Below are 56975 nucleotides of genomic sequence, written 5' to 3' on the forward strand. Positions count from 1 at the left end.
GCCAAACCAGCGCACTGAACGTTACAGGCGGCCAGTTGCGATACCCAGCGATAGTGTGGGCTCGCCCGGTGATTCTCTATGCCGGATACTTTCGTCACTGTGACGCAGGTGGTGCCCTGCGATGGGGCCGCTGAACAACTTTGAGGCTGGTCGCCCCATTAAGCGGCCGCCGGAACACTCGCACCGACATCGAAGCCTGCGCGATCCTGTGAGCATCAAGTCAACGTGCCGCGCGGGCATCCGACCTGTCCAGAGCCAGCGCTTGCCCGTGCCTCCCGTGTTGACCCACGACTCGTATTCCCTCCTCCCTTGGCGGATCGCCCAGACGCAGCGAAATCATCAACCCCGGCCCATCACGGGCACGTTGTGCAGCCGAACGCTAGCCCGCCAATTAACACCTGCATGGCGGGCACTCGACACGACGCGAGCTGGGCGCTGCGGCGCTGCTGTCGACGCGCCACTCAATTGCACCGGGCTGCACACCGCGTTTGCCGCCAGCGAGGCTGTCGCCTGCCAGGGTGATGGGACCTCTGGTTTGCCATGAGCATGGGACCGGGTTGTTCCGGTTGTAGGCCGTGCGTTGATGGTGACCGATGGGGTGGTTGCCGGTCAATCCGACGGAGTCGGAGGGGCCGGCTTTTCCGGTCGGGGCTTTTGGCGTTGCCGGTAGGACTGGCCTTCGACGACGAGTTCGTAGGCCGCTGATTGCAGGCGGTCCATCGCGGATTGAGCCAGCAGAGGATCGGCCATCATGGTCAGATCTCGGGCGGTTCGCGGTTGCTGGTGATGATCGTCGAAGCCTTGCGGTGGCGTTCGACGATGATCTCGTAGAAGTCGGTAGTCTCGGTGGCTTCCAGGCGGTGCAGTGCCAGATCGTCGATGATCAATAGCTCGACGCGGTGCAGTTTGCGCATCTCGTCTTCGTAGCTGCCGTCCAGGCGTGCTCCACGCAGGCGTTTGAACAGTTTGTCGGCCCGTTCGGTGTGCACGCTGTGAAGCCGTCGTACCGCGATGTGGCCTAAGGCGTTGGCCAGGAACGTCTTTCCCACGCCGACCGGGCCCATGACGAGCACGTTGTAGGCATCGGCGAGGAACCGCAGCGAGATCAGCTCGGCCCACAATTGCTGATCGAACGCCACGGCGGTGGAGTCGTCCCAGGCTTGGAGTTGCATCGCAGGATCGAGGTGGGCAGCCTTGGCCCGCCGCGTCGCGGACTCGCGGTCGCGGCGGGTGACCTCATCAGCGAACAACAGCTCCAAAAAGTCGTGGTGCGGCAGCCGGTTGGTGCGGGCCAGCGCCAGCCGCTCCGGGAGGGTGTCGAGCAGCTGACCGAGTTTGAGGCGGCGCATCAACGCTTTGAGCTCGCCGGAGACCTCGATCGGTTTGACCGCCGGCACGGCATCGGGGCGGGCCGGGCTCATGAGGGCCTGCGGACCGAGAAGTCGGAGCCATCCCGCACGAACCTGGACGCCGCCCCGGGTGGTTTCGGTATCAGGGGCATCTGTTCACCGCCGCCGCGGGTCACGATCCGCTCGATCAGTCCGACGTCGATGACTTCGGCATCCAAGGCACGCCGGCAGGCGTCCTCCACGGCGGCGGCGCTGTGGCGGCGCACCAGCCCCAGCAGCCGATAGACCTGGCGCATCTTGGTCCACGGCAGCGGGTGTTCCAACACGGCGGCGGCGTAGGTGCCGACGTGGGTGCCGTGGGCAGCAGCCTTGCGCTGCAGCGCATTGATGTCGCGCATCGCATAGACCGACACGTGCGCGGGCAGATCAGCGGGGTCGGTGTGCCGCCGGCCCGGGGCCATGACGGGGTGGACCTTGATCAACTCACCACGCCAGTACAGCTTCACCGCGTGCGCATCCGTGCGGGCCTCGATCCGCTTGCCGACCAACTCGCCGGGCACGCTGTAGAGCGCTTTGGCGATCTGCACATGCCGGTCTGAGGCGACCTTGGGATGGGTCCAGACCGGGATGTCGAACACATCCTCAGGCACCGGTCCCAGCGCAGGGAGTTCCTCGGCGGCGAACACCTCGGCCGGGCGCAGCCGGGTGGTGCCATGAATCCGCAACCCGGCGGTCTGCGCACACCACAGCCGCGCCCGTTCCCGGCAATCCCCGAGATCCCGGAAGTGTTCTCCGGCATAGAAATTCGACCGCACGTACTGCACCATGCGTTCTACCCGCGGCTTATCTTTGGGGCTGCGGACCCGCGTCGGGTCAACAGCGAACCCGCGGGCCTGGGCATACTCCCGGAACGCGTCATTGAGCCGGGGTTCGGTCGCGTGTGCGGTGGTGACGATGGCTTTCATGTTGTCGGGGATCACCACCGCGAACACCCCGCCGAAGAACACCCACGCCGCTTCGAACCCGGCGATCACATCGTTAAGGGTCTGGCGGTAGGTGGGCCAGACGAACATGTGCCGCGAATACACCGCGGTGAAGATCAACCCGTGCACCACCCGGCGCCGCCCATCACCAGCATCGATGAGCAGACCGAGGCGGCCGAAGTCGACCTGCACCTCCGCACCGGGTTCGCAGTCGGCCACCGGCACCGTGGCTTGGCGCCGCCCGAATCCCAATTCAGTTGTGGCGTAACGGTGCAACGTCCGATACGACACCACCACACCCCGGCGGCCAAGCAGCGTGTGGATCTTGGTCAACGTCAACCCGTCTTTGAGCCACGCCTTGATCTGCTCATGCTCAGCGGCGATCGTCTCCCAGGCAAGGCTCTTGCCAGTCGGCCGGTGCGGGCGAACCTCGGCGATCACCGCCGCGAGCAGCTCATCGGTGAGCTGACTGTCTCCGCCGTCACGGTCGAGCCCGCAGGCCCGTGCCCGGTCGACGTAGCGTCGCACCGTTTTACGATCGGTGCCCGAGAGCCGGGCCACCTCCCGCAACCCCAACCCCTGCAGCCACAGCCGCAGCATTTCCACGATCTCGATCACCGATACCTCCCGGTAGCTCATCAGGCCAATACAGCGGCCCAACAACCGGAAGAACCCACGCCACGCCGGGGTGGTCCCATAACTGGCAAAACAGCCAGTCAGGTGGTCCCATCAATGGCAAACAGGTGGTCCCATGCTCATGGCAAAACCAGCTCTGAAGTGGTCCCTTTCACCTGGCAGCCGACAGTCTGATTTAGTCCGCTAGCGGTTCCTATCCAATTGACTCCATTCATCCCGGCTTCTGGGTTTGATGCCGCAGGGGGGATCGCTGGCAAGTTGTTCCCAATGCACGATGCTTGATCGAGGGTGAATTTGCAGACTATGCCATCAGGTGTGAGGAAATAGACGGTCGCGTCAGGCGAACGCCCAGGATTGGGCACCGAGATTTCGTAGTCCTTGACGTTGGCGGGAGTGTATCCGCTCAGATCGGGAAAACTCGGGGGGTCGGCGTCTGCCGTGCACGGGCTCAAAAGTGAGGCGCCGACTAGACCGGCGACTCCGGCGAGCGTTTTGGACACCATTTCTTTCCTATCGGTGCTGACGAACTAATTCCCTTGCTACGAACCGTGATTCGAGAACCTTCACTGCCGTACCGATCGACTCCGCGCCGAGACCTCTGTCTCGAATCAAACGTGCGGCAGCCAGCCGGAACCATGCGGCGACAACACAAAGCCCCGGCCCTGCGCGTCCTTGCAGGCTGTCGTGCCCGAGTTATTAACCCCGCAGACCACGCCATCCACCGTGATCGAATGGAATGGGGGAAGCGTGTTGAGTGAGTGCCCGTAGACCTGGCCGTTCGGGGCAATCGGATCACCGGATTGTGCTAAGCCAGAGCTGGTTCCAATTGCGTTCACTGTGCCGGTCCCAGTAGCTGGCGGTATAGCGGGAAAGTTCTTGCCCGTGCACTGCGCCTCTCCCGAGAAAAAATCGCATGTGATGCCATCTGGGGTAAGGAAATACACGGTAGTGAGCGGTGCACGCCCGGTGTTGGGAAGGCCAATCGTGTAGTCCGTAACGTTTGCGGGGGTGTAGCCGCTCAGATCGGGAAAGCCGGCGGGGTCGGCATGTGCCGTACATGGGCTTGAAAGAGCAGCCCCCACAAGTCCGGCGCCGATCGCGGCAAGCGCCTTAGCCGCCACCGCGTTCTCCAATCGGCTCAACTGAACACATTGCTAATCACGTCTTTCGACCTGGTATTGGCGCCGAGTGCTTAGTGGCGGTGCAACACGGCTACCCCGTCCATAGCGGTTAGTCCACCCCAATATCACACGTGCGGGAGCCAACCGGAACCATGCGGCGACAACACGAAACCACGGCCCTGCGGATCCTTGCATGCCGTCGTCCCTGAGTTGTCGACGCCGCAGATGATGCCATCGACAGTGATGGAATGACCCGGTGGAAGCGTTTTGACGGGATGTCCATCGACTACGCGTGACGGTTCGCCCTCATTCGTCTGTTTCAGGCCAGTCGTGGTTCCGATCCAATTAACCCCTGTGATTCCGGCATCGGGATGTGAAGGCGCGGGGGGCACCGAAGGCAGGTTATTTCCACTGCACTGTGCTTGATCGGGCGTGAAGTTGCAGACCACCCCGTCAGGGGTAAGGAAGTACACCGTTGGAAGGGGTGGGCGGCCAGGGTTGGGGACATCAATCGTGTAATCGCGGACGTTCACTGGAGCGTCTGCAGACAGGTCGGGAAATTTGGGGAGGTCTGCGTGGGCCGTGCACGCAATTGAGAAAGCGGCGCTGATGAGTGTTATGACGCCGCTCGTTTCTTTGACCACGATATGCCTCCTATCGGCTTGGGCGGGCCGCCATGCGTCAGTGAAAGGGATTGAGTTGAAACTCTCGGGTGTTGTACGGAGTACCGACCGGCACGCCGTTACCATCCTTGGCTGTATTCCATTGACTGCCAAGTAATTTCAAATCGTCTAGAGTTGATCCTGGCAAGATATACCCACCGTACGGCTGCGGCATGAACTTGGGGGCGCCTGGATCGCCATTCTGTACCACAAGGGTGGTGGGCACGTCCGCGCCGAACATGTCAGTTGGGCTGGTTCCTACCCGCACTTCAACACTTCCCTTATGCGCATCTACGTTAAAGCCTGACAACACCGGCCTACCACCGATTTCGCGGAAGCTGAGCTCACCGTAGCGATCGTTAGTTACCTGTACGGCCTGGTCCCGGGGATTGCCCCAATCCTTGCCAGTCCATGGCTGCCACTTGTCGCGTTCGAAGACGTTCGCAGGGTCCGCGCGGTACATGGTGATGCCCCGACTGCGGTCGAAGGAGTCGGCAGCGATGTAGACCTTGCCGTCCGAGCCCTTATACCCGCTGACCTGGGTGGGGGCGTCCCCAGCGCCCCGAAATGAACCTGGAACCATTGTCCACCCCTTGCCCGGGTCACCATTCACTTCGACCAGCCACGAAGCCACTGGCTTTAGATCGTCCTTAGTGCCCGTCACCATCATGTAGGTTTTGTCTCCCAGCGTGATCGTCCCCGAGGGCAGCGTGTCAGTGACACCTTTCGCGTCGCTCGGGATGGGAAAAAGCTCGTGACCGCTGCCTTCTGGTCCCGTCAATGGCGCCCCAAAATGTGGGTGGCCCTCGGCATCGAAGGTCACCGGCACGGCCACCGACCGATAGTGTTCTCCATCGCCCATCTTATTTCCGGAGAACGAATCCCCGAAGATGGCGAGGTACTTCCCGGGCTGCCCGGGTATCTCGACGACCTCTCCCAAATCCGCGGCCCCGATCCCCGGGATGCCCGGCACCCCACCTGTACCGGCGACTGGTCCCAGATCCCTCACCTCACCCGGTTTCAGCGGACTCTCCATCCAGGTGTCGACCGTGGTTGGAGGGTCGTAGCCTTCGGTGTGCAAAGAGTCCATCGATTTGCGCAACGTTTCCGAATAGCCGTTGCGAATGGAATTCATCTGCTTGAGCGCGTCGCGGACGTCGTCGACGGCGTCGGCGTGCACGGCCTTCTTGAGTGACTCTAATTCGGAGCGTTCCGACGCAGATAGGTCAAGCGTCAAATCATGGTTGATCGCACCGGTGATGTTGTCCAGCCCGCGCAGCTCACGTTCCAACTCGGCGATCTCCTGGGCCCCGGCCTTTTGCGCCTCGGCCAGGGAGGCGGCGATGCCTTCCAGATCGGCCCCGATCTTGGGCAGCTGCAAGGACTGCGCGCCAAGGGATTTGGTCACGCGCTGCACCTCGTCCGAGTCGTTGATCGGGTGGTCGCCATTTTGGTGATTCCAGGCGGCGTCGAAGCGCTTGCGGGCGTCCTCGAATGCGTGGTCGGCTTCGGCGGTGCACCGGCCGGCGGTGTGAAAGGCCTGCGCCAACTGCGAGATTTGAAACGGGCTGCCGGCCTGCAGGCTCTGGTTGATCGCCCACGGATCACCCCCGGCCGACGCGATCAATTCCGCTTCGCTCAGGTTTGTCAGCTGCATGGCGCCGCCAATCGCCGCCAACCACCGACAAGCATCGCCGCCCCCTTCTGAGCAGGTATAACCCTACTACTCGGCGGGCCGGTGCAGGGCATCACCGTGGCGACCCAGGTCGCGACTCTGCTTCCGATTTAGCAACGGCTGCCAGGGCGATGCCCACGCCGCGGCACCGCTGCGCCGGACGTGCGGTCAGGCGCCGCGATCCAGCATGCGTTCGGGCGATATCACCTGGCCCACGCAGCCCTTCAGGCAAATAGCCCGCTGGGCGATGGGCCGAAGAGGCACACCGCCATGCGCGTAGTCCTGCTTCATCAGGACGGCGACCGGGCCACCGCATAGCTCGCAGGTTTCCTCTTCGTCCCAGTACTCAGACGACATGACGTGCTCCTAGATCGGGCTAACGCAGCAAACCCATGCTAGGACCGAGTATCGACGCGACCCGGCATTTAGGGGCCGAACCGTGCGCGGATATGCTCATCTGTACCGGTTGAAGTCCGAGGATTGAACGCGAAATATCGTGTACCACTTGAGAATTAGTCAGGCAACGCGGGCCGCCCTCCCACGGTTCAGGTCTGGTTACCGGCCAGCTTCCGCACCGTCAGGGCTTCGATGTCCTGGAACGGCCGCCCCTCGGGCCGGATGAGGTCGTGGAACCACACCTTGGGCACCGAGGTGTACGGATGATCCCATGACTCCCAGGGGAAGTAGGTCTGCGTCTTGCCGGCGACCAGGCCCCAGTTGATGGCGCCGACGTTGTGCCGCTTGGCCACCGGCAGGATGCTCTCGACGGTGCTGCCCCGTGGCCGGGCCATGTACTCGGTGCACAGGATCGGCCGGCCCAGCGGGGTGAGCTCGTTGATCCTCGACTCGAAGCCCGCGGGCTCGGCATACGAATGGAAGGTGATGACGTCGGCGTTGGCCAGCTGGATGTCGCTGATTGCGCTGCGGCCCTGGGGTTGTCCCCAGTCCCCGCGCCACACCCCACTGGTGAGCGGCTGACTGGCATCGACCGCTCGCGCCCACCGAAACACCTGGGGCAGCAGGTTGGCGACGAGCTGCTCCTTGTCGCTCCGTTCGACGTTGCGGTACTGCCGCGCCGGGTTGTCCGGCTCGTTCCACAGGTCCCAGCCCAAAACCCGGTCGTCGTTGCGGAATTGGGTCATCACCGAGGTGACGTAGTCACGCATGACGGGGATGTAGCGGGGGTCGCCGAGACGCTCGGCGCCCGGACTCTGCACCCACCCGGAGTTGTGCACGCCCGGCCGCGGTGGGCGCTGCCGGCCGGCCCGGGGCTGCGGGTCCCAACACGAGTCGAAGAAGACGAACAGCGGCTTGATGCGATGTCGTGCGGCGATGTCGACGAATTGCCCAAGGCGGGTTTGGAACCCGCGCTGATCGGCGGCCCAGAGCTGATCATGAAGGAACACCCGCGCCGTGTTGTGACCGTAGAACTGCGCCCAGCCCAGCTCGGTGTCGATGCGCCGGGGATCGAAGGTGTCGGGCTGGAACATCTCCAGCTGGTTGATGGCGTTGGCCGGAATGTAGTTTGCTCCCACCAGCCAACCCTGCGCCTGATACCAGCGGTTGGCCCGCTCGGGCGACCACCGGCCAGCTTCCTCCGCCGAGGCCCGGGGCGCCCGGGCAACTGCGGCGCCCGCCGCCAGCAGCAGGGGAAGCTTCAGGGCCGTTCGTCGTTCCACGATGTGACGATAAGTTTTCGGGGCGATTTCCACGGGATTTGCTCAGCGCGTCGCGACAGGTTGAAGATAACGATTGTTACCGGGCCGTCATCGTGACCAATCCGTGACCATCCGCCTCCGGCGCGCCCCGGCCCATCGCGAACGTCGGCGAGGTTACAATCGCCCGGTCGCGCCCTAACCCGTTGGTGGACAACGAGTCCGGTCACCCGATCGGTGTCTGCGGCGGCCTGCGGCCATCATCGTCGATGACGGCGCACGGGAAAATCCATCCCACCCAGTCGGCAGAATTACTTCAAACTTCACCCCCGCGAGCGCAATACTGAACGGGTGCCTGATCGAAACGTGCTAGGCGGTCCGCTGCAACCCTGTGGCACCGATCCGCTGACCGGATTCTACCGCGACGGCTGTTGCTCGACGGGACCGCAGGACCTTGGGCGGCACACGATTTGCGCCGTGATGACCGCCGAATTCCTGGAGCACCAGCGTTCCATCGGCAACGACTTGCTGACGCCGGTCCCCGAGTACCGGTTCCCCGGTCTGCTGCCCGGCGACCGCTGGTGCGTGACCGCGCTGAACTGGCTGCGCGCGCATCACGACGGGTGCGCGGCCCCCGTGGTGTTGGCGTCGACGCACGAGAGCACCCTTGAGGTGGTGCCGCTGGAAGCGCTGCAGGAACACAAGATCGACGTCCCCGACGACCTGGCCAACCTCTAGGGTCCCGGTGGGTTCCGCGGTTGACGACGTCGACTTCGACGACCTGACCTCGCCCCGGCTCACCGACGTCCAACGTCAGATCCTGGAGTTCACCGAGGCCAAGCCCGTCGATCTCGACATCGACCGGATGCTCGCCGAGGCGATCGAACATGCCGGCCTGCCCGGCGCCGACCTCGACGACACGCACGGCTTCGTCGACCGTCTGCACGTCCACGTCGCGGCGATCGAAGCCGACCACGGGCTGCGCCAGCTCACCCGGGGGTCGCTGCGGCAACGCGTGGTGCGGCTGCTGCGCAACCGGTTGTCGCTGACCGAGCTGCTCCAGCGGTATCCCGAGATCGAGTCCATCCCGATCGAGGAGCCGTTCATCGTCGTCGGGATGCCGCGTTCGGGCACCACGCATCTGGTGAACCTGATCGCCTGCGACCCGCGCCGGCGCGCACTGCCCTATTGGGAGAGCCAGGAGCCTATCCCGGCCCGTGGTCAGGGCCCCGACGTCTTCGGTGTCGACCCCCGGTATGCCCGCGCCAAGGCGGAACACGAGGCGCTGATGGCCAGCGCGCCCGTGGTGGCCGCCATGCACGACCGGTTTCCCGAGGCGATCGAGGAGGAAGTGGAACTGCTCGACCTCGATCTGGCCTCCTACGTCCTGGAATGGCATGCGCGGGTGCCCGCCTGGCGCGACCACTACCTGAGCCTGGACCAAACCCGGCACTACGCCTACCTGAAGAAGGTGTTGCAGGCGTTGACCTTCCTGCGCGGGCCGCGGACCTGGGTGCTCAAAAGTCCGCAGCACTGCGAGCAGCTCGGCCCGCTGATGGCGACCTTCCCCGATGCGACGATCGCGTTCACGCACCGCGACCCCGTCGCGGTGATCCAGTCGGCGATCACCATGATGGCCTACTCGGATCGGTTGCGCCGCACCAGTATTGACCCGCAGTGGCTGCTGGACTACTGGAGCGACCGCGTGCACCGGCTGCTGAGCGCCTGCGTGCGCGACCGCGACCTGGTGGCCCCCGAACGCAGCGTCGACATCAGCTTCCACCAGCTGGGCGGCAACGAGATCCCGGTGCTCGAACGGCTGTATGAGCGCGGCGGGGTGGAATTGCCGCAGCAGGTGCGCGACCGCTTTCGGCGCTACCTGGACGGAAATCCGCGCGGCAAGCGCGGCCGCATCCGCTACCAGTTGCAGCGCCATTTCGGCATCTCCGCCGACGAGCTGCGCGCCCGTTTCGGCTTCTACTTCGACAAGTTCGACGTGCGCCCCGAATGAAGGAGTCAGCGATGCCCGAACCTGTCTATCGGAGCAGGCCGGGCGCCGAGGCGATGCGCCCGGCGTCCGCGGAGCGGGCCGACCCCATCGCCCCGGGACTGTGGTGCTCGCCCGGGCTGTCCAACTCCTATTTGCTCACCACCGCGGAGGGCCGGGTGATCGTCAACACCGGCATGGGTTTCGAGGGCCCGGTGCATCGCGCCAACTTCGATGCCGTGGATTCCTCACCGGTGCGCTACATCGTCTTCACGCAGGGCCACGTGGACCACGTCGGCGGCCTGGACAGTGTTCGCGACCCGGACACCGTCGTTGTGGCGCAAGCGAACTGGACGATGTGGCGCGACGACAACGAGCGGCTGATCCCGTACCGGGCCAGCCGCAGCGCCTTTGCCTTCAAAGACACCCTGGCCGGCGGCATCAAGGCCATCCAGCGGCGCCTGGGCACCACCCGGTTGCCCGGGCAGAGCGTGCCCGTCGTCGACCTCGACTTCGAGGACACGCTGACCCTGGAGCTCGGCGGCCGGCGGATGGAGCTGATCTCGGTGCCCGGCGGCGAAACCACCGACTCGCTGGTGGTCTGGTTACCTGACGAGCGAATATGCCTGTGCGGGAACACCTTCGGGCCGCTGTTCGGTCATATCCCGAACCTGGTCACCATGCGCGGCGACCGGTACCGGGACGCGTTGACGGCCATCGCCTCGGTGGAGCGGGTTCGCGGCCTGCGGGCCGAGTTGCTGGTGACGGGTCACTTCGAGCCCATCGCGGGTGCCGACCGCATCGACGAGGAGCTCACCCGGCTGCGCGACGCCCTCGGCTACCTCCACGATCAGACGGTGGCCGGGATGAACGCCGGCAAAGACGTCCGCACCCTGATGCGAGAAATCACGCTGCCTACGGAATACGAAGTGGGCCAGGGATACGGCAAGGTCTCCTGGGACGTGCGCGCCATCTGGGAGAACTACTCGGGCTGGTTTCACCACGAGTCCACCACCGAGCTCTACCCGGTCGGGTTCGACGCGGTGGCCCACGACGTGGTCGAACTGGCCGGCGCGGATGCGCTGCTCGATCGCGCCCGGGCGCACCTGGCCGCCGACCGCGCGCTGCACGCGATTCACCTCGCCCAGCTGCTGCCCGCCGAACACTCGGGGGCACGCGAGGTGCTGCGTCAGGCCCATGAAAAACTTCTGGCCAGCAGCACGAACTTCTGGGAAAGTGCCTGGCTGCGCCACCAGATAGCGAGGAACTCATGACGGTATTCGCGCTGCGGCCCGAGGACTTTTATCACACGGGCATCATCGTGCCCGACCTCGAGGCGGCGATGGCCCGGCTGAGCGCGCTCGCCGGGTACCGGTGGATCACCCCGGTCAGCTACACGCTGCCGTTTCGCACCGTGAGCGGAACCCGGGAAGTGACCTCGACTTTCGTCTACTCGCTGCAAGCTCCCCACGTCGAGCTCATCCAGGAGGTACCGGGCACCGCGTGGGCGGCCGCCCCCGGCAACGCGGTCCATCACCTCGGCTACTGGTGCGACGATCTGGCGCAGAGCGCACAGCTGTTGGAAGACAACGGGTTTGCGTTCGAAGCGACGGCCGACACCGCCGCCCCGGATCTGGCGTTGTTCGCGTACTACGTCGATGCGGCGGGCACCCGCATCGAGATCGTCGACCGCGCCCTGTTTCCCGACTTCCCCGCCTTCCTGCAGTCCGCCGCCGCGCCGGAAGCACAGTGAGGCGGTCCCCGGCATGCTGCTGACGGTGCTGCGCTTCAACTTCGCCTCCCCGCACGGTGATCCACGCACCCAGAGCCGGCTGATGAGCGCCGCGCTCGAGCTGGCGCAGTGGGGCGAATCGCACGGCATCACGTCGGTCAGCGTCGACGAACATCACGCGACCGGGCACGGCTGGAGCTGCAACCCGATCATGGCCGCGGCGATGTTCTTGGCGCGCACCTCGACGCTGATCGCCAGCGTGGATTGCGCCCTGGGCCCGCTGTGGAACCCGGTCCGGCTCGCCGAGGACATCGCGCTCGTCGACAACATGAGCCGGGGCCGGCTGCACACCACGGTGGGCTTGGGCTACCGGCCCGTCGAATACGACGCGCTGGGAGCCGATTTCGGCCGGCGCGGCGCGCTGATGGACAATCTGCTGGAGCGGATGCTGGCCGTCTGGTCCGGCGGTGGCGCGCCGGCGGGAATCTGCACCGGCACCTGGACCCGGCCGCATCCACCGTTGTACGTGGGTGGGGGCGCGCGGGCCACGGCACGCCGCGCGGCCCGGTTCCGGCTGCCGCTCAGCCTCGCCGATCACCTCCCCGAGATCGCCGACTACTACCGCGAGCTGTGCGCCGAGATCGACCTGGCCCCAGTGGTTCTCATGCCGGGACCGCTCAACCGGGGCATGATCTACCTGCACGAGGATCCCGAGCGGGCGTGGGCCGAACTCGGCGACCACATCCTGTGGGAGGCGGTCACCTACGGCGGATGGTCAACCGACCAGCGTTCCCTCATGCACCTGCCGGGCGTGCAGACCCTCGACGAGGTTCGGGCATCGGGCCGCTACCGCTTTCTGACTCCCGACCAGCTGATCGCCGAGGTGCGCGACGCGCCCGATTTCGGCCCGATCGTCCTGCACCCCCTGGTCGGCGGCATGCCGGTCGAGGAAGCTTGGCAGTCGGTCCAGTTGCTCACCGACAAGGTGCTGCCCGCGCTGAAGGGCTGACGCGGCGGCGCTCAGCGCTCGCCGTCGCGGCGCTGTTCCAGCCATTCGGCCAGCGAGCGCCCGGCATCCAGGACGTGTCGTTCGGCGATGGCGCGGGCGCGCTCGACGTCCTTGTCGCCGAGCGCGTCGAGCAACTGCGCATGCTCGTCGAGCGAATGCTTCTCGTGCTCGGGGAACAAGGTCAGGAAATTGGTCGGCACCACGCGGGCGGCGTGCTTGATCTGGTTCGCCAGCCGCGGCGAGTGCGCGGCCCGGTGGATCATCTGATGGAAATGCCAATTGGCCTCGCCGATGCTGTCGTCACCGGACTTCGCGACCACCTCGGCGGCCAGCTCGCGCAGCGTCGCCAGTTCCTCGGGGCCGATCCGTTCGGCCGCCCAGGCCGCGGCCTGGCCGGTCAGCACGCCGAGAATGGTGAAGCTGTCCAGCACGTCCTCGGGGCTGATGCCGATCACCGTGACGCCGCTGCGCGGGGCGACCTGAACCAGGCCCTCGAACGACAGCTCCAGCAGCGCCTCGCGCACCGGGGTCCGGCTGGTGGCGAATTCGGCGGTGATGGCGTCGAGGTCGATCCGCGAACCGGCCGGCAGGGCGCCGGTCAGGATGCGGTCACGCAGTTCGCGGGCCGCGCGTTCCCGCACCGTCCCGGAGATGTCGATCGCCGCCACGTCCGAACAATACCAGACGCGACATTTGATATCTGAAATATCAGATGTTACGTTTCAAACCATGCGCACCGACAAGATGGCCCTCGTCGCCTTCATGCAGGCGGGCAGCACCTCCGTGTACGCGGGATCGTGGCGGCACCCGGCCACCGAGCACCGCTACCTGGACGCCGCCTACTACGCCAAGATCGGCCGACAGCTCGAAGAGGGCTGCTTCGACCTGATGTTCTTCGACGACCGCCTCGCCATGCCGGGCGTGTACGGCGGCTCGGTGGGCGAGGCCGTGCGCTACGGCGCCCGCCCGGTCAAGCTGGACCTCGGCGTGATCCTCGGCGTGCTGGCCCAGGCCACCTCCAGGATCGGGTTGGGCGCGACGTACTCGACCACCTATTACCCGCCGTTCCATGTGGCGCGCACGTTCGCGTCGCTGGATCACCTCTCCGGCGGCCGCGCCGCGTGGAACGTGGTCACCTCGGTCAACGACAGCGAGGCGCAGAACTTCGGCGTCGACGCCCATCTCGGCCACGACGAAAGATACGACCGGGCCGACGAATTCATGGACGTGGTGACCGGCCTGTGGGACACCTGGGAGGACGACGCCGTGCTGCACGACCGGGTGTCCGGCCGGTACGCCGACCCCGCGAAGGTGCACGAACTCGGCCACGTCGGTGAATTCTTCTCCGCGCGTGGACCGTTGACGGTGCCGCGCACCCCGCAGGGTCGGCCGGTGATCATCCAGGCCGGGTCGTCGGGACGTGGCCGCGAATTTGCTTCCCGCTGGGCGGAATTGATCTTCACCGGTGATCCGGGCATCGACGTCGCCCGCAGCCACTACGCCGACCAGAAGGACCGCATCGCCGACGCCGGCCGCGACCCCGCCGCGGTTCGAATCTGTCCGATGGCCTATGCCGTGGTGGGCGAGTCCGAGGCCCATGCCAAGGACCGCGAGGCGATGCTCCTCAACGATCTGGTGCATCCGATGGCATCGCTGACGCTGTTGTCGGAACTGATGAATTACGACTTCGCCCAACATGATCTCGACGATCCGGTGACCGACGACATCCTGGCCTCCGTCTCCGGCATCCGCGGGCTGGTGCAGAACCTACGCGCCCACATCGGCGGCGACGCCGTCACCGTGCGGGATCTCGCCAACCATCGCGCCACCCTGTTGCAGGGGCCCCGGTTCGTCGGCACCGGCCCGCAGGTCGCCGATCAGATGGCGGACTGGTTCCAAACCGGCGCCTGTGACGGATTCGTGCTGGCCGCAACGCATCTGCCCGGCGCATTCGAAGACGTGGTGCGCATGGTGGTCCCCGAGTTGCAACGCCGCGGCCTGTTCCGCACCGAATACCGGTCCGCGACCCTGCGCGGGCATCTCGGGCTGCCGCGTCCCGCCAACGCGCGGGTGGCCCATGCTTGACGGGCTGCGGGTGCTCGAACTGGCCACGCTGGCCGCCGCGCCGCTGGTGGCGACCTATCTGGGCGAGTTCGGCGCCGACGTGATCAAGGTCGAAGAACCACGCCATGGCGACCCGATCCGCGGGTGGGGCAATCAGCGCGACGGTGTCGGCCTGATGTGGAAGTCCATCTCCCGCAACAAGAAATCGATCACGCTGGACCTGCGCAGCGCGGACGGACAACAGCTGGTCCGCCGTCTGGTGGAGCACGCCGACGTCGCCATCTTCAACACCCGTCCCCAGACCCTGCGCAAATGGGGCCTGGACTACGAGAGCCTGCGCGCGGTCAATGAGCGGCTCGTGATGCTGCACATCACCGGCTACGGGTTGAGCGGGCCGAAGAGCGAGCGGCCGGGGTTCGGCACGCTGGGCGAGGCGATGAGCGGTTTCGCGCACATCACCGGCCAGGCCGGCGCGCCGCCCACCCTGCCGCCGTTCATGTTGGCCGACGGCGTCGCCTCGCTGAATGCCGCTTACGCGGTGATGATGGCGTTGTATCACCGCGATGTGCACGGCGGGCCGGGACAATTGATCGATGTCAACCTGATCGACCCGCTGGCCCGGCTGCTGGAACAGACGCTGCTGGGCTACGACCAGCTGGGCCTGGTGCCCGAGCGATCCGGCAACCGGTGGGACATCTCCGCGCCGCGCAACACCTACCAGACCGCCGACGGGCGATGGCTGGCCATGTCCGGCAGCTCACCGGCGCTGGCGCTGCGGGTGTTCCGGGCGATCGGCCGCGACGACCTGCTGGGTGACCCGGACTTCTCCGATCCGCAGCGGCGGCTGGCGCGCGCCCGCGAAGTCGACACACTCGTCGCCGATTGGGTTGCGGGCAAGACACTTTCGGAGGCGATGGCCGTGTTCGAAGCCCACGAGGTCGCCGCAGCGCCGGTCTATGACATCAGCGACCTGGTCGCCGACGAGCAGCTGGCGCACCGCGGGGTGTTCGTCTCCGTCGACGACCAGCAGCTCGGACCGATGACGGTGCAGGCGCCCGTGCCGCGCTTCTCGTCGGCGTCCGGCACGGTCGGGCATCTCGGACCCCGCCTCGGTGAGCACAACGCCGAGGTCTACGGGGAACTACTCGGCCTCACCCCCGACGAAATCGACCAGCTACGCGCCCGGGGCGTGGTGTGACAGAAGGAATTTGATCGATGACCCAGCTTCTCCGCCGCTCGGAGCTCGCGGTGCCCGCCAGCAACGACAACATGTTCGACAAGGCCGCCGGATGCGGTGCCGACCTGGTGTTCCTCGACCTCGAGGACGCGGTGCCGCCGGCTTTCAAGGAGGAGTCGCGCGGCAAGGCGATCAGCGCGCTCAACGACCTGGATTGGGGGCGCACCGCGCGGGCGGTACGGATCAACGGCCTCGACACCCCGTGGTGCCACGACGACCTCATCGAGGTGGTGACCGCGGCCGGCCGCAACCTTGACACCGTCATCATCCCCAAGGCGCGCCGGGCCCGCGACGTCTGGTGGGTCGACGTCCTGCTCAGCCAGCTGGAGGCAAAGCTCAACCTGGGCAACAAGATCCGGCTCGAGGTGTTGATCGAGGAGGTCGAGGGGCTGGCCAACGCCGAAGAGATCGCGGTGGCCAGTCCGCGGTTGGACGCGCTGATCTTCGGCGTCGGCGACTTCTCGCTGTCCCAGGGGGCCCGGGTGGACACCAACTTCGTGCCGCTGGGCGAATATCCCGGCGATTTCTGGCAATACGCCCGCAACAAGGTGATCGTCGCCGCGCGGATCGCGGGCATCGACGCGATCGACGCGCCCTATCCCGACTACCGCGACCTGGCGGGATATGAGCGCGACGCCCGGCGGGCCGCACTGATGGGATACACCGGCAAATGGGCGATCCACCCCGACCAGGTACCTGTCGCCAACCAGGTTTATGCGCCCACCGCCGACGAAATCGCGCGCGCCGAAGCCAATCTCGCCGCCTACCGGGAGGCCGAGAGCAACGGCCGCGGCGCCGTCGGGGTCAACGGCGTGCTGGTGGACGCCGCGCACGTGAAGATGGCGCAGCAGACGCTGGCGCGCGCCGCCCTGATCAACGGCACCGGCGGATCGAACGACCGCTAGTCGATCACCATCAGGAGGTCGCCGCCCTCGACTTGAGCGGTCCGCGACACGGCGATTCGCGCCACCTTGCCCGACTTCGGGCTGGTGACCGCGGCTTCCATCTTCATCGCCTCGATCGTCGCGATGGTCTGGCCGGCCTCGACCTGCCGGCCGACCTCGGTGGCGACCGTCACCACCCCGGCGAACGGGGCGGCGATGTGGTCCGGGTTGGCGCGGTCGGCCTTCTCGGCGGCGGGCACGTCGATGGCGATGCTGCGGTCGCGCACCACCACCGGCCGCAGCTGCCCGTTGAGAATGCACATCACGGTGCGCATGCCGCGTTCGTCGGGATCGGAGATGGCCTCCAGGCCGATCAGCAACTCCACGCCGCGCTCGAGTTCGACGCGGTGTTCGTCGCCCTGCCGCAATCCGTAGAAGAACTGGTTGGCGCTCAGCCCCGAGGTGTCACCATACTGCTCGCGGTGCTCCTCGAGCTCCTTGGTCGGTCCCGGGAACAGCAGCCGGTTCAGCGCCGCCTGCCGTCGCGCACCCGGGGCGGCCAACGCCGCTTCGTCCTCGGCCGTCAGCGGCTGCTCCGGCTTGGCCGGCCCCCGGCCCTGTAAGGCCTTGGTGCGCAACGGCTCCGGCCAGCCGGCCGGCGGGTCGCCGAGCTCGCCGCGCAGAAAGCCGATCACCGAATCCGGGATGTCGTAGCGGGAGGGGTCTTCGGCGAAGTCCTGCGCGCCCACACCCGCACCCACCAGGGCCAGCGCCAGGTCGCCCACCACCTTGCTGGACGGGGTGACCTTGACCAGGTGTCCCAAAATCGCGTCGGCGCCGGCGTAGGCGTTTTCGATGTCCTCGAACCGGTCGCCGAGTCCCAGCGCAATCGCCTGCTGACGCAGATTCGACAATTGGCCGCCCGGGATCTCGTGGTGATACACCCGCCCGGTCGGCGCCGGAAGCCCGGATTCGAAGGGAGCGTATACCTTTCGCAGCGCCTCCCAGTACGGCTCCAGATCGCACACCGCCGGCAGGGACAACCCGGTGTCATACTCCGTGTTGGCCGCGGCGGCCACGATCGACGACAGTGCCGGCTGGCTGGTGGTTCCGGCGAGCGGCGCGGCGGCGCCGTCGACCGCATCGGCCCCGGCCTGCCAGGCCGCCACGTAGGTCGCCAGCTGTCCGCCCGGCGTGTCATGGGTGTGCACGTGCACCGGCAGGTCGAACCGCGACTTCAGCGCCGACACCAGCGTCGCGGCCGCCGGTGCGCGCAGCAGCCCGGCCATGTCCTTGATCGCCAGCACGTGCGCGCCCGCTTCGACGATCTGGTCGGCCAGCTTCAGGTAATAGTCCAGCGTGTACAGCTTTTCGGCCGGATCGGACAGGTCGCCGGTGTAGGACATCGCCACTTCGGCTATGGCGCTTCCGGTTTCGCGGACCGCGTCGATGGCCGGGCGCATCGAGTCGACGTTGTTCAACGCGTCGAAGATGCGGAAGATGTCGATGCCGGTCTCGGTCGCCTCCGCGACGAAGGCCGTCGTGACCGTCTCCGGATAGGGCGTGTACCCCACGGTGTTACGCCCGCGCAGCAGCATCTGAAGGCAGATGTTCGGCATCGCCTCGCGCAGCGCCGCCAGCCGCTCCCACGGGTCCTCCTTGAGAAACCGCAGCGCCACGTCGTAAGTCGCCCCGCCCCAACACTCCACCGACAACAGCTGCGGCATGGTCCGTGCGACGTAGGGCGCGACCTTGAGCAGCCCGCTGGTGCGGACCCGGGTCGCCAGCAGCGACTGGTGCGCGTCGCGGAACGTGGTGTCGGTGACGCCGACGCCGCCCGACTCGCGCAGCCAGGCCGCGAATCGCTCCGGCCCGAGTTCGGTCAACCGCTGCTTGGAGCCCGCCGGCGGGCTCGCCGCCAGGTCGATGTCGGGCAGCTTGTCATGCGGGTACACCGCCGACGGGCGCTCGCCGTGCGGCTTGTTGACGGTCACGTCGGCCAGGTAGTTGAGGATCTTGGTGCCGCGGTCGGCCGAACTGCGCGCGGTGAGCAACTGCGGCCGCTGTTCGATGAACGAGGTGGTGATGCGCCCGGCCTGAAAATCCGGGTCGCCCAGAACCGCCTGCAGGAACGGGATATTCGTCGAGACGCCGCGGATGCGGAATTCGGCGACCGCGCGCCGCGCCCGCCGCACCGCCGCGGGGAAGTCGCGTCCCCGGCAGGTCAGCTTGATCAGCATCGAATCGAAGTGCGCGCTGATCTCCGCACCCAGCGTGGTGCCGCCGTCCAGCCGGATGCCCGCGCCGCCCGGGGTGCGGTAGGCGGTGATACGGCCGGTGTCCGGGCGGAAACCGTTGGCGGGGTCCTCGGTGGTGATCCGGCACTGCAGGGCCGCACCGCGCGGGATGACCGAATCCTGGCTTAAGCCAATCTCTTCCAGCGTCTGGCCGGAGGCGATGCGCAGCTGCGCGGACACCAGGTCGACGTCGGTGATCTCCTCGGTCACCGTGTGCTCCACCTGGATGCGCGGGTTCATCTCGATGAACACGTGGTTGCCGCGTTCGTCGAGCAGGAACTCCACCGTGCCCGCGCAGGTGTAGCCGATGCTGCGTGCGAACGCCACCGCGTCGGCGCAGATACGTTCGCGCAGCACCGGATCCAGGTTGGGCGCCGGGGCGATCTCGATCACCTTCTGGTGCCGGCGCTGCACGCTGCAGTCCCGCTCGTAGAGGTGCATCACGTTGCCGTGCGTGTCGGCCAGGATCTGGACCTCGATGTGCCGCGGATTGATCACCGCCTGCTCGAGAAACACCGAGGCGTCCCCGAACGCGGACTCGGCCTCACGGCTGGCCGCCTCGATCGCCTCGGCCAGCGCCCCCGGATCGGTGACCCGGCGCATCCCCCGGCCGCCGCCGCCGGCGACCGCCTTGACGAACAGCGGGAACGTCATCGTCTCGGCGGCGCTCAGCAGCTCCTGCACCGAGGTCGACGGCGGCGAGGAGGCCAGCACCGGAAGACCCGCGGCCCGCGCCGCCGCGATGGCCCGCGACTTGTCGCCGGTGAGCTCGAGCACCTCGGCGCTGGGGCCGACGAACGTGATGCCGGCCGCCGCGCACGCCGCCGCCAGATCGGGGTTCTCCGAGAGGAAGCCGTAGCCGGGGTAGATCGCATCCGCGCCGCAGGCCAGCGCCGTGCCGACGATCTCGTCGACGGACAGGTAGGCGCGGACCGGGTGGCCCTCCTCACCGATCTGGTAGGACTCGTCGGCCTTCAACCGGTGCACCGAATTGCGGTCCTCATAGGGATACACCGCCACGGTGGCCATTTCCAGCTCGTAGGCCGCGCGGAACGCGCGGATCGCGATCTCCCCGCGGTTGGCGACCAGGACTTTCGCTAACACGGTTCTTACGATAGAGCGCGTTGCGGCGGTCCGACATACTCGCTGAGCGGACGGATCAACGCGTTGGAGGCGGTCTGCTCGATGATGTGTGCCGTCCACCCGGTGATCCTGCTCATCACGAAAATCGGCGTGAACGCCCCGATGTCGAAGCCCATCAGGTAGTAGGCCGGCCCGGTGGGGAAGTCGAGGTTGGGTTTGATGCCGTTGGCCCGCGCCATTCCCCTTTCCAGGATCTGGTAGATGTCCAGCCACTTCTGGCCGTCGCGCACCGCGGCGACGCGCTGCAGGGCTTGCTTCATGGTCGGCACCCGCGAGTCGCCGTTCTTGTAGACCCGATGCCCGAAACCCATCACCTTCTCCTTGCGAGAAAGCTTGCCCTGCAACCATTCCGCAGCCCGGTCGGGGGTCCCGATTTCGAGCATGTCGTGCATGACGGCTTCGTTGGCCCCGCCGTGCAGCGAACCCTTGAGCGCGCCGATGGCCGCGGTGACCGCGCTGTAGATATCGGACTGGGTGGAGGTGACCACGCGCGCCGCGAAGGTCGAGGCATTGAAACTGTGCTCGGCGTACAGGATCATGGACTGTTCGAACGCGTCGACGATCACCTGCTCGGGCACATCGCCGAAACACATGTGCAGAAAATTCTGCGCATAGCTCATGTGGCTGTGCGGGGCGATAGGTTCCAGACCGCGCCGGCGGCGCATGTCGGCCGCGACGATGGTGGGCAGCACCGCGAACATCCGCAGCGCCTTGGCGTGGTTGGCCGATGCGCTGTTGTCGTCCTCGTCGGGGTCCTCGGCGCCCATGGAGCTGATGAAGGTGCGCACCACGTCCATCGGGTGGCAGGTGTCGGGCAGCTTGTGCAGCAGCGACAGTTGGGATCGGTTGAGCCGGCGGGCGGCTCGTTCCCGCTGGCTGAACAGCGCCAGCTGCTGGTCGTCGGGAAGCTCGCCGTACCACAGCAGATACGCGACCTGTTCGAAGCTGCAGTGGGCCGCCAGGTCCTGCACGGCGTAGCCGCGGTAGGTCAGCGAGTTGGTCTCCGGGACCACCTTGGAGATGGCGGTGGTGTCGACGACGACACCGGCCAGGCCCTTGTGGATGCGGGGCTGGTTGTCTTCGAGGGTGCTCATGGCACGACTCCTTACCGGGGGAAGTTGTAGATGTCGGAATCGAAGTGGTTGTAGTCGGCGTAGCGCAGCAGCTGATAGAGCCGGCTGCGGTGCTGCATGCGGTCCAGCAGGCCGGATTGCATTCCGGTATCGGCGATTTCGCGCAGCCCGGCCTCGACGGCGTGCATGGCCAGCCGCAGCGTCGTCACCGGGTAGATCACCACGTTGTAGCCGATGTCGGCGAGCCGGTCGGCGCTGAGCAACGGCGACTTGCCGAACTCGGTCATGTTGGCCAGCAGCGGCGTGTCGAGCGCGGCGCGGAATCGCTCGAATTCCGTGGGGCTTTGCAGCGCCTCGGTGAAGATCAGGTCGGCGCCCGCGTCGGCGTAGGCCCGGGCCCGTTCGATCGCGGCGGGCAGGCCCTCGATCGCGGCGGCGTCGGTGCGGGCGCAGACGACGAAGTTCGGGTCCCTGCGGGCCGAGACGGCGGCGCGGAGCCGTCGCACCATCTCGTCGACCGGCACCACCGCCTTGCCGTCGAGATGTCCGCACCGTTTCGGGTTTACCTGGTCCTCCAGGTGGCAGCCGGCCAGCCCGGCGTCCTCGAGCATCGTCACCGTGCGGGCGGCGTTCAGCGGTTCGCCGAACCCGGTGTCGGCGTCGATCAGGGTGGGCAGCTCGGTGACCGCGGCGATCTGGGCGCCGCGGCCGCTGACCTCGGTCAGGGTGGTCAGGCCGATGTCGGGCAGGCCGAGGTCGGCCGAGAGCGCGGCGCCGGACACATACACCCCGTCGAATCCGAGTTCGGCGACCAGCTTGGCCACCAGCGGTGAGAAGGCGCCCGGAAAGCGTTGCAGCCGGCTACTTTCCAGTCCGGCGCGCAATTGCGCCCGCTTCTGTTCCGGGGAACGGGCGGCGCCGATCAGACCATGCATCAGAAGATCCCGCCCGGAATCGCCGGGGCGGTGGCCAGCACCGCCGGATCGACCACGATGTTGAGTTCACCCGCCGCGCCCGGCGGCAATGCGGGCAGGCCCTCGGCGACCGACAGGAACCGCTGCTGCTCGGCGTCGGTGACGACACCCTCGGCCAGTTCGTGGAATTTGCCGACGTACTGCGTGCGTTCGAAAGGCCGGGCCCCCAACGGGTGAGCGTCGGCGACGGCGAGCTCATCGACGATCACCTCACCGCTTGTGAGGGTGACCACGGCGCGGGCCCCGAACGCCTTGTCGTTCGGGTCCGTGGAGTGGTAGCGCCGGGTCCACTCGGGGTCCTCGACGGTCGAGATCTTGCGCCACAGCTCGACGGTGTCGGGCCGGTGTGCACGTTCGGGCGCGTAAGACCTTTCGTGGTGCCAGGTTCCGTCCTGCAGTGCGACCGCGAAGATGTACATCACCGAGTGGTCCAGCGTTTCCCGCGAGGCGTCCGGGTCGAATTTCTGCGGATCGCCCGCCCCGGTGCCGATCACGTAGTGGGTGTGATGGCTGGTGTGCAGCACGATCGTGGCGATCTGATTCAGATCGCCGATGCGCTCCCGCATCCGGCGGGCCAGATCGATCAGCGCCTGGCTCTGGTATTCGGCCGAGTGCTCCTTGGTGTAGCTGTCCAGGATGGCGCGCTTGGGCTCACCTGGCTCGGGCAGCGGGACCCGATAGGTGTGCTCGGGACCCGACAGCAGCCAGGCGATCACGCCGTCCTCGCCCTCCCAAATCGGTGCGGGCGCACCCTCTTTCCGCATGGCGCGGTCGACCGCCTCGATGGCGACCTTGCCGGCCCAGGCCGGCGCGTACGCCTTCCAGCTGGAGATCAAGCCCTTGCGCGACTGCCGGGTGGACGTCGTCAGGTGCAACGCCTGCCCGATCGCCTGATAGATGGTCTCGGGATCCAGCCGCAACATGGTGCCCAGGCCGGCGGCCACCGACGGGCCCAGATGCGCGACGTGGTCGATCTTGTGCTCGTGCAAGCAGATTCCCTTGGCCAGGTCGATCTGGATCTCGTAACCGGTGGCGATGCCGCGGATCAGATCGGCGCCGCCGACCCCCAGGTGCTGGGCGACGGCCACCAGGGCGGGAATGTTGTCGCCGGGATGCGAATACTCGGCGGCCAGAAACGTGTCGTGGAAATCCAATTCGCGCACCGCGACCCCGTTGGCCCAGGCCGCCCACTCCGGGGAGTAGTCGCCCCGGATCCCGAAAACCTTGGCGCCCTTGGCCGCCGCGGGATGCGCCTGGGCCTGAGCCCGTGCGACGGTCACCGGGCGCCGGAGCACCGAGGCGGCTGACACCGCCGCGTTGTCGATGACGCGGTTGATCACCATCGCCTCGGTCTCCGCCGGCACCGCGACCGGATCGGCCGCGACCTCGGCGATCTTCCACGCCAGGTGCTCGCTGCGGGGGAAGTCCTCGGCGCTGCGCCGGGTTCGAACGTCGTGGATGCGCATAAACCGCACCCTACGCACCCGGCTGAATACGGTAAATGCCCTGTAAAAGCGTAATTTTGCGTCCTTGCCCGACTGTGTTTGCGAACTTTGTGAAAGGCGCTGGGCGTAGGGTGGTGCGGGTGGCGAAGACGTTCGCCGGGGCGCGGCTGCGGCGATTGCGCGAGGAGCAGGGGCTGACCCAGGTGGCGCTGGCGCGCGCCCTCGGGCTGTCGACCAGTTACGTCAACCAGCTGGAAAACGACCAGCGCCCGATCACCGTCCCGGTGCTGCTCACCCTCACCGAGCGTTTCGATCTGCCCACCCAGTACTTCGCGCCGGACTCCGACGCCCGCCTGATCGCCGACCTGCGGGAGGTGCTCACCGAAACGCCCGCGACGCCCGGGCAGGTCGAGGAGTTGGTCGCGCGCATGCCGGCGATCGGCCAGACCCTGGTCAATCTGCACCGGCGGCTGCACGACACCACCGCCGATCTCGAAGCCCTGTACAGCCGCGCCAATCTAGACATCTCGGACACGCCGGGGCTACCGCATCAGCCGATGCCGTTCGAGGAGGTGCGGGACTTCTTCTACGACCGCAAGAACTACATCGGCGAACTGGACGTGGCCGCCGAGGAAATGTTCGACCACAACCGGTTGCGAATCGGCGGGCTCGACGACCAGCTCGCCCAGCTGCTCGGCGAGCAGCTGGGTGTGGCGGTGGTGGTCGACGACGGCCAGCTGCTGGCCCCGAACTCCAAGCGCCTGTTCGATCCCGAGTCGAAAACGGTGTACCTGGCCCGCTGGCTGCACCCCGGTCAGCGTGCCTTTCAATTGGCCACCCAGATCGCTCTGCTCACCCAGCCGGAATTGATCACCGCGATCATCGCCGGCGACGATCAGCTCAGCGACGATGCCCGCGGTGTGGCCCGCATCGGGCTGGCCAACTATTTCGCCGGCGCCCTGCTGTTGCCCTACCGCAGATTCCTCGACGCGGCCGAGCGCGTCCGTTACGACATCGACCAGCTGTCAAGGAGATTCGAGGTGGGCTTCGAAACCGTCTGCCATCGGCTGTCCACGCTGCAACGCCCGAACGCCCGCGGGGTGCCGTTCATCTTCGTGCGCACCGACAGCGCCGGCAACATCTCGAAACGCCAGTCCGCCACCGCTTTTCACTTCTCCCGGGTCGGCGGGAACTGCCCGTTGTGGGTGGTGCACCACGCGTTTTCCCGGCCCGGCCAGTTTTTGACCCAGGTCGCGCAGATGCCCGACGATCGGACCTATTTTTGGATCGCACGCACCACCAGCGGCGGGCCGAGCCGTTACCTCGGCCCGCACAAGAGCTTCGCCATCGGGCTGGGTTGCGACGTGGACCACGCGGACAAACTGATCTACTCCGTCGGCATCGATCTGCGCGACACCGAGTCGATCGTGCCGATCGGCGCCGGGTGCAAGATCTGCGATCGGCCGGCCTGCCCGCAACGCGCCTTCCCCTACCTCGGCCGCCCGGTCTCCGTCGACCCGCACCGCAGCACCGACCTGCCCTACCCGCCCGCGATCACGCCCTGAGCCCGGTCAGGTCGGGCCGCCCGCCCAGGCGCTGAACCGTGGCCCCGGCGGCCGCGGCCGCCCGCCGACCCGCCTCCCGCGGTGCGGCGCCCTCTCGCAGGGCGGCGACCAGCCCGGCGACGAACGCGTCACCGGCGCCGGTGGGATCCACCACTTCCACGTCGGCGAACTCGAAAAGCTCGCTGCCACCACGCCACGTCAGCAGGTCGCCCACGTCGGGAATCGCCAGCGCGACCAGCTCCGGGCCGCCGCTCAGCAGATGGTCGGCCAGATCGAAGGCCTGTTCCACCGTGGTGATTTCGGTGCCCGCGATGATCGACGCTTCGGTGGCATCGGCCCGCAGCACGTCCAGCGTCGCCAGCAGATCGGCCCGAACCTGCGGGGCGGGCACGCCGTCGGCCACCACCCGCAGTCCCCGCTGCCGCGCGCGTTGGGCGGCTTCCAAAGCGGTGGCGGCCGGCTGCTGCAGCTGAATGGAGACGGTGTCGGCGGTGTCGAACAGCGAGCTCGACCGGTCCAGGTCGGCGACCCGAACCAGCGAACTGTCCGGCACGTCCTCGAGCAGCATGCGTTCCGGCGGCGCGGCGACCACGTCGACCAGCAGCGCGGTGGTGCCGCGCCGCGCCACTTTGCTGACGTCGATGCCGTCGCGCTGCGCCTGCTGCAGGATCGACGTGCCGGCTTGGTCGTCGCCCACCACCCCGATCAGCGCCACCGGCACACCCAGTTGCGCCAGCCCGACGGCCTGGTTGGCGCCCTTGCCGCCGAGCAGCTCCTCGCGCCGCAGCACGGTGGCGGACTCGCCGGCCGTCGGCGGCCGGTCGGTGCGCAGCACCAGGTCGCGCCCGATCTGACCGATCACCACCACACCCATGACTACACAGTGCCCGCTTTCGGCGCGCCGAACACCTGCGGTCCCTTGACGGGACCGCCGCGGTGATGGTCCAGTGAGCCATGGATCGGATCGGGGACACGGCGTGCCCAGGCTAGCGATTCTCGACGACTACGCCGGGGTGGCGCTGCAGGTCGCCGACTGGTCGCGGGTGCAAAAGCGGTGCGACATCACCGTTTTCGACGAGCACCTGTCCGAGCGGCAGGCGGTGGACGCGCTGCGGCCGTTCGAGGTGGTGTGCACCATGCGCGAGCGGATGGCCTTCCCGCGCAGCCTGATCGAGCGGCTGCCCCACCTGCGGCTGCTCACCATCGTCGGCCGGCAGCTGCCCAACCTGGACATGGCCGCGGCCACCGAGCACGGGATCGCGGTGGCCCGATCCGAGTTCGCCCACCCCCGGTTCGCCGCCCTGCGCGACGCGACGCCGGAACTGGCCTGGGGGCTGATGATCGCGACGGTGCGTCACCTGGCCGACGAGCACCGGCAGATGCGGGCCGGGGGCTGGCAGCGCACGGCGGGAATGACGTTGTCCGGCAAGACGCTCGGGCTGCTGGGTCTGGGCCGAGTGGGCAGCCGGATGGCCGGATTCGCCGCCGCGTTCGGCATGGAAGTCATTGCGTGGAGCCAGAATCTGACCGACGACGCCGCCGCCGCGGTGGGGGCCCGGCGGGTGTCGAAGGCCGCCCTGTTCGAGTCCGCCGACGTGGTCTCCGTCCACCTGGTGCTCTCCGAGCGCACCCGCGGCCTGGTCGGCGAACCCGAGCTGGCGCTGATGAAACCGTCGGCGTATCTGATCAACACCGCCCGGGGCCCGATCGTCGACGAGCCCGCCCTGATCGCCGCGCTGACCGCCGGGCGCATCGCCGGTGCCGGGCTGGACGTGTACGACGTCGAGCCGCTGCCCGGTGATCACCCGTTGCGGTCCCTGCCGAACGTGACCCTGTCACCCCACCTGGGATACGTCACCCGTGAGATGCTCGGCGCGTTCTACGCCGACACCGTGGAATCCGTGCTGGCCTGGCTGGACGGCACTCCGATCCGGATCGCCAATCCCGAAGTGCTGCAACGAGATTGAGCGCGCTCATTTCCGCCTCCAGTGCGGACTTTTGACGGCCTTGAGCGCTTCGGCGACGTAGCGGTCCAGCGGCCACCGTCGCCCGGACTGGAGCACCCACTGCTGAAAGCCGAAATCCGCGGCGGCGAAGGCCAGTTGGACCAGCAGGCCAGGGCGGATGTCGGTGTGGGGGTCGACCCGCATCCGGTCGGCGATGAGCTTGGTGGCGCGTTCCTTGTCGGCGGGCCGGTGCACGGTCACCTTGTCCAGCAGGCCGGGGGCCACCAGCAGGGCCTGACGCCACTCCTCGGTGTCGGCCGGCTCGAACGAGCGGGTGCGGGTGATGATGGCGTTGATCAGCGCGACGTCGGGTGATTCGCCGGCCGGGCGGCCCTCGAGGAGATGGACGATCGCGGCGCCGCCGTAGCGCACCGGCGCGAGCAGAAGTTCCTCCTTCGCCGGCACGTGCCGGAAGAAGGTACGCGGGGAAACGCCTGCGGCCGTGGCGATTTCCTCGGTTGTCACCGCGTCGTACCCGCGCTCGACGAACAACCGGAACGCCGCGCGCCGGATGTCGGCGCGGATCTGTGCGCGCTGTCGGTCGCGCAGCGATTCCGGTGTCATCGGAAGCAGCCGATCCCGCCGTCGACGTGGATGGTCTGCCCGGTGATGAAGGTGGCGTCGGTGCTGAGCAGGAAGGCCACCAGCGCACCCACGTCGGTGCGCACGTCGCCGATCCGCTTCATCGGCACCCGTCCGACCGCCTTCGCATAGTCGTTGGGCGCGAACTGCTTCCACAGCTTCACGCCGTCGGACTCGGCGAACGGGCAGACGACGTTGACGCGGATGTTGTCGCGTCCCCACTCCAGCGCCGCCACCTTGGACAGGCCCCGGATGCCTTCCTTGGCGGCGGCATACCCGCCCCATCTGGGTTCGCCGCCGGTGCCCGTCCCCGAGCCGAGATTGACGATCGCCCCGCCGCCCTCCTTCACCAGCAGCGGGTGCACCGCCTGCATGAGCAGGAAGGTGGCGCGGGGGCCGACCTCATAGCCCAGCGCGAGGTCGTCGGTGGTGATGTCAACGAATGCCTTGGGCTCGTTGGTGGCGATGGCGTTGTTGACCAGCCCGTGCACCGAGCCGAACGCGTCGACGGCGGCCGCCGCGATGCGCAAGGCGCTGTCGGGGTCGCGCAGATCGGTGACGAGCCGTTCCACCCGCCCCAATGCGCGGAGTTCGGCGGCCGTCGCCTCCAGGGTTTCTTGTTGAATGTCGACCAACACCACCGCCGCGCCGCGTTCCAGCAGCGCGGCGGCGATGCCCTTGCCGACGCCCTGCGCGGCGCCGGTGACGATCGCGACCTGCCCGCGCATCGAATCCGGGTGGCTGTAGCTCATGCGACCGGCCCCAGCCGCAGTCGCACGCCGCGATGCATCTCGTAGGTGCTGCGCGCCCCGCCCGGTAGTTCGATGAACTCGACCGGTGTTCCGTCCGGATCCTTGACGAAAAACATGCGCACCCCGCCGATCTCGAAGGGCTCCTGGTCGGGTTGGTAGCCGGCCGAGACGATGCGCCGATGGGCGTCGTCGAGGACGGGGCTCATGACGTGGCGAGGCCGGGGGCCGGCCGGCCCGCAAACAGTGGCAGATCCAGATAGGTCTTGATGCCCGGCGCGGCGGCGCAGACGTCGGGAATGGCGTTGACGCAGTGGTTGGCGGTGACCACCACGCCGGGGTTCTTCACCAGGCCCTCCGCGATCGTCTCCGGTTGCAGGCCCTTGAACGTCAGGCTCACGTCGGGGTCGCCGGTGATCTCCACCTCGAAGCGCTCGCCGCGCCCACCGAAATCCCAGGCGGGGTCCAGGTTTTGCTCACCCATCAACCAGTTGACCGCCGCGGTGATCACCGGCTCGCCGTCCACCAGCGCCTGCCAGCGGAACCGGCGCGCCGCCACCGTGCCGGCGGTGATCGGGAAGGGGTCGTAGTCGATGTCGGCGGTCGCCACGGCGACGTCCTGGATGGTCCTGATGTTGGGGTCGATGCGAAACCCCATGTGGTCGGCGGTCATTCGCACCGACTGTTTGAATCCGCCGTCGAGCAGCCCTGCCATCGGCCCCCCGGTGGCCTCCTCGGGGGTGCCGCCGAAGCCCATGATGTGGCGCACCACGTCGGGTGCGTTGTAGGTGCGGATGTCGGAGAACTCCTCGGCACGAACGTGCGTGACCGCCGACGACAGCGATGACACCATGAGCGGGAATCGCTCCGTGATACCGCCGGGGTGGATCCCCGAACCATGCAGTGTCACACCGCTTTCCAGCGCGGCGTCGGCGACGGCCCGGTGCCGCGGGTTGCCCGGATCGGGATAGACCCAGCCGACCGGTGTGACGACATTCTTGCCGGACCGCAGGATCGCGATGACCTCGTCGTCGTTGGGTATCAGCGGGCTGTACACGACGCAATCGGCGTCCAGCGCCAGCACCTCGTCGACGCTGGTGCTAGCGGTGACACCGAGGTCCTGGGTGCCGATGATCCGCCCGACGTCGACACCGTTCTTCTCCGCGCTGTGCACCCAGCATCCCGCCAGTTCCAGCCGCGGATGATTCAGGACGCACTGGATCGCCGCCTTACCCACACCGCCGGTGGCCCACTGGATGACGCGAAGCTTGGACGGGCTACTCATCGTTGACCTCCCGGACGGTTTTTCACATCGACCTTTACACACTGATAAACAAGATGGCAGGCTATGACTCGCTGACAGTGACTGTCAATCATCGCCGGTTACGGGAAGGGTGCTGCGATGGGCGTCCTCGAGGGCAAGGTCGCGATCGTCACCGGGACCAGCCGGGGCGTGGGGGTGGGCATCGCCCACGAACTGCTGCGGGCCGGCGCCACCGTCGTCGGCTGCGCGCGCTCGCCGCTGGACACCATCCCCGGCATCGAACCGGACTGGGCCGAGCGGGCCTTTCAACGGGTCTGCGATCAGGGCGACTACCGCGGCATCGACGCGTTCGTCACCGACGTCGTGGCCACCCACGGCCGCATCGACATCCTGGTGAACAACGCCGGCGGCACCGTTCCCGCGCCGCACGCCGAAACCATTCCCGAACTGGTGCAACGCATTCAGGGTTCGCCCGCCGCCGACGACGACTATGCGCGCACCGCCCTGTTCCATGCGTTCGCGGTGCAGATGAACCTGATCGGCCCGCTGTGGTTCGCGATCCGCGCCTACCGGCAGATGCAAACCCAGGACGGGGTGGGCTGCATCATCAACATCTCCAGCGGCGCGGGACACCCGGCCGGAGCGCCGACGCTGGTGTCCTACGGCGCGGCCAAAAGCGGCCTGAATCACCTGACCCGATCGCTGGCGCAGGAGTGGGGGCCGAAGGTGCGGGTCAACTGCGTGGCGTTGGGGCCGACGATGACCGAGAACTTCCGGTCGTTCGTGCTGCCCAAGGACGATCCCACCGGGGAGAAGTATTTCGCCGCCGTGCCGTTGCGCCGCGCCGGCGAACCCGCCGAGGTGGGCCGCATCTGCGTGTTCCTGGCCGGCGGGCAGGCCGACTTCGTCAACGGCACCACCATCGAGTGCGACGGCGGCATGCTGCCCGGCGTGCTCTACGACGCCGGCCTGAAGACCATCACCGACCTGTTGTAAACAGCGACTTCCCCGCCCGCATGGCGTCTAATGGGTGGATGGAACTGATCATGCCCACCGACGCGGTCTTCCTGCTGGGAGAGTCTCGCGAACATCCGATGCACGTCGGCGGGTTGCAGTTGTACCAGCCGCCGGAGGGCGCCGGTCGAAACTTCGTCCGGGACTTCTACAAACAACTGGTGGCACAACCGGATTTCCAGCCCACGTTCCGCAAACACCCGGCGAAGTTCGTCGGCGGGATCGCCAACCTGGGCTGGTCCTACGACGCGGACGTCGACGTCGACTACCACGTCCGGCGCTCGGCGCTGCCGTCGCCGCGCCGGGTGCGCGAATTGCTCGAGTTGACCTCGCGGTGGCACAGCAGCCTGCTGGACCGGCATCGCCCGCTGTGGGAGACACACATCGTCGAAGGCCTCAAGGACGGCCGGTTCGCCATCTACACCAAGGTGCACCACGCCCTGATCGACGGCGTGTCCGCGCAGAAGCTGATGCAGCGCGCCCTGTCGAGCGACCCCGACGACCTCGAGATCCGCGCGCCCTGGACGCTGCCCAAACGCAGCCGCAAGGCCGGCCCCAGCTCCCGGTTGAGTTCCCTGGTGCATGCCGCGGGATCCGTTGCTGCCCTTGCCCCTTCGACGGTGTCGCTGGCCCGCGCGGCGCTGGTCGAGCAGCAGCTGACGTTACCGTTCGGGGCGCCGCGCACCATGCTGAACGTCAAGATCGGGGGCGCCCGGCGCTGCGCCGCGCAGTCGTGGCCGCTGGAGCGGATCAAAAACGTCAAGAACGCCGCGGGCGTCACCGTCAACGACGTGGTGCTGGCGATGTGTTCGGGCGCGCTGCGTTACTACCTGCTCGAGCAGAACGCGCTGCCCGACACGCCGCTGATCGCGATGGTCCCCGTCAGCCTGCGCACCGAGGAGGAGGCCGACGCGGGCGGCAACCTGGTGGGGGCGATTCTGTGCAACCTCGCGACCGACAGCGACGACCCGGCGCAGCGTCTGCTCACCATCAGCGAGTCGATGCGCAGCAACAAGAAGGTGTTCTCGCAGCTGCCCCGCTTCCAGGCGCTGGCGCTGTCCGCGGCCAACCTGTCGTCGCTGGCCCTGGCCGCGGTGCCGGGCTGGGTGTCGGCGACCTCGCCGCCGTTCAACATCGTCATCTCGAATGTGCCAGGGCCCACCGCGCCGCTGTATTACGGGGGCGCCCGGCTGGACGGGAACTACCCGCTGTCCATCGTGCTGGACGGACAGGCGCTCAACATCACGCTGGCCAGCAACGCGGGCAACCTGGACTTCGGCCTGGTCGGTTGCCGCCGCAGCGTCCCGCACCTGCAGCGCCTGCTCATGCACCTGGAGTCCTCGCTCAAGGACCTGGAACGCGCTGTCGGAGAATAGGATTCGATGCCCAAGCTCAGCGCCGGTGTGCTGCTGTACCGAACCGGTGACGGCGTCGTCGAGGTGCTGATCGCGCATCCGGGCGGCCCGTTCTGGGCGCGCAAGGACGACGGCGCGTGGTCCATCCCGAAGGGGGAGTACGACGAGGGGGAGGATCCGTGGCCGGCCGCGCGGCGCGAGTTCGCCGAGGAGCTGGGACTGGCCGTGCCGCCGGGAGAGCGGATCGATCTCGGCACGCTGAAGCAGTCCGGCGGCAAGCTGGTGACCGTCTTCGCCGTGCACGGCGACCTCGACGTCACCGAGGCACGCAGCAACACATTCGCGCTGGAATGGCCCAAGGGCTCGGGCACGCTGCGCGAGTTCCCCGAGGTCGACCGGGTCGGCTGGTTCCCGGTGGCCGCCGCACGCACCAAACTCTTGAAGAGCCAGCACGGATTTCTCGACCGGTTGATGGCACAGCCGGCCGTGGCCGGACTATCCGAAGGGACCTGACATGCACACGCTGCGAACACCCGACGACAGGTTCCACACCGTCCCCGATTTCCCTTATCCGCCAAGGTATTGCGAGGTTTCCGACGACGACGGCGGTACGCTGCGGGTGGCCTGGGTCGAAGACGGCCCGGCGGGCGCCGACCCGGTCCTGATGCTGCACGGCGAGCCGTCGTGGTCCTACCTGTACCGCAAGATGATTCCGGTGCTCGCCGGCGCCGGTCATCGCGTCGTCTGCCCCGACCTGGTCGGGTTCGGCCGTTCGGACAAGCCGACCCGCCGCGAGGACCACAGCTATGCGCGGCACGTCGAATGGATGCGCGCGGTGGCCTTCGACGTGCTGGACCTGCACAACGTGACCCTGGTGGGTCAGGACTGGGGCGGGCTGATCGGATTGCGGCTCGCCGCAGAGCATCCCGAGCGGTTCGCCCGGCTGGTCGTCGCCAACACCGGCCTGCCGAACGGCGACCAACCGATGGCCGACGTCTGGTGGCGGTTCCGGGAGGCCATCACCTCGGCGCCGCAGCTGAACATCGGCGCGTTCGTGCAGGGCGGTTGCCGCCGGCGGCTCAGCGACGCCGAACGCGCCGGCTACGACGCCCCGTTTCCCTCCGACGAGTACTGCGCCGGCCCGCGCGCCATGCCCACCCTGGTGCCCACCTCCCCGGAGGATCCCGCCGCGGCGGCCAACAAGGCGGCGTGGGCCAAGCTCGCGGTGAGCCCGACGCCCATGCTGGTCGCGTTCAGCGATAGTGACCCCATCACCGGGCCGATGGCGGCCATCTTCCAGCGTGAGATGCGCGGCGCGCAGGGCATCGATCATCCCTTGATCCGCGGCGCCGGACATTTCCTGCAGGAGGACGCCGGCGCCGAGCTGGCCGGCCACATCGTGGAGTTCCTGCGCCGCTGATCCGGCCGCGCCCGCAGCGGCGGGCACAATGTCAGGATGACGACCGCGCCGACCGAGTCCGCCGAATCGCAAGGGCTGCTGCTGCAGCTGTTGGACCCCGCCAACCGGGCGGACCCGTACCGGCTTTACGCCCAATTCCGTGAGCGCGGAGCGTTGCAGCTGCCCGAGGCCAACCTGGCCGTCTTCCTGAGTTACCGGGACTGCGACGAGGTGCTGCGGCACCCGTCGTCGAGCAGCGACAACGTCAACTCGACCGTCGCCAAGCGGCAGGCCGCGGCGGGCACGGCGCCGGTCAGGCAGGGCCCGCCGGGTTTCTTGTTTCTCGATCCGCCCGATCACACTCGGCTGCGCAGGCTGGTCAGCAAGGCGTTCGCGCCCCGGGTGGTCGCCGCGCTGGAACCCGATATCCGTTCGCTGGTCGACGGATTGCTCGATCGTGCCGCCGACAAGGGCGAGTTGGAAATCGTCGAGGACTTCGCCTATCCGCTGCCGGTGGCGGTGATCTGCCGGCTGCTCGGCGTGCCGCTCGACGACGAGCCGCAGTTCAGCCGGGCGTCGGCGCTGCTGGCCCAGGCGCTGGATCCGTTCTCGACGATCACCGGGGTGCCGGCCGAGGTCGCCAGCGAGCGGCAACAGGCCGGGACCTGGCTGCGCGACTACTTCCACCAGCTCATCGAGGCGCGCCGGTCACGCCCGGGCGACGACCTGCTGTCGGGGCTGATCGCCGTCGAGGAGTCCGGGGATCAGCTCACCGAGGAGGAGATCGTCTCCACCTGCAACCTGCTGCTGATCGCCGGGCACGAGACGACGGTGAACCTGATCGGCAACGCCGTCCTGGCGATGTTGCGCGACCCCGGTCAGTGGGCCGCGCTGGGCGCCGACCCGGGCCGGGCCCCGGCGATCGTGGAGGAGACGCTGCGCTACGACCCGCCCGTGCAGCTGGCCGGGCGAATCGCTTTGGACGACATGGTGATTGGCGGTGTGGAGGTGCCGGCGGGCGATGTCATGATGCTGCTGCTCGCCGCGGCCAACCGTGACCCCGCCGAGTTCGATCGACCCGACACCTTCGATCCAGATCGTAAGAGTCTGCGGCACTTGGGGTTCGGTCGCGGAGTGCACTACTGCCTGGGCGCGCCGCTGGCGCGGCTGGAAGCCGGTGTGGCGCTGTCGGCGGTGACGGCCCGCTTCCCGCGGGCACGGCTGGACGGCGAACCGCAGTACAAGACCAACGTGACGCTGCGCGGCCTGTCACGGCTGGTGGTCGCGGTCTAGTTTCGTCGCCGTCTCGCCTCGCTGCCTCGCTGCCTCGCGGCCTCGCGTCGAGCGTGGGGGCTATGCACGATTCGGGCCACGGTTTCATCCATATCCCCCACGTTCGGCGAACGGAATCGCCCTCTGCCGGCGATGCCTCGGGGCGCTAGCTTCGTTCCCAGGGCGGGCTCTCGCCCATCTTCTGGTAGTACTTGGCCAGGTGGCTCTTGATCCGATCGATGTCGGACTTGGGCACGTCGATGCCGCCGCGCGCGCCGTCCATGATCGCGCCGGCCGCCATCACCCCGCGGGGCACGGCCTTGAGCTCGCCGCCGATCACGTCGGCGATCAACAGCTTGTACGCCGTGAAATTGTCCTTCTTGTCGGCGTCGTACCAGACGTGGGCGTCGCGGTACTTCTCGTTCGGCTCGTCTTGCGCGCCCGCCCATTTGCGGACGCGCTTCTCGGCGGCGTCGCCGTCCCACTCGCGGTCGCGATCGGCCAACGGCAAGTCCTGGAAGGCTGTCACAGACATGCGGTTCGCGTGCCCGCTGCGGCGAGGGGCTAAACACCCGTTTCGAGTTGGGATCGGTAGCCGCGGCGTAGCGTTGTGCTGGCGTCATGAACACCACCCACCACCGGAAGCCGATCGTTGCCGGGGTGCTGCTCGCCGGCGGCATCGCGGCGGCAGGCCTGGGGATCGCCTCGGCCGCCGCGCAACCCAGCGCGCCGCATCTCATCGGCCCATTGCCGACCGACAATTTCACGGTCCCGCACGACTGGTGCCCGGGACAGCCGTTGCCGATGCCCGATGTCCGCTGGGACATGAACGTCTGCCACCACTGGTACTGGGTTCCCGTCGGCGGCATGGGCAACGTCGGCCAATTCGTCTGGGAGGGGGACGCTCCCCGGCAGCCGCTCGGCGGGCCGCCGTGCTACGGAGCCCCAATCTGCTTGCCGGGCTTGTGATCTGCGCGGCTCGCGCCGAGGCCCGGCACGATGTCGCCCAGGCGAAACGTCACCGGCTGCTCGAGCTGTTCGTAGGTGCAGGAGCGTGGGTCGCGGTCCGGCCGCCATCGATTGAACTGCGCGGTATGACGGAATCGCCGGCCCTCCATGTGGTCGTAGCGGACCTCGACCACCCGCTCGGGCCGCAGCGGGACGAACGAGAGGTCCTTGCCGGCGTTCCAGCGCGAGAACTCGTTCTTGCGGGGCGTGCGCTCGCCGGCCTGGTGCGCGGCCCAGCTCCACGGGTGGTCCTCGAAATCGGTGACCAGCGGCTGTAATTCGGTGAACAGCCGCCGCCGCTCGGCCATCGGGAAGGCGCCGATCACGCCGACCGACGCGAGCTGGCCGTCATCCTGATACAGCCCCAGCAACAACGAGCCGATCGCGTCCGCCCCGGACTTGTGCACCCGATAACCGGCCACCACACAGTCGGCCGTCCGCTCGTGTTTGATCTTGAACATCACCCGCTTGTCCGGCTGATAGGTGATGTCCAACGGCTTGGCGACCACACCGTCGAGCCCGGCGCCCTCGAATTCGTCGAACCACCGCAGCGCGGTGTCCAGATCGGTGGTCGCCGGCGTGACATGGATCGAGGGCCCCGGACCGCCCACCGCCTCCAGTAGCGCCGCGCGCCGCTCGCGGAACGGCCGGCCGGTGTAATCCTCGTCGCCCAGCGCCAGCAGGTCGAAGGCGATGAACGACGCCGGCGTGGCCTCGGCCAGCATCCGCACCCGCGACTCGGCCGGATGGATGCGTTGTTGCAGCGCCTCGAAGTCCAGGCCGTGGTCGGTGGCGATGACGATCTCCCCGTCGATCACGCAACGCTGCGGCAGCTCCGCCCGCACCGCCGCCACCAACTCAGGGAAGTAGCGCGTCATCGGCCGCTCGTTGCGGCTGCCCAACTCGACCTCGTCGCCGTCGCGGAAACAGATCGACCGGAAGCCGTCCCACTTGGGCTCATACGACGCGGCCGGGGGAATCGCGCCGACCGACTTCGCCAGCATCGGCGACACCGGCGGCATGACAGGAAGGTCCATAGCCCGATTGTGCTGGAATCGGAGGTATGGCTGCTGCAGAAGAGGTCGACGTCGACGGCATCGCGGTCCGTCTGACCAATCCGGACAAGGTGTATTTCCCCAAGCTGGGGTCGAACGGCACCAAGCGGCACCTGATCGACTACTACCGCGCCGTCGCGGGCGGCCCGATGCTCGACGCGCTGCGCGACCGGCCCACCCACCTGCAGCGTTTCCCGGACGGCATCGACGGCGAAGAGATCTACCAGAAGCGGATTCCGCAGCACCATCCCGACTACCTGCAGACCTGCCGGGTGACGTTTCCGTCGGGACGGACCGCCGACGCGCTCAAGGTCACCCACCCGGCGGCCATCGTGTGGGCGGCACAGATGGGCACCGTCACCCTGCACCCGTGGCAGGTGCGCTGCCCGGACACCGACCATCCCGACGAGCTCCGCATCGATCTGGACCCGCAGCCCGGTGTCGCCTTTGCCCAGGCGCGCAGCGTCGCGGTCGACGTGCTGCGGCCGCTGCTCGACGAGCTGGGGCTGGTGGGCTACCCGAAGACGTCCGGCGGCCGGGGCATCCACGTCTTCCTGCGCATCGCCACGGACTGGGATTTCGTCGAGGTGCGCCGGGCGGGCATCGCGCTGGCCCGGGAGGTGGAGCGGCGCGCGCCCGACGCCGTCACCACCTCCTGGTGGAAGGAAGAACGCGGCGCGCGCATCTTCATCGACTTCAACCAGAACGCCCGCGACCGCACCATGGCATCGGCCTATTCGGTGCGGCGCACCCCGATCGCGACGGTGTCGATGCCACTGACCTGGGACCAGCTGGCCGGCGCCGACCCCGATGACTACACCATGGCCACGGTGCCCGATCTGGTCAGCGTCCGCGAAAACCCTTGGGCCGCAATCGATGACGTGGCCCATTCGATCGGTCCGCTGCTGCGGATGGCCGAGGCCGACGAGGAGCGCGGGCTCGGCGACATGCCCTACCCGCCGAACTACCCGAAAATGCCCGGCGAACCCAAACGTATTCAGCCCAGCCGGGATACGGAGCACAAGAAGAAGAATTGACCCCGCGCCGCGACGCTCAACCGATGCAGGTGAAGGGCGTGCAATCGATGGTGACCGGCGTGGTGCAGGCCGAGGTTGTGATGGCGGTGGCGGCAAGAACAATGCCGAGAACGAGTTTGTACTTCAAACGAGACATCACCACTCCGTTCGTCGAGAAGGAATGCTTCGCCCGAGAACGCTTATCATACGTGAGTTGAATACGGAATACCTAGGGATTCGCGGAAATAGCAACGCATTACGTCACCTGATTGATCTCGCAATGCCTTCCGGAACGACACAATGGGCGATAGCATGGAGCGCACGCGAATGGACCTACATTTCTGACAATGCAGGGCGATGCACAGTGTGTTCGGGGGAACCGAAATACGGCTTGGCCGTTGGCCGCTCGGTTGTTTCCCGCGATGTTCGCGTTACTGATGCTGGTGATCGCGGGGACCGGCTCCGCCGCCGCGCAGCCGTCGCCTTTGACGGCACGGCCATTCGGCGACCGGCTGGTGGGCTGGGATACCTACCGCCGGCTGGACCTGTTGCCGTATTTGAGTGCGGATACGCAGAGCCTGCAGCTGTCGAGCTTTGACCGCAGTGGCGGTGATTTCGACATCTCCACCGGCAACAAGAACGGCACCGGCGGCTGCCTGGCGCCCGGCGGTGCCGGCTGCGTCATCGCCGAGGATCACGGTGCGGGAGAGGTTGATTCGATCTGGCTGACCCGTGACGGCGGCAATCTCCGGGCGATCGGGAACATCCGCGTCGAGCTGGATGGGCAGACCGTGCTGGACACGCCGGTGCAATCGTTGGTCGACGGACAGCTGGGCGCCCCGTTCGTGTGGCCGTTGGTGGCCAACGCCGGTGAGTCGCCGGGAGGCGACTACATCAAGGTGCCGATGCCTTACCGGCGGTCGATGCGAATCAGTGTCGAATCCCATTTGGAGTACTACCATGTCGATTATCGACAGTTTCCGACCGCCGAGGGAGTGAGTACGTTCTCACCCGCCGACCCCGCGGTCGATGTGCTGGACAGGTTTCGCGCCGCCGGCACCGTAGACCCCAAACCGGCCGCACCCGGCGAGGTGCACAGCAACCGGGTGATCGAGTTGCCCGGTGGCGCCGAGCAGACGATCGCCGAATCGACTGGCCCGGCCAGCATCTCGGCACTGCGGCTGTACCTGCCTGCCCCGGCCGATCAATCGCTGACCGGGTTGCGGCTGCGGATCGAGTTCGACGGCCGCACCACGGTCGACTCCCCGCTGGGCGAGTTCTTCGGCGCGGGGCTCGGCCCCACCCCGGTGCGATCGCTGATGTTCGCCGCCTTCCCGCAACCCGACGGAGCGATGGCGCTGTGGTGTTGGTGGCCAATGCCTTTCGCGCGCTCGGCGCGGGTGAGCCTGGCCAACACCGGCGCCGGCCCGGTCTCCGGGATAGCCGCGGAGGTGACGACGACTCCCGACGCCCAGTGGGCGGGCGCGCTGGCGAGCGGCCGGGCCGGCTACTTCACCGCGCGCTCCCACGCCGGCCCGACGATCCTCGGGCAGGACTGGCCGTTCGCCGACGAACAGGGCCGCGGCAAGTTCGTCGGCGTCAGCCAGACCATTCGTGGCCAACGGACCCGAACGGCGTTCAGCGACAACGCCCCCTACTTCCTGGAAGGGGCCGAGCGGGTCTACACCGACGGCGCCGCCTCCCCGCAGTGGTACGGCACCGGAACCGAGGACCTCTACGAGGGCGGCTGGTACTTCAAGGACGGCACGCATTTCAGCGATCCGCTCAACGGCCAACCCGACCAACGCACGGCCACCGCCGGGTGCGCCGACTACTGCGTCGCCGTGTACCGGATCATGCCGGCCGAGGCGATCGGCTATCACTCGGCGCTCCGATTCGGCATCGAGCACGGCAAACGCAATATGGTCGAACCGGATTACAGCTCAACCGCATTCCTCTACACCCAGCCGGACGCCGGGCTGACCGGCACCGACGACGTCAACCCGACCGATCCGCTCAGCCGGGCCATGCACGGCTACACCGACACCGACGCGATCGACCAGCTGCTGGTCAGCGAGTACGAGGGCACCGAAGACACCCACCCGGTCGCCGGCACCGTGCGCAGCGCCCAGGGGGCGATCACCTTCCATGTGCAGGTCGATCCGGACAACCACGGCGTCCTGCTGCGCCGCAGCGGCGACCAGGTCAACGGGTTCCAATCGGCCGACGTCGCGATCGACGGCGCCCCCGTCGGCAACTGGTTGCAGCCGCGCGCCAACCCTTTTCACCGCTGGCTGGACGACACCTATGCGGTCCCGGGATCGGTCACCGCGGGCAAGGCGGAACTGACGGTCACGCTGACGCCCACCGCCGGCTCACCGCCCTGGACGGCCAGCCGCTACCACGTCGACGCGCTCGTCGGGCCGTCCGGCTAGCGGGCGGCGCGCCAGCACACCGATGAACGCGCCCGCCAGCCCGCCGATCGGCGCCATCGACGCCGCCCCGGCCAGCAGCAGATAGCCGAACGTGGCACCGACGCACAGCAACGCCAGGTGGACGGGCGTCCAGCTGGCCGTGGACCGCAGCCGGAACGACAGGCCGATGCCGAGCAGCAGCGCCACCACGTGGCCGACGGCGGTGAAGTCCGCACCCACCGTCGCCACCACCGCCGTGCCCAACCACCAACCGGCCCACGCGCCGCGCCAGCGCACCGGCAGCGCCGCGGTGATGGCGCCGAGCACGCACATCGCGCCGTAGCTGATCCCCACGTCGCTGGCGCGGGCCACCGAGGCCGGGAGCATGCCGGACTCGATGGCAGCGACCAGCCCGACCGCCACGATCATCGTGGCGCCGATGTGGCCGACGGCGAAGGTGACCAGCAGCCCCTTGCCGCGCCACAGCAGCTCGCCCAGCGCCAACAAGCAGACCAGGCCGGGCAGCCAGAAGAACAGCTCACCGCCGTCGTCGACGAACGCGCTGCCGATCAAGGTGCCCAGCTGGCCCCGCCCGAGGTTGTGCACATTGGTGCTCATCCGGCTGACGGCGACCTGGCGGGCGTGCGGCCCCAGCGCCGCCAGGACCAGATAGACCACCAGCAGCGCGGCGGCGTACGCGGCGGTGACCCGCACCGAACCCGGGCCGGGCAGCGTGGACCGGCGCGGCAGCGCACCCCGCGGCGCGGCGCCGCCGGTGAACTCGACGACCGTCATGCCTGTTACGGTGCCGGTCCGGGCCGGCCGGTGCCTCGTTCTTAACGAAGCCTTCACACCGATGCCGCAAATCTTCACAGATCGGTGCCCGCCCGCGGCGTCTTGACGGACTCGACGCGATGCTGCTAGACATGGCCTGCGGCACAAATTTGGGCGATCGCCCAACATCCGATCGGTGGAGGTTGGCATGGGCCGGCTGGACGGCAAGGTCAATAAGGACATGCATCGATGACCGTCGCGAACGACACGGCCGTGTACTACGACCCCTACGACATCGGCATCATCACCGACCCCTACCCGACGTACGCGCGGCTGCGCGAAGAGGCACCGATCTACTACAACGAGCGGTACGACTTCTGGGCGCTGTCACGGCATTCCGATGTGGAACGGGCGCTGGCGAACTGGCAGGTGTTCTCCAACCGTCGCAGCGACATCCTGGAGCTGATCCAGTCGAAGTTCGACATGCCCGGCGGCGTCATGATGTTCCAGGACCCGCCCGAGCACACCGTGCTGCGCGGCCTGATGTCGCGGGTGTTCACCCCGCGCCGGATGGCTGCGCTGGAAGACCAGATCCGGCAATACTGCATTCGGTGCCTGGATCCGCTGGTCGGCTCCTCGAGCTTCGACATCATCGCCGAGCTGGCGTCGATGATGCCGATGCGGGTGATCGGGATGTTGTTGGGAATCCCTGAGTCCGAACAGGTTTCGGTGCGCGACGCCAACGACGCCAACCTGCGCACCAAGCCGGGTGCGCCGCTGCGGGTCGCCGACGCCGACTCCATCGCCGACGGCCGGATCTATGCCGACTACGTCGAATGGCGATCCAAGAATCCCTCCGACGACCTGATGACGACACTGCTCAACGTCGAGTTCGACGACGAGGACGGGGTGCGGCGCAAGCTGACCCGCAAGGAGGTGCTGCACTACACCCAGGTGGTCGCCGGCGCGGGCAACGAGACCACCGGCCGGCTGATCGGCTGGCTGGCAAAGGTTCTCGCCGAACACCCCGACCAGCGCCGCGAGGTGTACCGGGATCGGTCCCTGCTGACCCGCACCGTCGACGAGACACTGCGCTTCGAACCCACCGGGCCGCACGTCGCCCGCTGGATGGCGGCCGATTTCGAGTGCTACGGCACCACCGTGCCGGCCGGCAGCGCCATGCTGCTGCTGTTCGGCGCCGCCAACCGTGACCCGCGCCGCTACACCGACCCGGACACCTTCAACATCCACCGGGACAACATCTCGCACATCACCTTCGGCAAGGGCGTGCACTACTGCCTGGGGGCCAACCTGGCCCGGCTGGAGGGGCGGGTGGCGCTGGACGAGCTGCTGAACCGATGGCCCGAATGGGACATCGATTACGACACAGCGCAATTGGCGTCGACGTCGACGGTGCGGGGCTGGGAGCGGCTGCGGATCGTGGTGCCCTGAACCGTCAGGGCAACTCGAACCGGTCGATGAACCGGTTGACCAGTGCGACGGCCTCGTCGTGTCCGGCGGTGGCGCCGAGGGCATCTTCGAGGATCAGCATGCGCCCGATCGCGGCCAGGATGACCGCGATGCCGGCCGGCGGAAATTCGCCGGCGTCCATGTCGTGTTCGCGGACAATGGAATTCAGCGCGGTGATCTGGGTATCGCGCCAGCGCCCGAACCAGGCCGCCAACTCGGCGCGAATCGCCTTGCGGTGGTTGGCGAGTCCCATGAACTCCAGCAGCAGCCGGGTGTCCTTCGGCTCGATCAGGGTGTCCCAGAGGGCGTGCAGCGGGCGGTCGGAGGTCAACGCCCGGGTCTGGCGTTCCTGGTAGGCGGCCGCGCCGCGCCGGAAGACGTCCAGATACAGCTCGTCCATGGTGGGGAAGTAGTAGTGCACCAGCGCCGGTTTCACCCCGGCCTCGCCGGCCACCCGGCGCGACGTCGCCGCGGCGTACCCGTCCTCGACCATCACCTTGATGGTCGCGTTGATGAGCAGGTCACGGGTGGTGGAGTCGCCCGGGTGGGGCCGTCGGGTCATGAGGTGGCGGAAAGGGCCGCGAAGGTGTCCGCCAGGGTCTGCCGGGGATCCCGATAGGTGATGCCGAGTTCCCGTTCGCTCGGCGAGTCGTCCGATGCCGGCATCTGGGTGTAGTACTGCATGCCCGCCCAGGTGAACGGGGTCTCGAACGGCAGGAAACGGCCGGCCCGGTCCAGCACCGCGCCCGCGACGCGCAGCGCGGTGTCCGGGATCGGGACGGCGACCATCGGCGTGCCGGCCACCTCGCCGAGCAGGGCGGCGAGGTCGCTCGCGGGAACCCGGTGCCCGCCGGCGGTGTAGCGGCGCGGCCCGCGGCCGGGCTCCAGCAGCGCCGCATGCAGCGCCGCCAGATCGCGGACGTCGACGATCAGCCACGCCGCGCTGCGGCCCGGGATCGCGTGCATCTGCAGGGCGGCCCGCACGCCCTCACCCGCCTCGCCGAACTGGTCGCCGACCGGCGGGCCGAGCACCATGCCCGGGTAGGTGATGTTCACCGGCGCGCCCGCATCCTGCAACCCTCGGGCATAGATCTCCACCTGCGCCTTGGACGTGCCGTAGCCGTCGGCCCCACCGACCACCGGCAACTCCGCCGTCAGCGTCTCCAGGTCCGGATGGAACAGCGCGGTGAAGCTCGACACGTGGACGATGGGATCCAGGCCCAGCTCGACGGACTGGCCCAGCACGTTCTGGGCGCCTTGCATGTTGGTGGCGAGCATCTCGGCCGTCTGGCGCGGGTCGGTGGCGACCAGGGCGGCGCTGTGCACCACGGCGTCGCAGCCCTGCAACGCCTCGCGCACCGCGACGCGATCGGTGATGTCGGCGACGGCGAAGTCCGACACGTCGACGCCCAGTTTGGCGACCGAGGTGTGCAGCTTGCCCGGGTTTCGCACCAGGAACCGGATCGAATGCCCGGCATCGGAGATGGCCTTGGCGGTCCACCCGCCGACGAATCCGGTACCGCCCGTGATGAGAACCCGCATGGCCCGCATTCTCCCAGGGCCGCTACAGGTGGCTAAAGACGTATTGGGCGGCCTGGTTCGTCATGCCGTTCACCGGATACGACGTGTGCGCGGCCAGGTCGTCGCCGCCGCCGGTGCCGCAGATCGGGTCGCCGACGGCGCACAGCTGCAGCGTCTTGGGCTGATACAGCGGGCCGATGGCCAACGGCGGCGCGTGATACTTCTGCAGGAACTGACCCGACGGCGTGCCGAACAGCGTGACCGCGGCGACGTGTTTGGCGACCTCCGGCGGCATCGGCGGGGGCACCGCGGAGGCGGGCACGCCCGGGGGCACGACCGCCGACGTGGTGTAGCCGGCCACCGCGGCGCCCTGCGAGTAGCCGCCCAGCACCTCCCGGGTGTTGGGGCAACTGGCCACCATCGACTCGAGATGCGAACTGGCGTCGCGGATTCCGTCGATCACGGTGGCCGGGAAATCGGGATTCGAAAAGTCAGTGCTGGCAGGGTATTTCACCGCGTACACGGCCAGCGATCGCGAGCCGATCTGCGAGCGCAACGCGTCCACGAAGGGCTGACCGATGCCGCCGATGCCGGGTGGCTCCCCGGAGCCGCGGGCGAACACCACTTCCACGTCCGGGCACGGATCGGCGCCGGCCGCCGGCGCGCCCGGCATCGGCGCGACGCAGAGTGCCGCCGCGGCCGTCAGGACCGTCAACGCCGCCCGCACCTGGAAGCTCATGGCCTGCTTTCTACCCGGCAAACGCGGATTCGCAAACCCGACCCTGCCATCATGGACCCCGTGAGCACCGCGATCGTGGTGGCAGTGGTGGCGGGGCTGATGCTGCTGGGCATCGGCATCGTCGTCAATCAGCTGCTGCGGCTGCGGCGCTATCTCAACGAGTCGCCGCCCGATCGGTCCGGCGATCCCGAGCCGCCGGAGCGCGCCGACTGATGGCTACCGGCGGCGCTATGGCCGGCCGGCGACGTGCGCGTTGCCGCGGGGCAGTGTCAGCGGAAGGTCGGCGTAGCTGGCGATGCCGGGCGCCGCGGCGACCACGGCCGGGATCGCGTTGATGGCCGGCATCGCGGTCATGATGTGACCGAGGTCCATGAACTCCTCGATCGTGGTGGCCTCGAAGTACGGCGGCGGCAGGAAGCCCACCTTGGTGGTCACGGTGGGCTGCCCGTCGATCTGGATGACCCAGCCGTCCTGCTCGATCTTCCAGTCCGGGTCCAGCGTCTGTCCCTTGCGCCACCGCACGTTCAAGTCGATCAGCACCTGGTCGCCGACGATGCCCTGCCAGCTGATGTAGGTGCCCGCGACGTGCCCCGCGGGAATGGTCCAGGACGCCATCACCAGGTCCTCGGTGGTCTGGGCGAACTCGGCCACGCAGCGCACGTCGTCGAGTTCCACGCCGAGTGCGTCGCCCACCAGCCGGACGGCCTCGCCGAAGATGGCCGTGCCCTTGGCCGCCATCGCCGGCAGGTCCGGGTGGTCGATGGGCTGGCCGAAGCCGACCGGCTTCTCGGTCTCCGGCGAGTCGTAGAAGGTGGTGTCGGCGGCCTCGTTGACGGTGACCTTGTCGATCCGGTTGCACACCATCGCCGACACGATGGCCAGCAGCTCGGCGAAACCCGGGCTGACGCCGGAGCCGAAGATGGTGGCGCCGCCCTGCTGGCAGGCCTGCAGGATCCGGTCCCGGCCGTCGCCGAGGTTTCCGCCGGTGATGAACGACGCCGTGGTCACCACGTTGACGCCGGCGGACAGGATGCGGACCAGTTCGTCGACGTCGATCCACATCGGGTTGTAGACCACGCAGTCCGGCTTGAGGGCCAGCAGCTCGTCGACGTCGTTGGTGGCCGCGACCCCCAGCGGCGGGATGCCGACCAGCTCACCGGCGTCGCGGCCGACCTTCTCCGCCGACCAGGCATAGCAGCCCACCAGTTCCAGCGTGGGGTTGGTGACGATCGACTTCAGCGAGCTCTTGCCGACGTTGCCGGTGTTCCACTGAACCACTCGATAGGTGTTTGGCACTCGCTCAGCATAGGGAATCGGCGGGGTTCTTAGTAGGCCTAATAGGCAGATTCGGCGGCCAATATTTCGGCCAGGAAGGCGTCCCGGGGCGGCGACTCCAGCCGTGCCCGCGCCCACCGGCGCACCCGCTCGCGGGTGTGCGGCGACTCGGTCGACACCGCGGCGCCGACCTGCACCTCGGTCGCCGACCAGTCGTGGTCCCAGGCCGCCGACTCGGTCAGTGCCTCGCGGGCGCCGGTCAGCGGGAAGGTCGCGCGGCCGGCGGCATCCAGGGCGCCCGCACCCTCGACGGCGGCCGAGCGCAGCCGCACCGCGATCCCGGTGGCCGGGTCCGGTCCGATGACGTCGGCCTGCACGACGGCGACGACGGCCGAACCGTCGACCCGGATGCTCCAGCCGACGGTGTCCTCGGCCGCATCGAAGACACCGGGCGGCACCCCCGACCAGGCGACGGATGCGACGCCGCGGGCGATGGCGGCCGCGCGGGGCCCGGCTCCGGCGCCGGCGGCCAGCGCGTAGTCGTCGCGCCGATCGCTCGGCGGCGCCACGACCAGACTCGAATCATCAAGCACGGCAAGCAGTTCCGGCCATCGCCCGGCGTCCACGCCGATGCCGTCGGCCAGGCCGGCGCTCGCGCGCACCAGGTCCGCCACCCGCGGATCGGGGCTGACGAGATGGCCCAGCAGCGCGGTGGCGTGCGGCGCCAGCAGCCCGGCCACGTCGGAGTCCAGGGTGTCGTCGGGGAAGAAGTGCTGCGCACCCGCGGTCAGCAGCGCGAGCTCGGCGTCCAGCAGGGCCCGGTCCAGGCCCGCGATGCCGTCCTGCCTGCTGGCCGGCCACCAGCGGCGCAACCAGTGACCGGTGGCCAGCCTGCGCAGCGGGGCCAGCGCGCCCGGCGCGACGTCGACGCCGGCAAGTTCGATGCCGCCCGCTGGGACCGCCGCGTCCCGCACCGCCGACACCAGCGCCACATGCCCGGCTTCGCCGAGCACCCGCCACAACCAGTCCGCCCGCGACACGTCGGTGAAGGTGAGCCGGGGCGGCGCGTCGTCCGGATCGTCCAGGGTCCACGACAGCACCGCGCCGCTGACCTCCAGCAGGGCCAGCAGCGGCGGCTCCTCGGTGACGTCTGCCCGGCCGGTGGTCCAAAGCCCGGAATCGGCAACCAATCTCATCCGGCCACCTGCAATTCCAGCATCGCCTTGATCCGCTGCCGGTGGTCGAGGCTCACCGAGCGGGCCACCCCGTCGAGCAGCGCCCGCACGTCGTCGACGTCGTCGCAGGGCTCCTGCCACACGTCGCGCCCGTGCAGCCGCGCCCACAGCCGATTCAGGTAGGGCTGCGCGAAGACGGCGAGGTCGTCGACCACCTGCTGCTGGCGGGGATGGATCGGGCCGTTGTCGGCAAGATAGCGTCGGGCGTGCAAGACGTAGGCTTCCTTGCGCAGCCGCGCCTGGATCTGCGCCGCCAGGTCGTCGCGGCAGCAGGCGGACGGGTCCAGCGGGGCCAGCTGCACGGCGACCTCGATGCCGGCCACCAGCGTGGCCTGCTTGTCCTCGGCCAGCAATCCCCAGGGCGCGCAGGCCCGGTCGACCTCCTCCTCGCACAGCAACGGGATGTCGGGCAGCGCGTCGCGGTCCAGGGCGCGCCGCAGGGTGGCGCGCACCCGGTCCAGCACGCTGCGTTCCAGCGGGCGCTCCCCCTCGGAGGCCGCCGCGACCTCCGGGACACGTTGCGGCTCAACGGAACTCAACCCAACCTCGACGATGGACCAGGGCAGCGAGGCGCAATCTGTGTGGGCCAGCGCCCCGAGATTGTAGGGCGTGGCGTCGGTGATCATCGCCGACCAGACGCGTTGGCGGGCCGCCGCGCCGCGATGGCCTCCGGCCATCCCCAGCACGGTGGCGAGCTCGGCCAGAAACGGGCCGGCGTCGACGGGCCCGGCCCGCACGTCGCGCCAGCTGCGCTGCAGCTGATCGGCCAGCGCGGCAACGACATCGGGGTTGCCGGCGTATCGGTGCAGAACCTCGATCGCGGTGCGGTCGCGATCCCGGTGGATGTCGGCGAGCACGGCGGCCGCCGTCTCGTTATCGTGCGGCGCCGGCGCGCCCTTGGTCACCGCCAGTTCGAAGCAGACCGGGAAGTAGAGTTCCTGCGCGTTGCCGGTGCGGATCCGCTGTCGGCGTCGTTCCAGCTTGAGCGCCTCGAACCATGCTGCAGCAGCGCGTAATTCGGGCCCGCTGCCGACGATCAGCTCGTGCATGGCCGCGGCCGTCTCGGGCGTGACGACCGGGGCCGAATACGCCGGGTTGGACCGCAGCCGCAACACCAACGGGTCGATGATGCGTTTGATGGTGCGGCTCAACGGGCCGCCGTCGTCGGCGCTGAGCACCTCCACGCCGGGCCCGATCGCCCGCCACGCCGCCTCGATCACCGACCGGCGGGGTGCCCCGCCGCCGCGCCGCCGGCACGGTCGGCGGCTGCGGTTCGGCGCTCATCAGCACAGAATAGGGCCGGCGCAACGGTTGCGGCAGCCGCGAAGTTGGGTTCGGTAGCCGATCGGCCGCGTCACCCTGAGCGGATGAACACACTGCTGCGGCTGGCCGACTGGCTCAAATCCCGCCGCCGCCGGGACGTCGGCAACCGCACCGTCGGAGTCGGCACCGTGCGCAAGGTCAAGCGTCAGGTCTTCATCGAGGTGGTGGCCGTGTCGGGGGAGACGTTCATCGGCAAGCTGGCGCGCTGCGATGCCGACCTGGACCTGTCCGTGCTGCGGCCCGGGCTCGTTGTGCTGGTCGCCTTCGATCCCGCTGCCCGCGAGGAGCTTTCGCTGCCCGACGACGTGCTGGCCGTGCATGCGGCATGGGTGGCGGCGCTGTAGCACTAGCGCGCACCATCGACGGTGAAGGTGGCCAGTGCGGCCCAATACAGCGGGCTGGCAACACGATCCCCGTCGCGCCAGCGTCGCATCTGGGCGCGCTGCCACCGGTTCAGCGCGCACCCGGCGTCGGCGGCAGCGTCGTGCACGGTGTCGACGGCGGACACCAGATCGGCCATCGGGTCGACGGATTCGGGGGATTTGGGGGCCGGCATCGCGAATTGCCGGTAGGCGGCGGTCGTCGGCAGCGACCACAGCGTCGCGGTCACCAGCTGCGCCCCGTTCAGGATCATCGCCGCCACCAGACCGGTCGCCTCGTCGAACTGATAGTCGCCGCCCGACCCGCAGGCCAGCAGCGCCACCCGCGGCGGCATCGGCAACCGCAGCGCCATCAAATCCGAGGCGGTCAGCGGCCGGTGATCGCCGATGGCGTTGGCGTCGCCGGGCACCGCCGCCGGGTCGGCCAGATGCAGGGCCGCCCGATCGGCGCGGCCGCCGTGCCGGTGATCGTCGTCCGCCGAACTGGCATGCCCGACATAGAGCAGCCGGCACGGGGATCGGGCCAGCAGCCCGGCCAGCCAGCGGCGGTCGGCGTCGCGCCGGCGGAACAAGTCGACCACCGCGTCGACCCGCGGCAGCACGGGTCGCCGCCGCATCAGCTCGGCGAAGTGCCGGCCGACCGGCGTGTCCGGCGACGGCCTGCCCAGCACCGACCCGAGCGCGGAGTCCGGCCGCTGCCCGGGCACCCGCGGGTCGAGCACCAGCAACGGCGGCCCGTCGCGCCGGGCGTCCCATTCGGTGGCCGTCCGCGGCGCGTGCACAATGTTGGGGGGAACCGCCATCAGCACCTCGACCAGTTCCATCAGCCGATGCCCGTCGGTCAGTGCGGCCAAATCCCCTAGACGCCAGGGGATTTGGGCCGCGGCGCGCCCGGCGGCGGTGATCGCGTCCTGGCGGGCGCGCACCAGCTCCTCCTTGCTGGGCCCCGATTTCGGGATCGCCAGCAGCCCCCAGGGCACCCGGGCCAGCCGCGCGCTGGGCGAGACGAACAGCACCGCCCGCGGCGACGACACACATTCGGTCAACAGCTGCCAGCCCGCGCTGCCGATCAGCAGCACGCCCAGGATGTAGGCGAGCGTGAGTTCGGTGTCCGGTGCGGCGAAGGCCCCGGTGCTCAGCGCGCGGCCGATGGCGGCACGCCGATTCTCGGCGTCGTGCGGCTCGGGCAACGCGGCGGCGAGCTCCTGCAGGGCGGCCAGCAGCAGCGGTTCCTCCACCACCCAGGCGACGGTCCGCTCGGGCTGCCCGACGATCCGCAGGCTGGCGTAGGTGGCGATGCCAAGGTCGGCGTAGCGCAGTACCAGTGTCAGCCGGCCGGATTCGGTCACGGCCACGTCGACCAGGCCGGCTCGTCGGCGGTGACGGCGCGCCCGTAGCGTTGCACGGCCAGCGTGCGGTAGTGGTCCAGGATCGGCGCCTCGCCCGGGTGCATCCGCAACGGCGGCAACGGCCCCAGCCGGGTCAGCGACACACCGCCGGCCACCGGCGGCCCGGCGGCGGCCAGCGCGGCGGGCTCGGCGCCGGTGTCCAGCGGAACCGATGCGACGGCCGTGGACGCCCATTCGCCGGTCTGCGGGCGCTGCAGGGCTTCGAAAGTCCCTCGCGCGCTGTGGTATTCCACCAGCTCACTGATGAGCGCGGTGTTCTCCCACTCCCAGGCCACCGCGAACGCGCCGGCCAGGATGGGCGCCGCGATGGTGGTGGCCCAGCGTGCTCGCGCGTCGGCGTCGGCGATCGAATACCGCACCGAGTCGACCGCCAGCGCGGCGGGCACTTTCAACTCGGCCGCCTGCTGCAGCTTGCTCATGCCGCGCCGGTATTCCGGTGTGCCGACCTCGCCGCGCAGGATGCCGAGGCCCTCGGCCTGGCGCGCCTCGGTCTCCTGCAGCGACTCCTCGGGGTCGCCGGAGCTGTCGAAACCCAGGTCCGCCAGAGCGTCGGCGCGCCACACCGTTCCGAGATGACTGTCCAGCTGCGCGTACTGCAGCCAGCTGCTGCGCGGTGAGGAGTCCAGCAGTTCCCGGGCCTGGGCGATCAGCTCGACGGCGTCGGCGAAGCGACTCCAGAAGATCGCTATCCAGCTGCGCTGCAACAGAATACGGTGAAGGTGCAGCGGCTTTCCCAACTCGCGCCAGTGCCGCTCGGCGTGTTCCCAGCATTTGTCGGCGGCTTCCAGGGCACCCGACCCCAGCCGGGTGAGTCCCAGGTACAGCCAGCAGCGTGCGACGTCGTGCGCGCGGGCATGCCGGGCGATGATGGGATAGGCCTGCGTCACCAGCTGTTCGGTGCCGGCATGGTCGTTGGCCGCCCAGCGCGCCGCCGCCCGCTCCAATTGTGCTCTGGCCCTGGCTAATTCCCAGCCGTGGGCGTCGGCCCGCGCCTCGGCGCGGCGTAACCACGGCTCGGCTTCGGCCAACCGCCCCGTTTCGACGCAGAACCTGCCGTATCCGGTGGCCGCGGTGACCCACAGGTGATCGGCGTTCTCGTCGCCGCCGCCGCTGTCGCCGATGTGCTCAAGTATCTTGTCCCACAACGGAACCGATTGCACGTGCAGGTCGTCGTCGCACAGCGCGGTGGCGCACAGCACCCGCGCGCGAGCGCACAGCTGCGCGTGTTCGGCGGCGAGCTCGGGGAATTCGCCGCCGGTGTCGCTCAACAGGTCCAGGGCCGCCGCGGCGCCTTCGTGGTCGCCGCGGGCGGCGGCCAAGCCCGTTTGCAGGAACCTGGCCCGCCGCGAGTAGCGGCAGATCATGCGCGCGTTCTCGGCGTCGGCGGGCATGCTCGCATAGGCGGCCAGGCAGTCTTGGATGCGCCGGATCGATTCCTCGACGCCGTCGTCGGCGCCGCGCGCCAGGTAGATCTCGCCAAGCTGGGCAAGCACTTCCAGCATGAGATCGTCTCGGTCGTCCCGTTCGATGCGCGGTATCAGGGACAACAGCAGATCGCGGGCGCCGGCCTCGTCGGCCGCTAACGCCATGCGACGGGCCCGCTGCAGCCCGTCCGGGATCGACACGGCTGCATCATAAGACCGCGGCGGTGCTCTGGTCGGCCGAACCGCGAGCGGCGGACGCGTGAGTGAGGCACGTCCGCCGCTCGTGGGCCGCAACCGATCAGCCGCAGGACACCTTGATGCTGAAGTCCTTGGTGATCATCCCGGCCATCGGGTTCTTCATGTCGGCGCCCTGCGCCTGGCCGGTGATGGTGTAGGTCTTGCCGTCGACCGCGACGTCGGCCGACCCCACCTTGGCGCCCATGTTGTTGCTGACCGCCAGCGCGTTGCCGTCGACGACCAGCGCCAGCGACTCGACCTTCGGGGTGGCCTCGTCGGTCAGCACCACGGCCAGCGCCTGCTGGGCGCCGCCGGTGGAGCCGCTGCCGATGTCGATCTTGCCGCCGGTGCGCACGCAGGTGACCGAGGCGGGGTTGACGCCCGGCAGGTCGGCGCCGCCCACCTTGACCTGAGCGTTGGTGCCGGTGGAGGCGCTGGGCGCGGTGCTCGATGCCGGAGCGGCCGAGTGGCCGCCGCTCGAGCAGCCGACCAGCGTCACCGCGGCCGCAGCGCAGCCCAAGATCCCCGTCGCAGCTGCGAGTAGACGTTTCACGTGTGGTTCCTTCCTTCGTGCGCCGCCCCGATGGCGTCGTCCTGGCGTCAGTACAGACCGCCCGGATCGCTACCAATCCCAAATTTCGGGGCGCCCAGGCGGTAGGCTGCCTCGGTGTCGGCGCGGGTGACGGGAGGCACGCGATGCTCAGCGTGAAATGGCTGGAAGCCCCTGAGGCCCATGACTTTCCGGCGGCAGCCGATTACCTGAGCATGCTCGCGGACGCGCAGACCGTGAAGAAGGTGATCAAGAAGCTCAAGCGCGCCACGGTGATGCAGCGCAAGGCGAAGGACATTCTGCGGGCGGCGCGGCTGGACCTGCTGCCGGTGGACAACCCGCACGTCGCCGCGGACCTCACCAAGATCGAGAAGGGCCTACCGCTGTCGCCGATCCTGTTGGTGCGGGGCGACTTCCTGGCCGGTGTCCCGTTGCAGATCGCCGATGGCTATCACCGGGTGTGCGCGAGTTATCACACCGACGAGAACACGCCGATTCCGGTGCTGCTGGCGGTGGCGCGCTAGTCCTCGTCGGCGTCGTCGCCGGACTGCTCGGCGGTTTGGTCGACCGCGACGCCGGCCCGGGTGCGCCGGCGCCGCATCCGGTGCGTGCCCTTGCCCGTCGGGCGGCGGTTGCGCAGCTTGGCCCGCGATTCGTCGCTGTCCTCGGCCGCGGGCGTCTCGGCTTCGGGCTCTGCCGCGGCGGGCTTCTCGGCCTCGGCGGTGTCTTCGGCTGCTTCGGTTGCTTCGGCTGCTTCGGTTTCGGCCGTGACGGTCTGCGCCGCTTCGGTCTCGTCGGCCTCTTCCGCTTCAGCCGTTTCGGCCGTCTCCGCCTCTTCGCCGGCCTTCTTGCGACGCAGCCGGCGCTTCTTGGGCTTCTTGGCCTTGATCGGTTTGGGCGGCGGCGGTGGCAGTTCCGCGACGAACGAGAGGTAGAACGCGAAAATGCCGAGCAGCGCGATCGCGGCGGCCGCGCCGTAAATCCCGAACAACCACCGGCCGGCGGCATCCAGGCTCAGCCAGATCTCGCTGACCGCCGTCCCGATGATCAACAACCCGGCCAGCACGTGCGCCACGATCGAGGCGACCCGCAGCGACAACGCCAGCTGCGGCGTGCCCAGCTCGGGCTTGCGGGTGCGCAACAGGGTGAACACCACCGGCAGCGCCGCCAGCGCGACCAGCACACCCGCCACGATCCGCAGCGCCGTCCCCAGCGAATGCGTCGTGTCACCCATCAGTTCGGGCCAGCGGGGCAACACGAAGAAGAAGTAGAGGACGCCGGCAGCGATCGAAAATGACGCGTGCCACGGGATGGCGACCTTGCGCCCCATAAGCCTCCTCATGCAAGACCGGCTGGAGCCGGCCCACGTTGTGCGCGTCCGCTGAGCGGACCAATGGCGGAGGATGCGGGATTTGAACCCGCGAGGGCTATTAACCCAACCCGCGTTCCAGGCGAGCGCCATAGGCCACTAGGCGAATCCTCCGTGGCCATGGTAACCGAGCGCCTGACCGCCGCCGCCAGTTGCTCCGGGTCGGGTATTAGACTCTGGGTGGACCCCGCGCGGCGTCTATCCTGTGAACTCCCCCAGGGCCGGAAGGCAGCAAGGGTCAACGGGCTCTGTCGGGTGCGCGGGGTCCCCTACCTTCGATGAGTGGCGACCCGCTACGCCCGGCTCCGCCGCGCTTGCGATCGCCACTGGATTCGATGAGTGGCGACCCGCTACGCCCGGCTCCGCCGCGCTTGCGATCGCCACGGATTCCACCCGGTCGGACGGCGAAAGGGCCCGCAATAGCCATGGTGTCGCTGGAGTCCCTCACCCCTGCCGAACTCGCCGAAGTGCACGCCCGCCACCAGCAGGGCTACGCGGACCTGCAGGCCAAGAAGCTGTCGCTGGACCTGACCCGCGGCAAGCCGGCGCCCGCGCAGCTCGACCTCTCCAACGCCCTGCTGTCCCTGCCCGGCGACGACTACCGCGACAGCGAGGGCACCGACACCCGCAACTACGGCGGGCTGCACGGCCTGCCGGAACTGCGCGCGATCTTCGGCGAGCTGCTCGGCATCCCGGTGCAGAACCTCATCGCGGGCAACAACTCCAGCCTGGAGCTGATGCACGACCTGGTCGCCTTCTCCATGCTCTACGGCGGCGTCGACTCGCAGCGGCCCTGGAAGGACGAACCGAGCGTCAAGTTCCTGTGCCCGGTCCCCGGCTACGACCGGCACTTCGCCATCACCGAGACGATGGGCATCGAGATGATCCCCGTCCCGATGCTGTCCGACGGGCCCGACGTCGGCCTGATCGAGGAGCTGGTCGCCGCCGACCCCGCCATCAAGGGCATGTGGACGGTGCCGGTGTTCGGCAACCCCACCGGGGTCACCTACTCCTGGGACACGGTGCTGCGCCTGGTCCAGATGCGCACCGCGGCGCCCGACTTCCGGCTGTTCTGGGACAACGCGTACGCGGTGCACACGCTCACGCACGACTTCATCCGGCAGGTCGACGTGCTGGGGCTGGCCGCCGCGGCCGGCAACCCGAACCGGCCCTACGTGTTCGCGTCCACCTCCAAGATCACCTTCGCCGGCGCCGGGGTGAGCTTCTTCGGCGGATCGCTGGGCAACATCGCCTGGTACCTGCAATACGCGGGCAAGAAGTCGATCGGGCCGGACAAGGTCAACCAGCTGCGGCACCTGCGCTTCTTCCGCGACGCCGACGGGGTGCGGCTGCACATGCTGCGCCACCAGCAGATCCTGGCGCCGAAATTCGCGCTGGCGCTCGAGATCCTCGACCAGCGGCTCAGCGACTCCAAGATCGCCTCGTGGACCGAGCCCAAGGGTGGCTACTTCATCAGCCTCGACGTGCTGCCCGGCACGGCCAAGCGGACCGTCGCGCTGGCCAAGGACGCCGGCATCGCGGTCACCGAGGCGGGTGCGTCGTTCCCGTATCGGAAAGACCCCAACGACACGAACATCCGGATCGCGCCTACCTTCCCGTCGCTGCCCGATCTGCGCGACGCGGTCGACGGCCTGGCCACCTGCGCGCTGCTGGCGGCCTCGGAGTCGTTGCTGGCTCGCGATCGGGTGTGATCTGACGGCTTCGACTGTTGCATGACGGCGACGACACGCCGGGCGGGCCCGCCGTAGATTCACACTGGAAGCCGCTGCCGCACACTCGATGCCCGCAGACCTTGGCGGGCCCGCATCGTCGTCGGCCGCTGCCCGATTGTCCGACTCCTCAGCAGACCCTGGCGGGCCCGCATCGTCGTCGGCCGGCCCCGGTAGCCTGCTGACCGTGGCCCTCTACCGCAAGTACCGTCCGGCAACCTTCGCCGAAGTGGTGGGGCAGGAGCACGTCACCGAACCCCTGTCGATCGCGCTGGAAGCCGGCCGGATCAACCACGCCTACCTGTTCTCGGGTCCGCGCGGCTGCGGGAAGACCTCCTCGGCGCGCATCTTGGCCCGCTCGCTGAACTGCGTGCAGGGGCCGACGGCCACGCCGTGCGGGGTGTGCGACTCGTGCCTGGCGCTGGCGCCCAACGCGCCCGGCAGCATCGACGTGGTCGAGCTGGACGCGGCCAGCCACGGCGGCGTGGACGACACCCGCGAGCTGCGCGACCGGGCGTTCTACGCGCCGGCGCAGTCGCGCTACCGGGTGTTCATCGTCGACGAGGCGCACATGGTGACCACCGCGGGGTTCAACGCGCTGCTCAAGATCGTCGAGGAGCCGCCCGAGCACCTCATCTTCATCTTCGCCACCACCGAACCGGAGAAGGTGCTGCCGACGATCCGGTCGCGCACCCATCACTACCCGTTCCGGCTGCTGCCGCCCAAGACCATGCGGGCGCTGATCGGGCGAATCTGCGAACAAGAGGGCGTCGTCGTCGACGACGCGGTGTACCCGCTGGTGATCCGCGCCGGCGGCGGCTCGCCACGCGACACGCTCTCGGTGCTGGACCAGCTGGTCGCGGGTGCCGAGGGCGGGCACGTCACCTACCAGCGGGCGCTGGGCCTGCTCGGGG

The 56975-nt window shown here is 68.4% G+C and carries 53 protein-coding genes, 1 tRNA gene, 1 other RNA gene and 2 pseudogenes (1 of these 57 running past the window's edge); 26 read left to right on the top strand and 31 right to left on the bottom strand.

Translation table 11 applies throughout. From position 1 onward, the window contains the following. Positions 1-609: 609 nt before the first annotated feature. The 7 genes and pseudogenes from NF20_RS00005 to NF20_RS00025 all read right to left on the bottom strand — a co-directional run bounded on the left by NF20_RS00005 (position 610) and on the right by NF20_RS00025 (position 8105). Positions 610-1421: pseudogene (locus NF20_RS00005) on the bottom strand (ATP-binding protein). Continuing rightward, positions 1418-2971 (bottom strand): IS21 family transposase, encoded by a 1554-nt coding sequence (gene istA / locus NF20_RS00010; protein ID WP_033711544.1) that lies wholly within the window; start codon positions 2969-2971, stop codon positions 1418-1420. The pseudogene NF20_RS00005 and the gene istA overlap by 4 nt, the downstream one beginning before the upstream one ends. Before the next feature lie 605 nt (positions 2972-3576). Beyond that, positions 3577-4110: a hypothetical protein gene (locus NF20_RS27885; protein WP_224188624.1), complete on the bottom strand. Its 534-nt coding sequence runs from the start codon at positions 4108-4110 to the stop codon at positions 3577-3579. A 104-nt stretch (positions 4111-4214) separates the two neighbouring features. After that, on the bottom strand, positions 4215-4700 hold the full coding sequence (locus NF20_RS28650) for a hypothetical protein (protein ID WP_075362363.1): 486 nt from the start codon (positions 4698-4700) through the stop codon (positions 4215-4217). 70 nt (positions 4701-4770) lie between these two features. Then, a complete protein-coding gene (locus tag NF20_RS00015) occupies positions 4771-6408 on the bottom strand; it encodes a DUF4185 domain-containing protein (protein WP_033711712.1) in 1638 nt (545 codons plus the stop codon). A 186-nt stretch (positions 6409-6594) separates the two neighbouring features. Beyond that, complete coding sequence (locus tag NF20_RS00020; protein ID WP_009974545.1) at positions 6595-6783, bottom strand: hypothetical protein; 189 nt, start codon at positions 6781-6783, stop codon at positions 6595-6597. Positions 6784-6971: 188 nt separating this feature from the next. Further along, entirely contained in the window at positions 6972-8105 is a 1134-nt protein-coding gene (locus NF20_RS00025) for a cellulase family glycosylhydrolase (protein ID WP_023866737.1), read from the bottom strand. A 327-nt stretch (positions 8106-8432) separates the two neighbouring features. Between NF20_RS00025 and NF20_RS00030 the strand changes: the two genes are divergently transcribed. The 5 genes from NF20_RS00030 to NF20_RS00050 are packed head-to-tail and all read left to right on the top strand — an operon-like array spanning position 8433 to position 12809. After that, positions 8433-8819: a DUF2237 family protein gene (locus tag NF20_RS00030; protein ID WP_003874146.1), complete on the top strand. Its 387-nt coding sequence runs from the start codon at positions 8433-8435 to the stop codon at positions 8817-8819. Between the two features lie 7 nt (positions 8820-8826). Further along, positions 8827-10092, top strand: a complete 1266-nt coding sequence (locus NF20_RS00035; RefSeq protein WP_033711713.1) for a sulfotransferase family protein — start codon at positions 8827-8829, stop codon at positions 10090-10092. Positions 10093-10103: 11 nt separating this feature from the next. Next, positions 10104-11342, top strand: a complete 1239-nt coding sequence (locus tag NF20_RS00040) for an MBL fold metallo-hydrolase (protein ID WP_011723490.1) — start codon at positions 10104-10106, stop codon at positions 11340-11342. After that, a complete protein-coding gene (locus tag NF20_RS00045; RefSeq protein ID WP_011723491.1) occupies positions 11339-11821 on the top strand; it encodes a VOC family protein in 483 nt (160 codons plus the stop codon). The genes NF20_RS00040 and NF20_RS00045 overlap by 4 nt, the downstream gene beginning before the upstream one ends. A 13-nt stretch (positions 11822-11834) precedes the next feature. Beyond that, positions 11835-12809 carry an LLM class flavin-dependent oxidoreductase gene (locus NF20_RS00050; protein ID WP_033711714.1) on the top strand — a complete coding sequence of 325 codons (975 nt, stop codon included), beginning with the start codon at positions 11835-11837 and terminating at the stop codon, positions 12807-12809. Between the two features lie 11 nt (positions 12810-12820). Here NF20_RS00050 and NF20_RS00055 read toward each other — a convergent pair whose 3' ends face one another. Beyond that, positions 12821-13477 carry a GntR family transcriptional regulator gene (locus NF20_RS00055; RefSeq protein WP_003874151.1) on the bottom strand — a complete coding sequence of 219 codons (657 nt, stop codon included), beginning with the start codon at positions 13475-13477 and terminating at the stop codon, positions 12821-12823. 61 nt (positions 13478-13538) lie between these two features. On the opposite strand from NF20_RS00055, the gene NF20_RS00060 reads away from it, so the two are divergent. The 3 genes from NF20_RS00060 to NF20_RS00070 are packed head-to-tail and all read left to right on the top strand — an operon-like array spanning position 13539 to position 17015. Next, on the top strand, positions 13539-14894 hold the full coding sequence (locus NF20_RS00060; protein WP_023861974.1) for an LLM class flavin-dependent oxidoreductase: 1356 nt from the start codon (positions 13539-13541) through the stop codon (positions 14892-14894). Continuing rightward, on the top strand, positions 14887-16071 hold the full coding sequence (locus NF20_RS00065; protein ID WP_033711715.1) for a CaiB/BaiF CoA transferase family protein: 1185 nt from the start codon (positions 14887-14889) through the stop codon (positions 16069-16071). Before NF20_RS00060 ends, NF20_RS00065 begins: the two co-directional genes overlap by 8 nt. A gap of 17 nt (positions 16072-16088) precedes the next feature. Continuing rightward, positions 16089-17015 (top strand): HpcH/HpaI aldolase/citrate lyase family protein, encoded by a 927-nt coding sequence (locus NF20_RS00070; RefSeq protein ID WP_033711716.1) that lies wholly within the window; start codon positions 16089-16091, stop codon positions 17013-17015. Here the strand turns inward: NF20_RS00070 and NF20_RS00075 are convergent. From NF20_RS00075 to prpD, 4 genes are read right to left on the bottom strand one after another with little or no spacing between them, the layout of a single operon-like run. After that, positions 17012-20395, bottom strand: coding sequence for a pyruvate carboxylase (locus NF20_RS00075; RefSeq protein ID WP_033717184.1), 3384 nt, complete (start codon positions 20393-20395; stop codon positions 17012-17014). The two genes, NF20_RS00070 and NF20_RS00075, sit on opposite strands and share 4 nt — an antisense overlap. A 5-nt stretch (positions 20396-20400) precedes the next feature. Further along, positions 20401-21528 (bottom strand): bifunctional 2-methylcitrate synthase/citrate synthase, encoded by a 1128-nt coding sequence (locus NF20_RS00080; protein WP_011723497.1) that lies wholly within the window; start codon positions 21526-21528, stop codon positions 20401-20403. An 11-nt stretch (positions 21529-21539) separates the two neighbouring features. Beyond that, positions 21540-22442: a methylisocitrate lyase gene (prpB, locus tag NF20_RS00085; RefSeq protein WP_033711718.1), complete on the bottom strand. Its 903-nt coding sequence runs from the start codon at positions 22440-22442 to the stop codon at positions 21540-21542. Next, positions 22442-23947: a 2-methylcitrate dehydratase PrpD gene (gene prpD / locus NF20_RS00090; RefSeq protein WP_033711719.1), complete on the bottom strand. Its 1506-nt coding sequence runs from the start codon at positions 23945-23947 to the stop codon at positions 22442-22444. Before prpD ends, prpB begins: the two co-directional genes overlap by 1 nt. Before the next feature lie 110 nt (positions 23948-24057). Here prpD and NF20_RS00095 point away from each other — a divergent pair, with 110 nt between their 5' ends. Continuing rightward, positions 24058-25491 (top strand): short-chain fatty acyl-CoA regulator family protein, encoded by a 1434-nt coding sequence (locus NF20_RS00095; RefSeq protein WP_019732399.1) that lies wholly within the window; start codon positions 24058-24060, stop codon positions 25489-25491. Here the strand turns inward: NF20_RS00095 and NF20_RS00100 are convergent. Beyond that, positions 25481-26365: a ribokinase gene (locus tag NF20_RS00100; protein WP_033711720.1), complete on the bottom strand. Its 885-nt coding sequence runs from the start codon at positions 26363-26365 to the stop codon at positions 25481-25483. The genes NF20_RS00095 and NF20_RS00100 overlap by 11 nt on opposite strands. 103 nt (positions 26366-26468) lie before the next feature. On the opposite strand from NF20_RS00100, the gene NF20_RS00105 reads away from it, so the two are divergent. Further along, the gene (locus NF20_RS00105; protein ID WP_023900415.1) at positions 26469-27458 is read left to right on the top strand and encodes a D-2-hydroxyacid dehydrogenase family protein; all 990 of its coding nucleotides are present in this window, start codon (positions 26469-26471) and stop codon (positions 27456-27458) included. 6 nt (positions 27459-27464) lie between these two features. Here the strand turns inward: NF20_RS00105 and NF20_RS00110 are convergent, their stop codons facing one another. From NF20_RS00110 to NF20_RS00125, 4 genes are read right to left on the bottom strand one after another with little or no spacing between them, the layout of a single operon-like run. Next, positions 27465-28061 carry a TetR/AcrR family transcriptional regulator gene (locus NF20_RS00110; protein ID WP_003874408.1) on the bottom strand — a complete coding sequence of 199 codons (597 nt, stop codon included), beginning with the start codon at positions 28059-28061 and terminating at the stop codon, positions 27465-27467. Beyond that, positions 28058-28831, bottom strand: a complete 774-nt coding sequence (locus NF20_RS00115; protein WP_019733023.1) for an SDR family NAD(P)-dependent oxidoreductase — start codon at positions 28829-28831, stop codon at positions 28058-28060. The genes NF20_RS00110 and NF20_RS00115 overlap by 4 nt, the downstream gene beginning before the upstream one ends. Further along, positions 28828-29037, bottom strand: coding sequence for a VOC family protein (locus NF20_RS00120; protein ID WP_009974573.1), 210 nt, complete (start codon positions 29035-29037; stop codon positions 28828-28830). The genes NF20_RS00115 and NF20_RS00120 overlap by 4 nt, the downstream gene beginning before the upstream one ends. Continuing rightward, on the bottom strand, positions 29034-30113 hold the full coding sequence (locus NF20_RS00125; RefSeq protein WP_033717185.1) for a dihydrodipicolinate reductase: 1080 nt from the start codon (positions 30111-30113) through the stop codon (positions 29034-29036). Before NF20_RS00125 ends, NF20_RS00120 begins: the two co-directional genes overlap by 4 nt. A 117-nt stretch (positions 30114-30230) precedes the next feature. Between NF20_RS00125 and NF20_RS00130 the strand changes: the two genes are divergently transcribed. From NF20_RS00130 to NF20_RS00150, 5 genes are read left to right on the top strand one after another with little or no spacing between them, the layout of a single operon-like run. Beyond that, on the top strand, positions 30231-31088 hold the full coding sequence (locus tag NF20_RS00130; RefSeq protein WP_033711725.1) for an SDR family oxidoreductase: 858 nt from the start codon (positions 30231-30233) through the stop codon (positions 31086-31088). A gap of 38 nt (positions 31089-31126) precedes the next feature. After that, positions 31127-32482 (top strand): WS/DGAT/MGAT family O-acyltransferase, encoded by a 1356-nt coding sequence (locus NF20_RS00135; RefSeq protein ID WP_003877024.1) that lies wholly within the window; start codon positions 31127-31129, stop codon positions 32480-32482. Positions 32483-32488: 6 nt separating this feature from the next. Beyond that, positions 32489-32974, top strand: a complete 486-nt coding sequence (locus tag NF20_RS00140) for an NUDIX domain-containing protein (RefSeq protein WP_019733021.1) — start codon at positions 32489-32491, stop codon at positions 32972-32974. A 1-nt stretch (position 32975) separates the two neighbouring features. Next, positions 32976-33881 carry a haloalkane dehalogenase gene (locus tag NF20_RS00145; protein WP_019733020.1) on the top strand — a complete coding sequence of 302 codons (906 nt, stop codon included), beginning with the start codon at positions 32976-32978 and terminating at the stop codon, positions 33879-33881. 36 nt (positions 33882-33917) lie between these two features. Further along, the gene (locus NF20_RS00150) at positions 33918-35153 is read left to right on the top strand and encodes a cytochrome P450 (protein WP_033711726.1); all 1236 of its coding nucleotides are present in this window, start codon (positions 33918-33920) and stop codon (positions 35151-35153) included. Between the two features lie 145 nt (positions 35154-35298). Here NF20_RS00150 and NF20_RS00155 read toward each other — a convergent pair whose 3' ends face one another. Next, the gene (locus NF20_RS00155) at positions 35299-35667 is read right to left on the bottom strand and encodes a hypothetical protein (protein WP_003874419.1); all 369 of its coding nucleotides are present in this window, start codon (positions 35665-35667) and stop codon (positions 35299-35301) included. Positions 35668-35753: 86 nt separating this feature from the next. Here NF20_RS00155 and NF20_RS00160 point away from each other — a divergent pair, with 86 nt between their 5' ends. Next, positions 35754-36101 carry a hypothetical protein gene (locus NF20_RS00160; RefSeq protein ID WP_023861964.1) on the top strand — a complete coding sequence of 116 codons (348 nt, stop codon included), beginning with the start codon at positions 35754-35756 and terminating at the stop codon, positions 36099-36101. Here NF20_RS00160 and NF20_RS00165 read toward each other — a convergent pair. Next, entirely contained in the window at positions 36068-37177 is a 1110-nt protein-coding gene (locus NF20_RS00165; protein WP_023861963.1) for an ATP-dependent DNA ligase, read from the bottom strand. The two genes, NF20_RS00160 and NF20_RS00165, sit on opposite strands and share 34 nt — an antisense overlap. A gap of 26 nt (positions 37178-37203) precedes the next feature. Between NF20_RS00165 and ligD the strand changes: the two genes are divergently transcribed. The 3 genes from ligD to NF20_RS00175 all read left to right on the top strand — a co-directional run bounded on the left by ligD (position 37204) and on the right by NF20_RS00175 (position 40646). Then, complete coding sequence (ligD, locus tag NF20_RS00170) at positions 37204-38232, top strand: non-homologous end-joining DNA ligase (RefSeq protein WP_033711727.1); 1029 nt, start codon at positions 37204-37206, stop codon at positions 38230-38232. Between the two features lie 23 nt (positions 38233-38255). Continuing rightward, entirely contained in the window at positions 38256-38429 is a 174-nt protein-coding gene (locus NF20_RS27520) for a hypothetical protein (protein WP_019733738.1), read from the top strand. A 204-nt stretch (positions 38430-38633) separates the two neighbouring features. Continuing rightward, positions 38634-40646, top strand: a complete 2013-nt coding sequence (locus NF20_RS00175; RefSeq protein WP_033711728.1) for a glycoside hydrolase family 172 protein — start codon at positions 38634-38636, stop codon at positions 40644-40646. Here NF20_RS00175 and NF20_RS00180 read toward each other — a convergent pair. Beyond that, a complete protein-coding gene (locus NF20_RS00180; protein WP_033711729.1) occupies positions 40587-41642 on the bottom strand; it encodes a rhomboid-like protein in 1056 nt (351 codons plus the stop codon). The genes NF20_RS00175 and NF20_RS00180 overlap by 60 nt on opposite strands. Positions 41643-41648: 6 nt before the next feature. Here NF20_RS00180 and NF20_RS00185 point away from each other — a divergent pair, with 6 nt between their 5' ends. Then, positions 41649-42851 carry a cytochrome P450 gene (locus NF20_RS00185; protein ID WP_009974588.1) on the top strand — a complete coding sequence of 401 codons (1203 nt, stop codon included), beginning with the start codon at positions 41649-41651 and terminating at the stop codon, positions 42849-42851. 4 nt (positions 42852-42855) lie between these two features. On the opposite strand, the gene NF20_RS00190 is transcribed toward NF20_RS00185, so the two are convergent. Genes NF20_RS00190 through NF20_RS00200 form a run of 3 tightly spaced genes read right to left on the bottom strand, consistent with a single transcriptional unit; the run spans position 42856 to position 45129 of the window. Then, complete coding sequence (locus tag NF20_RS00190; protein WP_023871476.1) at positions 42856-43431, bottom strand: TetR/AcrR family transcriptional regulator; 576 nt, start codon at positions 43429-43431, stop codon at positions 42856-42858. Continuing rightward, complete coding sequence (locus NF20_RS00195) at positions 43428-44411, bottom strand: NAD-dependent epimerase/dehydratase family protein (protein WP_003873385.1); 984 nt, start codon at positions 44409-44411, stop codon at positions 43428-43430. The genes NF20_RS00190 and NF20_RS00195 overlap by 4 nt, the downstream gene beginning before the upstream one ends. 22 nt (positions 44412-44433) lie before the next feature. Then, positions 44434-45129 (bottom strand): cutinase family protein, encoded by a 696-nt coding sequence (locus NF20_RS00200; protein ID WP_003873384.1) that lies wholly within the window; start codon positions 45127-45129, stop codon positions 44434-44436. A gap of 51 nt (positions 45130-45180) precedes the next feature. On the opposite strand from NF20_RS00200, the gene NF20_RS27525 reads away from it, so the two are divergent. Next, complete coding sequence (locus NF20_RS27525; protein WP_019733599.1) at positions 45181-45342, top strand: hypothetical protein; 162 nt, start codon at positions 45181-45183, stop codon at positions 45340-45342. 15 nt (positions 45343-45357) lie between these two features. Here NF20_RS27525 and NF20_RS00205 read toward each other — a convergent pair whose 3' ends face one another. From NF20_RS00205 to NF20_RS00215, 3 genes and pseudogenes are all read right to left on the bottom strand, one after another. Continuing rightward, complete coding sequence (locus NF20_RS00205; protein WP_023864237.1) at positions 45358-46425, bottom strand: dihydrodipicolinate reductase; 1068 nt, start codon at positions 46423-46425, stop codon at positions 45358-45360. Positions 46426-46463: 38 nt separating this feature from the next. Beyond that, positions 46464-47600 carry a hypothetical protein gene (locus tag NF20_RS00210; RefSeq protein ID WP_033711731.1) on the bottom strand — a complete coding sequence of 379 codons (1137 nt, stop codon included), beginning with the start codon at positions 47598-47600 and terminating at the stop codon, positions 46464-46466. Beyond that, positions 47597-48923, bottom strand: a pseudogene (locus NF20_RS00215) (hypothetical protein). Before NF20_RS00215 ends, NF20_RS00210 begins: the two are co-directional and overlap by 4 nt. A 44-nt stretch (positions 48924-48967) precedes the next feature. Here NF20_RS00215 and NF20_RS00220 point away from each other — a divergent pair. Continuing rightward, entirely contained in the window at positions 48968-49306 is a 339-nt protein-coding gene (locus NF20_RS00220; RefSeq protein ID WP_010948823.1) for a hypothetical protein, read from the top strand. A gap of 2 nt (positions 49307-49308) precedes the next feature. On the opposite strand, the gene NF20_RS00225 is transcribed toward NF20_RS00220, so the two are convergent. From NF20_RS00225 to NF20_RS00235, 3 genes are all read right to left on the bottom strand, one after another. Continuing rightward, the gene (locus tag NF20_RS00225) at positions 49309-50697 is read right to left on the bottom strand and encodes a CHAT domain-containing protein (RefSeq protein WP_081759488.1); all 1389 of its coding nucleotides are present in this window, start codon (positions 50695-50697) and stop codon (positions 49309-49311) included. Continuing rightward, on the bottom strand, positions 50688-52376 hold the full coding sequence (locus NF20_RS00230; RefSeq protein WP_033711734.1) for a hypothetical protein: 1689 nt from the start codon (positions 52374-52376) through the stop codon (positions 50688-50690). Before NF20_RS00230 ends, NF20_RS00225 begins: the two co-directional genes overlap by 10 nt. Before the next feature lie 97 nt (positions 52377-52473). Next, positions 52474-52932, bottom strand: a complete 459-nt coding sequence (locus NF20_RS00235; RefSeq protein WP_003877012.1) for a lipoprotein LpqH — start codon at positions 52930-52932, stop codon at positions 52474-52476. Positions 52933-53108: 176 nt separating this feature from the next. On the opposite strand from NF20_RS00235, the gene NF20_RS00240 reads away from it, so the two are divergent. Next, entirely contained in the window at positions 53109-53486 is a 378-nt protein-coding gene (locus NF20_RS00240; RefSeq protein WP_003873375.1) for a hypothetical protein, read from the top strand. Here NF20_RS00240 and NF20_RS00245 read toward each other — a convergent pair. Next, a complete protein-coding gene (locus NF20_RS00245; protein WP_033717186.1) occupies positions 53483-54292 on the bottom strand; it encodes a hypothetical protein in 810 nt (269 codons plus the stop codon). The two genes, NF20_RS00240 and NF20_RS00245, sit on opposite strands and share 4 nt — an antisense overlap. A gap of 64 nt (positions 54293-54356) precedes the next feature. Continuing rightward, positions 54357-54445, bottom strand: a tRNA-Ser gene (locus tag NF20_RS00250). 64 nt (positions 54446-54509) lie between these two features. On the opposite strand from NF20_RS00250, the gene ffs reads away from it, so the two are divergent. The 3 genes from ffs to NF20_RS00260 form a co-directional block, all read left to right on the top strand. Continuing rightward, positions 54510-54606: signal recognition particle sRNA small type (gene ffs / locus NF20_RS25795), an RNA gene on the top strand. Between the two features lie 153 nt (positions 54607-54759). Beyond that, the gene (locus NF20_RS00255; protein WP_024636886.1) at positions 54760-56043 is read left to right on the top strand and encodes an aminotransferase class I/II-fold pyridoxal phosphate-dependent enzyme; all 1284 of its coding nucleotides are present in this window, start codon (positions 54760-54762) and stop codon (positions 56041-56043) included. Between the two features lie 205 nt (positions 56044-56248). After that, on the top strand, positions 56249-56975 hold the 5' end (the start) of the coding sequence (locus tag NF20_RS00260; protein WP_033711738.1) for a DNA polymerase III subunits gamma/tau. Its footprint extends 1112 nt past the window's final position; 727 of the gene's 1839 nt are visible here — the first part of the coding sequence; the start codon lies at positions 56249-56251; the stop codon falls past the right edge of the window.

It is taken from the genome of Mycobacterium sp. MAC_080597_8934, from assembly GCF_000523975.1.
GTDB classification, from domain to species: domain Bacteria; phylum Actinomycetota; class Actinomycetes; order Mycobacteriales; family Mycobacteriaceae; genus Mycobacterium; species Mycobacterium avium.

Bases quoted from the DNA above. Each gene is read 5' to 3' on its own strand.
- NF20_RS00245 (WP_033717186.1), bottom strand. From the start codon at position 54,292: ATGGGGCGCAAGGTCGCCATCCCGTGGCACGCGTCATTTTCGATCGCT.
- NF20_RS00080 (WP_011723497.1), bottom strand. From the start codon at position 21,528: ATGAGCACCCTCGAAGACAACCAGCCCCGCATCCACAAGGGCCTGGCC.
- prpB (WP_033711718.1), bottom strand. From the start codon at position 22,442: ATGCATGGTCTGATCGGCGCCGCCCGTTCCCCGGAACAGAAGCGGGCG.
- NF20_RS00240 (WP_003873375.1), top strand. From the start codon at position 53,109: ATGCTCAGCGTGAAATGGCTGGAAGCCCCTGAGGCCCATGACTTTCCG.
- NF20_RS00045 (WP_011723491.1), top strand. From the start codon at position 11,339: ATGACGGTATTCGCGCTGCGGCCCGAGGACTTTTATCACACGGGCATC.
- NF20_RS00200 (WP_003873384.1), bottom strand. From the start codon at position 45,129: ATGAGCTTCCAGGTGCGGGCGGCGTTGACGGTCCTGACGGCCGCGGCG.
- NF20_RS00020 (WP_009974545.1), bottom strand. From the start codon at position 6,783: ATGTCGTCTGAGTACTGGGACGAAGAGGAAACCTGCGAGCTATGCGGT.
- NF20_RS00180 (WP_033711729.1), bottom strand. From the start codon at position 41,642: ATGTCCTTATTGACCTTGCCGTCCAGCCGGCCCATGCCAACCTCCACC.
- NF20_RS00155 (WP_003874419.1), bottom strand. From the start codon at position 35,667: ATGTCTGTGACAGCCTTCCAGGACTTGCCGTTGGCCGATCGCGACCGC.
- NF20_RS00110 (WP_003874408.1), bottom strand. From the start codon at position 28,061: ATGACACCGGAATCGCTGCGCGACCGACAGCGCGCACAGATCCGCGCC.
- prpD (WP_033711719.1), bottom strand. From the start codon at position 23,947: ATGCGCATCCACGACGTTCGAACCCGGCGCAGCGCCGAGGACTTCCCC.
- NF20_RS00100 (WP_033711720.1), bottom strand. From the start codon at position 26,365: ATGGGTGTGGTGGTGATCGGTCAGATCGGGCGCGACCTGGTGCTGCGC.
- NF20_RS00120 (WP_009974573.1), bottom strand. From the start codon at position 29,037: ATGAGCCCCGTCCTCGACGACGCCCATCGGCGCATCGTCTCGGCCGGC.
- NF20_RS00130 (WP_033711725.1), top strand. From the start codon at position 30,231: ATGGGCGTCCTCGAGGGCAAGGTCGCGATCGTCACCGGGACCAGCCGG.
- NF20_RS00050 (WP_033711714.1), top strand. From the start codon at position 11,835: ATGCTGCTGACGGTGCTGCGCTTCAACTTCGCCTCCCCGCACGGTGAT.
- NF20_RS00210 (WP_033711731.1), bottom strand. From the start codon at position 47,600: ATGAGATTGGTTGCCGATTCCGGGCTTTGGACCACCGGCCGGGCAGAC.
- NF20_RS00015 (WP_033711712.1), bottom strand. From the start codon at position 6,408: ATGCAGCTGACAAACCTGAGCGAAGCGGAATTGATCGCGTCGGCCGGG.
- NF20_RS00190 (WP_023871476.1), bottom strand. From the start codon at position 43,431: ATGACCCGACGGCCCCACCCGGGCGACTCCACCACCCGTGACCTGCTC.
- NF20_RS00135 (WP_003877024.1), top strand. From the start codon at position 31,127: ATGGAACTGATCATGCCCACCGACGCGGTCTTCCTGCTGGGAGAGTCT.
- NF20_RS00125 (WP_033717185.1), bottom strand. From the start codon at position 30,113: ATGAGTAGCCCGTCCAAGCTTCGCGTCATCCAGTGGGCCACCGGCGGT.
- NF20_RS00070 (WP_033711716.1), top strand. From the start codon at position 16,089: ATGACCCAGCTTCTCCGCCGCTCGGAGCTCGCGGTGCCCGCCAGCAAC.
- NF20_RS00185 (WP_009974588.1), top strand. From the start codon at position 41,649: ATGACCGTCGCGAACGACACGGCCGTGTACTACGACCCCTACGACATC.
- NF20_RS00065 (WP_033711715.1), top strand. From the start codon at position 14,887: ATGCTTGACGGGCTGCGGGTGCTCGAACTGGCCACGCTGGCCGCCGCG.
- NF20_RS00145 (WP_019733020.1), top strand. From the start codon at position 32,976: ATGCACACGCTGCGAACACCCGACGACAGGTTCCACACCGTCCCCGAT.
- NF20_RS00175 (WP_033711728.1), top strand. From the start codon at position 38,634: ATGTTCGCGTTACTGATGCTGGTGATCGCGGGGACCGGCTCCGCCGCC.
- NF20_RS00115 (WP_019733023.1), bottom strand. From the start codon at position 28,831: ATGAGCTACAGCCACCCGGATTCGATGCGCGGGCAGGTCGCGATCGTC.
- NF20_RS00060 (WP_023861974.1), top strand. From the start codon at position 13,539: ATGCGCACCGACAAGATGGCCCTCGTCGCCTTCATGCAGGCGGGCAGC.
- NF20_RS00140 (WP_019733021.1), top strand. From the start codon at position 32,489: ATGCCCAAGCTCAGCGCCGGTGTGCTGCTGTACCGAACCGGTGACGGC.
- NF20_RS27520 (WP_019733738.1), top strand. From the start codon at position 38,256: ATGCAGGTGAAGGGCGTGCAATCGATGGTGACCGGCGTGGTGCAGGCC.
- NF20_RS00195 (WP_003873385.1), bottom strand. From the start codon at position 44,411: ATGCGGGTTCTCATCACGGGCGGTACCGGATTCGTCGGCGGGTGGACC.
- NF20_RS00165 (WP_023861963.1), bottom strand. From the start codon at position 37,177: ATGGACCTTCCTGTCATGCCGCCGGTGTCGCCGATGCTGGCGAAGTCG.
- ligD (WP_033711727.1), top strand. From the start codon at position 37,204: ATGGCTGCTGCAGAAGAGGTCGACGTCGACGGCATCGCGGTCCGTCTG.
- NF20_RS00160 (WP_023861964.1), top strand. From the start codon at position 35,754: ATGAACACCACCCACCACCGGAAGCCGATCGTTGCCGGGGTGCTGCTC.
- NF20_RS27525 (WP_019733599.1), top strand. From the start codon at position 45,181: ATGGACCCCGTGAGCACCGCGATCGTGGTGGCAGTGGTGGCGGGGCTG.
- istA (WP_033711544.1), bottom strand. From the start codon at position 2,971: ATGAGCTACCGGGAGGTATCGGTGATCGAGATCGTGGAAATGCTGCGG.
- NF20_RS00150 (WP_033711726.1), top strand. From the start codon at position 33,918: ATGACGACCGCGCCGACCGAGTCCGCCGAATCGCAAGGGCTGCTGCTG.
- NF20_RS00040 (WP_011723490.1), top strand. From the start codon at position 10,104: ATGCCCGAACCTGTCTATCGGAGCAGGCCGGGCGCCGAGGCGATGCGC.